Below are 56,899 nucleotides of genomic sequence, written 5' to 3' on the forward strand. Positions count from 1 at the left end.
GGGGCAGGGCGTCGTTAGGGTTCGTTTATTTAGCTCGCTAAACTGCACTTACCCTGCCTAGCCCTGCCCCAAAACTCGACCCGGCGCGACCGGAAACAAAACGTCAACAGAGCCTAGCAGCCTGTCGGACTTTCGATGCGCGGGCGGAATTCGCAGCCAGCTACCCGCTGGCACGGCATCTCTACATGGCTTGAGGCCCGTCGCCAATCAGCTGTGCTGGGGCTGAAAGGGGCGTCGCTCGCTTGGGCGATAAAGCGGCTGGTTTGCGAAAGCGCATGCGATAGGCCGTGGGAGAGAGGCCTAGTGCCTCACGAAAAGCTGAGCGGAACGTCTCGGGCGAACGAAAGCCACAACGCTCAGCGATGCGGTCGGGCGATTCATCGCTGCTCTCCAGCAGATCGCGGGCTCGCCGCAGGCGTTCTTGTCGCAGCCAGTCTTTGGGGGACATGCCGGTGGCGTCGCTGAATCGGCGCAGAAAGGTACGTTCACTCATCGCGGCACGACTGGCCAGTTCTCGTACGCCAAATGGTTCGTTCAGATGCTGGCGTACCCATTCAAGCAAGGGGGCGAGATCTGCCCGCGAGGTCTGAGGCACCGGCGCTGGGATGAACTGCGCCTGACCTCCGCTGCGTTGTGGGGCCATCACCAGTCGTCGCGCTACGCTATTGGTGACGCGGGCACCAAAATCACGTTCCACCAGATGCAGGCAGGCATCCAGGCCCGCCACGCTACCGGCCGAAGTAATCAGCTGGCCGTTGTCGATATACAGCACGTCCGGGTCAACGCTGATTTGCGGATAGCGTTGCGCCAGAACTTCCGCGTGATACCAATGGGTGGTCGCGTGGAGTCCATCCAGCAAGCCGGTGGCAGCCAGCACGAATACCCCGGAACAAATGGTCAGGATGCGTGCGCCCCGTGCGTGGGCTGCTTTCAGCGCCTGCAGCAATGCAGCAGGGGGCGGCTCGTCGCGATGGCGCCAGCCAGGAATGACCACTGTTTGCGCCTGTTCCAGCAATTCCAGGCCTCCATCCACCTCAACCCGGATACCCCCCATCGCCCGTAGTGGCATGGGATCGACGCTGGCAACGACACAGCGGTACCAAGGGAAGTCAAATTCGGGGCGCGGCAAGGCGAAGACCTCAATGGCGATGCCAAATTCGAAAGTACAGAGCCCGTCATAAGCCAGGACGACGACCAGCCCAGGCCCGGCGGTTGGAGAGGAAGTAAGTGTCATTGGCGAATATCCACCGCATGTTGTCTTATCCGCCACTTTAGCGCGAATCCCTGGGGCGATACAGTGACGTTCGTCATTGTTTTCATTAGGAGTCACGCCATGCCCAGCCTTGTCAGTCTGACCCCCGCCGCCAGCCGGCAGGCAGCTATTGCCCACTTTTCCGCCCGTCTGGCCTTTGAGACGGATTGCTCCGATGTCCATGCCTGTCAACAGCAGGGGACTGCCGATTTCATTCTGGTCGATGCGCGCGGGCCAGAAGCGTATGCCGCTGGCCACGTACCGGGCGCGATCAATATCCCACACCGGCAGATGACGGCTGAATTCATGGCAGCGTACCCGGCCGATACGCTGTTCGTGGTCTACTGTGCCGGCCCTCACTGCAATGGCGTGCATAAGGCGGCACTCAAACTGGCACAACTGGGTTTTGCCGTGAAGGAAATGATTGGCGGCGTGACGGGTTGGCTCGATGAAGGTTTGAGCCTGACTGGCGATGCGGCCGACTCGCGCCAGGATGGCATTGCCTGTGCCTGCTGAGTTGCCAGCGGGCATCATCGGTGATCCGACGCGACCGTAAACCTTACGTCAACAGAACCTAGTCCAAACGGTGGATTTTGCGACGGACAACGCAGCTTGAAGGGGGCTGGGCAAAGTGTCCCGAGTGATCCTCCAAGCCGGTTGGCGTGGCAACGCGATCCACAAAAATGCGTCAACACGGCCTAGAATGCCGGGCTGCCTGACCGTTGCATCCTGCGATGGTCGGCAGACCCACCCGGCAAGGCAAGCTCATGACACTCTTTCAGTTGATCGGTGGTTTTGTCCGCCAGCACTGGCGGCCCTATCTACTGTCAGCCTTGATGCTGGCAGGTATCGCTTCTCTCAATGTATTGATCCCTCGCAAGGTGGGCGCCATGGTGGATGGTCTGGTGGCAGCCAAGCTTACCGGCCCGGCGCTGTGGTGGCAGCTCGCCAGCATTGTGGCCATGGGGGGGCTGATCTATCTGTTCCGGGTTGGCTGGCGTCTTCAGCTGTTTTCGGCTTCCTACCAGCTGGGGGTGCAACTGCGCAGCCGCTTTTATCAGCGGCTGGCCATGCAGGGCCCCGGCTTCTTTCAGAAGAGTCGCACCGGTGACCTGATGGCCCTGGCAACCAACGATGTGGATGCCGTGGAAATGGCGCTGGGCGAAGGTCTGCTGGCGGGCTTCGATGGCTTGCTGACGCTGCTGCTGGTGCTGGCCATGATGTCGCTGGGCGTGGACTGGCGGCTGACGCTGGTTGCGCTGCTGCCTTTTCCGCTGATGGGGATGGCTTACAAGTACATCTCGACCAAGGTGCATCTGGCCAGCCGTGATGCCCTGGCGCGCTTTTCCGACCTTAACGACCATGTGCAGGAAACCCTGAGTGGGGTGCGCACCGTGCGTGCCCTGGGCCTGGAACGACGTACGGCTGCCGAGTTTGCCGGGCTGACTGAGCGGGCGGCTCAGGCCAGCCTGAACGCCCAGCGCTGGGAGGCCGCATTCGAGCCGGTGGTGGGCGTGGCCATGACGACAGCGGTGGTGCTGACACTGGCGGTTGGCGGCTATTTCGTCTGGCATGGCAGCCTGACTATCGGCAAGCTCACCAGCTTCAGCATGTATCTGGGTTTGCTGGTCTGGCCGATGTTTGCATCCGGCTGGGTAATCTCGCTGATCGAACGCGGGCGCGCCGCCTGGGAGCGTATTCAGCCCATCCTGAACGAGCCGCTGTCGATCGACGACCACGGCACGCTGGCACCGGTGGTGCCTGGGGTGTTGGCGATGCAGGCTGTGCAGTTCAGCTATCCCGGTCAGCAAGGCCATGCCGTCAGCGGGGTTTCGCTAACGGTGGCGCCAGGGCAGACGCTAGGGATCGTCGGTCCCACCGGTGCGGGCAAATCCACCCTGGTTCGCCTGCTGTTGCGCCAATACGCGCCGCAATCCGGTCGGCTGCACTGGAATGGCCACGCTCTTGAAGATTATCAGCTCGAAGCGCTGCACCAGGCGATGGCCTGGGTGCCGCAAGAGTCGTTTCTGTTCAGCGCCTCGGTAGCCGACAATATTGCGCTGGGCAAGCCGGGCGCCAGCCGGCAGGAAATCGAGAGCGTCGCCCGTCTGGCGTCGGTGCACGATGACATTCTGCGCTTGCCCAAAGGCTATGACACACCTGTTGGTGAGCGCGGCGTCACCCTTTCGGGTGGGCAGCGACAGCGAGTGGCCATTGCTCGCGCGCTGTTGGCCGATGCGCCTTTGCTGCTGCTGGATGACGCGCTGTCTGCCGTCGATACCGAAACCGAGACCCGTATTCTTGGCAACCTGCGCGAGGCACGGCGGGGGCGTACCGTCATCATCATCAGCCACCGTCTGTCCGCCGTTATGGATGCGGACCAGATCCTGGTATTACGCGAAGGGCAGATTACCGAAGCTGGCCAGCACGAAGCCCTGGTAGCGCTGGATGGCTGGTATGCCAGCCAGTGGCGCTATCAGCAACTGGAGGCCAGCCTGGATGCGCTCTGATGCCATTATGAAAGTCGGCGCATATTCCTGCGCCACCACAGTAACAGACCGGGGGAACGGGCAATGGACTCATTAGCCCTGCTTCTGGTTGTCAGCGGCGCCTTGCTGCATGCCTTATGGAACCTGGCAGCCAAAAGAGCCTCGGCAGGTGGCGCCGGTTTTGTCTGGACCACCTGCCTGATCAGCGTGCTGGCTTCCTCGCCGCTGGCCTGGTGGGAGTGGCAACAACATTCGCAGGCGCTCAACTGGCAGGTTGGGCTGGCCATGACCTTGAGTGCCATTCTGCATGTTGTGTATTCACTGGTCCTGCAGCGCGGCTACCGCGAAAGCGACTTCTCGATTGTCTACCCGATCGCCCGTGGTTCCGGTCCCATGCTGTCGTTGGTGGGGGCGGTGCTGGTGCTGCATGAATGGCCAAGCCCGTTAGGGATGGTTGGCATCCTGGCGGTTGTCGGTGGGGTGTTTGTGGTGGCAGGGGCGGGCAAGCTGTTTCGCCAGCACGAACCCAAGTTGCGGGCGGGTTTGATGTGGGGCGGCATTACCGGGCTGTTCATTGCGGCCTACACCGTGCTCGATGGCTGGGCGATCAAGACGTTGAAGGTGCCGCCGCTGTTCTACTATGCGTCCAGCCTGTTCATCCGCATTCTGCTACTGATGCCCGTGGCACTGAAAGCCCGGCAGGTTCTGGTCGCGCACTGGCACCGTTACTGGCGCGAGGCCCTGGTCATCGGTCTGCTGTCGCCGGCGGCCTATACGCTGGTGCTGTATGCCATGCAACGGGCACCGCTCAGTTACGTCGCGCCTACGCGTGAGCTGTCGATGCTGCTGGGCACCGCCATGGCCGCACAGCTGTTGAAAGAAGAAGATCTGTATAGCCGGCTGGCGGGGGCGGGATTGATGGTAGTAGGCGTCGTACTGATCGCCTTTGCCTGAAAACCAGTACAAACTGGCTGCGCGGCCGTGATCCGGAGTCGGGCAGTGCTCGGAATCCTCATGTATCACTCATACATTCCGGTTCCTGCGCGCTGTCCTCCCCCGGCTGACGATCGCTCGCTCAGTTTGTGGAGAGGTTGCGCGGCCGTGATCCGGGGTCGGGCAGTGAGCCCTGCATGGCGGCGTTCTAGGCTCGCTATGCTTGCCAAGAACTGCCGTCATCGGAATCCTCATGTATCACTCATACATTCCGGTTCCTGCGCGCTGTCCTCCCCAGGCTGACGACTGCGCGCGCAGTTTGCTGAGCAGTTTCTGCGCTTTACCGGTGGTACGCCCTTGGCGCCAATCAAAACCAAGTAAACAGGATATTCCATGACCCACCCAAGCCCCCCTAACGACAAACGCCAAGCCATCCAGCTGCTGAGCCGGGCGGCTGCGCCGGAGTCTCGCCATCTATGGCTGGGTCTGGCCTGGTTGTTGGTGGCAGCTGGACTGGAAGCACTCGGGCCGGTCCTGAGCCGCCACTTCATCGACGACCATCTGCTGCCTCGCCAACTGGATTGGCCGTCGCTGATCCTGTTGCTAGGTGGAGGGTTGGTCACGGGCTGGATTGCGACAGGTTTGCGCTATCTGCAACTGGTCCGGCTGGCTGGCGTCGCCATGCGCTCGGTACGTCGCCTGCGGGCAGAGGTCTATGACCACGTCCTGCGACTGCCGATGGCGTTTTTCGACAAAGCCATCACCGGTCAGCTGGTGAGCCGAGTGACCAACGACACTGAGGCGGTGAAAGCGCTCTATGTGCAGGTGCTGTTCATCCTGCTCGATAGCTGCATCGTATTGCTGGGTGCCTTGGGTGCGATGGCCTGGCTGGACCTGCGGCTGATGCTGATCGTATCGGTGCTGGTACCGGCTGTCGTCGTCATCGTCTGGTTCTATCAGCGCTGGAGCGGTCCGGCCGTGGCCCGCGCCCGCGAGCTGCGTAGTGATATCAATGCCCAGATCAGCGAGAGCATCGCCGGCATGAACGTGCTGCAGGCCGCCAATGCGGAAGGCCGCTTCAGCCAGCGCTTTCTCGATACCAACCAGGCCCACTACACCGCCCGCATGGCTGAATTGCGCGCCAATGCCTGGCTGTTGCGGCCTGCACTCGATCTTCTGAATGTCACGCTGCTCGCCATCGTCATCTTTGTGTTTGGCCTGCGTGAGCTGAGCGGGATGGAAGTCGGCATTCTGTACGCCTTCGTCAGCTATATGGGGCGCGTGGTCGAGCCGCTGATCCAGATCACCATGCAGTTCAGCATGCTGCAGCAGTCGGTCGCCGCTGCGGCCCGTGTCAACGCATTACTCCAGGAAACGACGGCCGATGCCGCTCAGGGCCAGGCCCGCATTGGCAACGGCGCGGTGCAGATTTGCGATCTGAGCTTTGGCTATAGCCCCGAAACCCCGGTGATCCACGACCTTAGCCTGCAGATTCCGGCTGGCAGCTTTTACGGGGTGGTGGGGCATACCGGTAGCGGTAAATCCACCTTGCTATCGCTGTTGCTGCGCTTCTACACGGCACAGTCCGGGCGCATCGAAATCGACGGTGTAGCGCTGAACGAGATTGCCGAAGAGACCTTTCGCTCCCAGATCGGGCTGGTGCCACAAGACCCCTTCCTGCTGGCAGCCAGCGCTCGCGAGAATATTGATATGGGGCGCGGGTTGAGCGATATCGAGATCGAAACCGCTGCCAAGGCCGCTCGCTGTCACGACTTCATCCTGGCGCTGGAGCAGGGCTATGCCACGCCCCTGGGTGAAGGGGGGGCCAAGCTCTCTGTGGGTCAGAAGCAGCTGCTGGCGATCGCGCGGGCATTGGCTGGCAAGCCGCGCATCCTGTTTCTGGATGAGGCCACGGCGCATATCGATAGCGAGACCGAGCAGATCGTGCAGCAAGCCCTCAACGCCTTGCGAGGCAACGTTACGTTGATTGCGATTGCCCATCGGCTTTCCACCATCCGCGACGCAGACCGCATCATTGTGCTCAACCACGGCCGGATTGCCGAAGAGGGTAATCATGAAGGCTTGATGGCGATAGACCGGGGGATTTATCAGCGGCTGTATCTGTTGCAGCAACTGGGGGATTAGGTTGGTTTGTCAGGCAATTTGTTAGGAGCCGGTGAACTGTTTTGTTGGTAATCGTTACATACAATCCAGTTAACAGAATTGCCATCTGGCTATAGAAATCGCACTTAACACTTTGAACCAAGGAAATTCCAAATGTCCTTTCCCTCTGTATTTACTGAAGTTATGGGTCACTTCGCCAAAGCGTTTGGCCTTGAGGCACTGACGCCTGAAGCCGATGGCGCTTGTCAGGTGGTGATTGATGATTCGGTCGTCATCAATTTTGGCTGGAACCCGGCGAATGAGAATCTCGTATTGTTTTCGCCGGTTGGCACCCTTGCTGACGGCAGCCGGGCCGAGGTGATGGCAGCTATGCTCAAAGCCAATCTGTTTTGGAAGGAAACAGGCGGCGCTACGCTGGCTCTGGATAGCAGCGGCAGCGTTGCCGTTCTCAACTATCAGCATCCGGTAGCAAGGCTCGACGAGTCTACAACTCGCGAGCTGGCGCAATGGTTTTTTGATACCACTAACGACTGGACCAGCCGCCTGCGGGATATCCAGTCTGGTGCGGGCGCCAGCGCGGCGCCACACGCAGAGCTGAACCAATATGGCCGCACCCTCGGCATGGACTTCGCCATGCAGTTTCGCGCGTAAGGGGCACGGCAATGACGATTCAGCTCAATACCTTTGTCAATACCGCTCAGGCACATGAAAACGCCCCCCGTTTGACCAAGAGTGGGGATGACGCCATCTCCCATAACTCCGGGACCTTCTTTAAGCGCAACGCCACATTGCAGGCTGAAAACGGCACCATCCGTTCCGAGTTTGGTTCTGCGATTCAGAGAGAATTTACGGCGCCGATTGCGGATCAGGTATTTCCGTCCCGTGCGGATTTGCATCCTGACCACAGCCGGCCACTTTCCTCGGCCTCGGTCAAGCAAGTTACCAAAGAGGCGATTACGGAAGGGGTGGCGCAAGCCAGAACTCAGGCAATGGCCGATGCGAACGATGCGCCGATTGGCGACCGTGGCAACTGGAAGCTTTCAGTGCGGGAAGCGCGTGCCTTGAACGACCGGCCCAATGTACTGGGAATGACCGGCCAGAACCGTACGGAAATGGCCAACGGCATCGTCGGGGCTTATCGGGCTTCAGGCGAAATGGCGATAGACCAAACCGCAACCCACCTGACCAGTAGCTTGGTGGCTGCCGATGTGGCCAAGGTGCAGCTGGTTAACGACACGATTACCCAGTTGCGCCAAGACAATCGCTTTCCTGATGGCGACCGGGCGCGGGTATACGAAAGTTTCCTTAAAGATGCCTTGTTGAATGTGGTGGATAGCGTGTCTGCTGCCGACCAGCGGGATGGTTGCCCGCTGCTGGCAAGAGTGGGTGCGCAACTAGCCAAGCAGATGGACGGCGTGGTGGCTGGCGCCTTGCTCAATAAGGCGGGGCAGAGCCAGCAAGAGGTCGTCAATACGATACAGCAAGACCCCAAAGCATTTTTCTCGGCCAACCTGAACACCTTCCACCTGCTGCAGAACAATGTGGTGGGCTTTGCCCGGAATATCAACGAGGTGTTGGGCAGGGTCCAGACAGATCGCAATGATATTGCAGCGACCTTCCTTGGCAATGCCGATAACGCCGCGATTACCGATATTCACATCACCGGTAGCGATCCACACCACGGCGGCCAGAAGGTGCTGATCCTGACTTTTGCTCATGGCGAGAATGGCGAGGATGCCAGCAAGGTTGTCTACAAGCCGCGCGATTGCCGGGTGGATGCCAAATTGGTGGGCACGCCCAATGTGGGTGGAAATGGCCAGTCGGTTGTGGGCTTGCTCAATGAACAGCTGGGGGAAGAGCATGCGCTCCCCACTTATAGCTACCTGCTTAAATCAGAAGACGACCACCACTATGGCTACAGCCAGTTTCTTGATCATCAGGCGGCCGATTATCAGCTGAACGAGCAGGGTGAGGTTGATCGCTACTACAGCGATATGGGCAAGCTGGGCGCGGTGGCGCATCTGTTCGGCGCGACCGATCTGCATCAGGGCAATGTGATTGTTTCGGGCGGCCGGCCGTATCTGACTGATCTCGAGATTTCCTTCAGCAAGAGCCTGGGGCCGAGGAACGATGGTTCGCTACCGTCAATCGGTGCAACCGGGTTTGACCGGGCGTTGACCTCACGCACGGAAAACGACTACATCGTGCCCTACGGACTGGATGAGAACGGCAGAATCACGCCGCGCGGCAACGTCGAGACCAATTCCACTGCCAACTTTGTCGAGTTGAATGGGCATCCCGTCGCCTGGAATGCACAGAGCAAGGCCAGTTTTGCGACCGGCTATAACCAGGTGCTTGATAACTTTGCCAATGCCGACAATAACCAGGCTCTGCAAGATCTGACTGCCGAGTTCAATGATATGCATGTGCGTTATCACCCGGTTGCGACGATGGCCCAGCTGCAGAAGCTCGAGAACAGCAAACTCAACTCCGATAGGACACCCGATAATGCGGTCAATTCTCAATTCCTGCAGGGTGACAAGGATGCCTTGTTTGATGTGAACGGTATGGAAGGGGTATTTGGCGCCACCATGAAGAGCGATTTCATGATTGGCGATGTGGCCTATTACTCCCGTGCTTTGGGCGACGGCGAGACGGTTTATCACCATGACCGTGATGGTGCTCATGAGGTCAACCAAGGCGACCAACATCCCTATGGCTATGACGGCCTGGCGGTAGCCACCGCCAAGATTCAGTCACTTACCACAGAGGACGGTTTGGCAGACATGCGGCAGCTGGGTACTGACTTTACCCGGTGATGACGACTTGCTCTGATCCAGGTGTTGGGTTCCACCAGAATCCAACACCTGGAAAACTAACAGCGACACATTGCAAAGCGGCGCCGGTGGGCGTCGTTTTTTTGGCATGCATCAAGGGCCATTCGCGGCAAACGGCGGCTGGTATCCAGAAATGCCATTACCTTTTTATGGCAAGTTTTTGATAAATAAAAGTTTAATAGTTCTGGGGCATTCGGTAATCGGCTTGAAAGAGAGTGAACTCTTTTATAGTGATCGTTACAACTACATCAGTTAACGAATTAGCCATCAGGCCATAGAAATTTCACTTATCTCTTTGTTATTAAACGCTATGACTATTTCCAGCATCAGCTCGCCATTTCTTCCTGCGACCACTGCTCCCAATGTGCCAGATACCCCGGTAGCGGTCGTTTCCCATGATGGCCCCCTGGCCAAACGGGACGTGCAGGCTGCCAGCCCTCGCTCCGGCCTGTGGGCGCGCCTCTCCTCTGCGATCCAGCGCAATATGCCGGGACGCTCGCTGCTTGATCGGGAGCTGACCAGCGACGGCAAGCCGAATCCGACCAGTGGTTTTCGCTTCAGCATGATCAAGGATCGTCTGATTCATCTCGGCGTGCGCATGTCGCTTGGCACCGTGCGTGACTCAGTGTCTCGCCACGGTGGTCAGGTCAATTTCAAGTTTGCGCAAACCAAAGGCACTTTTCTGGACGAGATCATGAAGCACAGCGAGACGGCTGGCGGGGTGTGTGAGTCCATCTCGGCGCACTGGATCAGCAGTCATGCCAAAGGCGAGCGTTTGTTCGACAAACTCTATACCGGTGGGCAGAAAGGGCAGTTCCAGATTGATACGCTGGTATCGGTCAAACAGCTGCAAATGGATGGCATGAAAGAGGATGTGGATCAGTCACGGGTCACGCACGACTGGCTCAAAGACCGGCAGCTAGTGCCCAGGATGAATAAATTTGGTTACCCCATTCCGCCGGCTTTGGGAGAAACCGGAGCCCAGGGGCCGGCGCGCCTGGTTGCAGCGATTCTGGATACGCAGGGCGATGGCTCGGGATACAAAAAGATCAGCCTCATGGGCAAGATGGCGGCGCACACGGTTGCTGCGCATGTCGATGAACAGCATGGCGTCACCTTTTTCGACCCCAACTTCGGCGAATTCCATTTCCCCAATAAAGAGAGCTTTTCAAACTGGTTTACCGAGTCATTCTGGTCGGGTTCGAAATACAACCTGGAAATCGGTTTGGGCCAGAAGTATGAGGTTCAAAGTTTCAGGAGGGCTGAAGCATGAGCCCACTGACTTATCACGAGCTGGTCGAAGGGCTGCTGAGCCGTTTGGGTGTCAGTGCAGCGCCCAATGAAGATGATGTGTACACGCTGGAGGTCGATGGGCGCCTGCAGGTGCTGATCGGCTGCTATCAGGAGCAATGGCTGCAGTTGTATTGCGAACTGGGGCCGGATATTGCGCAGAGTGACAATCTGTTCGGCGCGCAGTGGCCAGCCCATGTGCAGGGCACGCTCGATGGTCAGGCGATTCTTTGGTCACAGCAATGTTTGTCGAACCTGGATCAGCCGTCTCTGGAGTCCTGGCTTGAGCGCTTTATTGATGATGCCGAGCTGCGGATGCAGTCCTCCAATACAAAAGTCTCAACCCCACCTGAGCCATCAGGGGCCGGTTCGGGATTGTTACAGCGGGCTTGAAAATCCTGAATAGACACAAGGCCGCCAGCGTGAGCTGCGCGGCCTTGTTGTTGGAGTGGGGTGGCGCTGGCGGGATACGTCAGTAGCGCTGTTTGCTCAGCGCCAGTGGCCGCGCCAACTGTAGTAGCCGCCGTAATAACCGCCCCGATAACGGCCGTGGTGCCAGCCTCGGTCGTAGTGATAGCTGCCAAGAATCCCCAGGCCCATTCCCAATGCAACGCCCCAGCCAAATGATGAGCTGCTGCGGCGATCTTCTACGATGACACTCGGGCTGTAAGTTTCGTAGCGATAGGTAATGCTGGGGCTGCTGGTTTCGTAGTAGGTGGTGACGGGGCTGCTATAGACCCGGACCGGCTCTTCATACACCCGGCTGGTTTCGCGATAGACGACACGCGGTGCAACGACATGGCGGATCCAGCGTGACTCGACCCATTCCTCCAGCGTGTCATTGCCGTCGCGATACCGCACCAGACAGCGGTCGCCAGCTGCATTATTGCTGAGGGCCGAGGCCTCGACCCAACGGCCTTTCCATTCAACTTCCAGACGTTCACCCGGCTCGCAGACATCGGCAAAGGCGGTGCTACTCAGGCTGCCCAGCAGGGCCAGACCAAGCACCGGCAGGATTCTTGTATTCATGCGCATCCCCTGTTTTCGATTGAAAACACACAGTTATCTACTTGGATGGTAGCGCGAGGGATTGGTTCTGTCGCCTGTCGCAAACCGCATCAGCTCGCGCTGAAGCGGCGCCGCAGCCAGCGCACTGGTCCTCCCAGCAGGGGTAGTTGCTGCCACAGTTCTTCAGCCGGGTCCCAGTAATCCCGATGCAGGACGATGCGGCCATCTGCGGCAAACCGCAGCTGGCTGGCACCGCGCATGCATAGCTGGCGGCCCCGCACCCCGCAATGAAAATCCCAGGTGACGAAAGCCTGCTCGGTATTGGCCAGCTGGTCGATGATGACAAAGCGGGGGCCGTCGGTATGGCTGAACATATGCTCGAAAATCTGCTGGATGGCGGCAATACCCGTCACGTCGTTGAAGGGGTCTTTGAAACGGGCGTCTGGCGTATAGAACTGCCCTATCTGCTGCAGGCTGGTCGGGCTGAGCTGGCTATACCAGTCGAGTAAGGCGTCGAGCGAGTTCATGTCAGATGCAGAAGTTGGTTCATCAAGGCAAAGCGCCAACGATACGGTAGCAGGCTGGCCCATTTCATGGGTCGGGTAAAGCGCTTGGGAAAGTCGATTTCAAACCGGCCTTGTGCCAGACCTTGCACGATGGCGCTGGCGGCTTGCTCCGGTGTTTGCAGGGCTGGCATATGAAACTGGTTCCGGGCGGTCAGCGGGGTGCGCACAAATCCTGGGTTGACCAGATAAATGCCCAGTCCCTTCGGATGCAGATCGGCGTACAGCAGCTCGGCCAGATTGATCAGTGCTGCCTTGGTTGGGCCATAGACGCTGGCATTGGGCAGGCCCATGTAGCCGGCAACACTGGCAATCAGGACGAGGCTGCCGGACTGTTGCGCCAGCAAGGTCGGCAGAATGACTTCCAGACCGTAGTAAATGCTGGTGAGATTGACTTCGATGGTTTGGCGCGCACTGCAGCCTTCAACCTGCCAGGAGCGTTCCTGCTGGTAGCTGGCGGCGCAGAACACCACCATGTCCAGTTGTGACCACTGCTCGATGATCTGGCGATGGGTGGCGTGCCAATGGCCGGCAATGCTGACGTCCATCGGCAGAATCAAGGCATCCGGTAGCGCCCTGGCCGTATACAGCAGGGCATCGCGGTTGCGGGCAGACAGCGCCAGTCGGGCGCCCTGTCGCCCCAGATGCTGGGCCAGCGCCGCGCCGATGCCTGTCGAGCTGCCGACAATCCAGACGCGGCGACCGCGCCAGTCCGTGAGTTTGGGGTTGAGTGAGCGGAACCACATGATGCTACTCCCTGCTGGCGGGGCGACGGAAAAACAGCGTGACCTGACCCAACTCGATGCCGAATTTGCGCAGGCTGGCCCGGTTGACCAGGGTCTGTTCGTCGATCAGATACATCCAGTCGTCGAAATCGACCTCATAAACCGTGCCATCCACGGGCAGCCGCAGCCGATAGCGCCAGTTGAGCGCATTGCCAGCCATCTCGCCGATGGCCTCGCCGACGACATCCGCTGCGGTGCCGCGCCATCGACCATCCGCTTGTCGTTGCAACGTCCAGATGCGCTGCTGGGTGCTGCCGTCGCTGTAATGAAAGTCTTCGCGCAGTACCAGTTTCTGACCATCGAAGCGACCCTCCAGATCGACACGGAAGCGTTTGACGACCTCTCCATCGCGCTGCTGGAACATGCCCCAGGCCGTGGTTTTGCCTTCAAAGTACCGCACCAGATCCAGCGTCGGTTGTTGTGCCGCGTAATGCTGCACAGCGGGACCGGCGCAACCGGTCAGGCCCAGGCAGGCCAGGGCGATCAGCAACGGTTTCATGGTGTACCTCCGGTTTCTGCGATGGCGGCAGCCGGGCGCGGCTGCCGATCTGTAGCGCGTTCGACCATCAAGCCCAACGCCAGCAGCTTGCACAGACAGGGCAGGCCGCCGTAGAGCCAGACCAAGGCGCTGGTGCTGCCTGCAACACCGGGCTGGTAATGCAGATAGCTCAACAGTGGCAACAGCAGCCCGGCCAGTGCCAGCGTGAGCTTGGCCAGCAACGACCAGACGCCAAACCAGGCGGCCATCGGCTCGCTGGCTGGCAGGCGGGCAGCCAGCAGGACGGGAGGAAGGGCCAGATCCGCGCCAAGCGCCAGGCCGGTGAACAGGCAGATCAGGCCATAGGCCCACAGGTCACCGGGGCCGAGCATGCCGACGCCGGCAAACGCCAGCAGCGCCAATGTCATGGCACAGCGCCAGCTGGCTGCGGCGCCAATCTGGCGGGAAAGCCCAACCCAACCCGGCAGACTGATGGCACCGGCCAGAAAGTAGATCGCCAGAAACAGGCCAGACCACGGCTTGGCGGCCAGATGATCGGCAATGAAAAACAGCGAGAGTGTGGCGGCAATTGCCGATGCCAGACCGTTCAGGAAAAACGCGGCCAGCAGACGACTGATGGCGCGATCCTGCCACCCCAGCTGCCAACGGGGACGCTGTTGGGCGTGACTAATCTGCCAGGGGGGGGCCTGTGTCAGCAGCATGCCGACGCCGGCCATCAGCAATAGTCCGAATAAACCGCTGAACACCGCCATGCCCTGGCTTGACCACTGCAGCAATACCGTTGGCAGGAGGGAGGCCAGAATCACCCCGACCAGCGCACAGCCTTCGCGCCAGGCGGCGGCGCGGGCGAGGTCGTCCGGGTTGGGGCTTAGCCGGCTACCCCACGCCATCAGGGCAATATTCAGGAAGGAGTGGCCAAGATACACCGTCACCAGCGACAGACTCAGCCAAGTCGCCAGATGAGGACTGCCGCCCGGTGCTTGCCAGAGCGTAACGAAGCCCGCGCCGAGCAGCAGCATCGCCAGCTTGAGGGCGCTCGCCAGCTGCCGGCGCTGGGCCAGTCTATCGACCCAAAGCCCCAGAAACGGGTCTTGCAAGGTGTCGAGCAGCCGTGTGAAGAACAGCACGCTGCCAATCACCGGCAAGGCGAGGCCAAGCTGACGGCTATAGAAGTCTGGCACCAGCACATATAAAGGTAGCGCCGCAAAAGCCAGAGGCAGGCCGAGTGCGCCATAGGCGGCCAGTTGTCGGGTTTTCATGGCGCGGCCTTGCCCAGCAGGCTGTTGCGCAAATCCTGATCGCGACTGGCAGGGGAGAGCCAGATGGCGAAGAAAGCTTGGGCAAACTCGGCGTCGTTGATATCGGCCGTCTGCCTGTCCTGATAATAGAAACGCACGCCGCGTCCCGGCAGATGCAGACCGGTGATCTGGTCATTGGGGGCGACATCGACAAACGCACTCTGCATCAGGCTGCGCCAGCGTTTGAGCCGTTCCGGGTCGGGGGGCTCGCTGCGGGTACGCTTGATCTCGTCGAGACTGGTATCCACAAACTGATCGCGGCTGATGGCGCGGTGATAAGTCAGCCGCAGGGCGTATGGCTGACTGGCATCGAAGGGGAGACGGCTGGTCCAGAGTTCGGCGGTGTAGATGCGAAAGCCGAACCAGCGAAAGTCGCCGCCACCTGCCCGTTGTGCGGGGTTCACTACTTCACGCCAGCTGGCGTCGGCGATGCCGGCGGCCATCCAGGCTGACAGCACCCAAGCCCAGGCGCGAAGGCGGGGCTTAGTCCCGGCGTTGCAACTCGAACTGGACCACATCGGTACGCTCCTCGTCGAAGCCGGCTTCGCAGTAGGTGAAGTACAGGCGCCAGGTGCGGATGAAGGTTTCATCGAAACCCTGGTTACGGATTGCCTCCAGCTGGTCTTCGAAATTCGCCCGCCAGCGACGCAGGGTCTCGGCATAGTCGTGGCCAAAGGCATACTGGCTGCGCAGGCTCAGGCCGCGCCGTGCCGCATGGGCTGCGAAGCGCTCGGGGCTTGGCAGCATGCCGCCGAGGAAGATGAATTCGCGTATGAAGTCGCTGCTGCGCCGATAGCTGAGGAAGCGAGATTCGCAGAGGGTGATCGACTGTACCAATGCCTTGCCGCCCGGCTTCAGGCAGCGCCGCAAGGTTTCGAAGTAGCCATCCCAGTACTGCTCGCCGACGGCTTCGAACATCTCGATCGAGACAATGGCGTCGTATTCGCCAGACAGGTCGCGATAGTCGCGCAGTTCCAGCGTTGCCAGCTGTTCCAGACCGGCCTGGGCTACCCGCTGCCTGGCGATTTCGAGTTGCGAGGGTGAAATGGTAATGCCATGAACCGCGATACCAAGCCGGGCGGCGTGTTCGGCGAACCCGCCCCAGCCGCAGCCGACTTCCAGTACCTTCATGCCGGCATGTAAGCCCAGCGTGTCAACGATGCGTTGATATTTGGCGGCCTGTGCGGCCGGCAGCGAGCGCTGCCTGTCGTCTTCGAAGATTGCGCTGGAATAGGTCCAGCTCTCGTCCAGCCAACGCTGGTAGAACGCATTGCCGATGTCGTAGTGGGCGTGAATATTGCGCCGGCTGCCTCGTCGGCTGTTGGGGCGCAGACGATGCAGCAGGTTGTACCAGAGCTGTGACAGCCAGCCGCCAGTGATGGCCGAACGGAGTGCCGCTTCGTTCTGCAGTGCCAGCCGGAGCAGGCTGGTCAGGTCCGGCGAGTCTATCCAGCCCTGGCGATAAGCCTCGGCAAAACCAATATCCCCGGCAGACAGAATCCGGCCACAGGCTCGCCAGTCGTGCAGCGTGACGATGGCCCAGGGTTCGTGACGGGCATCGCCAAACAGCATGCGTTCGCCATCAGGGGTGATCAGGCTCAGATGGCCAACCTTGATCCGCTCCAGCATCGCCAGAAAGACCCGTGCCATGGGCGGAATCGCAGCAAAACTGCGGGAGACGTGTTGTTGAGTGCTCATGGATCGACTCCTGTCGAGAGGGGGATCGGCAAGGAAGGGGCGTCCGGCTTGGCCGTTTCGACGCTACGGCTTGACCCCTGTCTGGGTGGTTCGGGTTTGCGGAAGAACGGGACTTTGTGCCACCACAGCCGGAGAGCTTGCCAGTGGATGCGGGCGATGATGGCCAGTGTGAGCCAGGGGCGTCCCAGCACTGCGCGCCGCAGATTGGCTGCACTGAATGGATGCCGGTGTCCTCCCACGGCCGTGCGGATCAATAAGCCGGCGTTATCGTAGTAGTCGATCGACATCAGCGCCGTCGTGGGGCGCTCCCGCAGTCTGAATTGGTAGTGGCCCACTACGCGGCAGAATGGCGACACATGCATGAGCTTGCGGCAGTGGATGGGGCTGTCCTCACCCAACGGCCCACGATCTGCTGCCGTCAGCAGATAGCAATGACGTTCGCCAAAGGTATTGTTGACCTCGGCCAGCACAGCCCGCAGGGTCTGATCGGCATCGTGGCAGTACCAGAAGCTCACCGGGTTGAAGGCGTAGCCGAAGACGCGGGGAAAGGTCTGCAACCAGATCTGGCTGGCCGGCGGCAGGCCATGCTCCGCCAGCAGCGCCTGCATCCAGACGCTGAGGTCGCTGCCATCCCGTGGGCCATAGTCGCGGCGGTACAGGCTGAGCGGTCTCCAGCAGTCAACGCCGAACCAGCGCTGTGTCAGCACATCCAGCCGATCCAGCCGTACTCGCAGGCAAAAAATCCGGTAGACGAAGCGGTTGCGCCAGGGGCGTAGCCGCTCGTGCATGACCTGACCATCAATCAGGAAGGCATCCATTTCACACCCTCGCCCATTCCGGTAGCCGGACGAAATCTGCGGCCACGCGCAAGCCCGACTTCAGTCCGTCTTCATGAAAGCCATAACCCCCCCATGCCCCTGCAAACCAGCAGCGCTGATGCCCCTGCAAACGGGTGAGCTGGTGCTGTGCTGCAATGGCGGCGCTGTCGAAGACTGGGTGGTCGTAGTGGAACCGTGCCAACTCATGGCGGCTGGCCGGCTCTTGAGTCGGGTTCAGGGTGACCACGACAGGCTGCGTAAACGGTAGCGGCTGTAAACGGTTCAGCAAATAGCTGACGCACACCGGCTGCTCACCGTTCTGCCCGCTACTGCCAAGGTAGTTCCAGGCCGACCATACCGATCGACGTTGCGGCAGCAAGGCAGGGTCGGTGTGCAGAATCGCCAGATTCGGCTGGTAGCGGATAGCGCCGAGAACTGCGACTTCCTCGGCACTCGGATTGGCCAGCAGGCGCAGGCTATCCGGGGCGTGGGTGGCCAGAATCACGGCGTCGAAGTGCTCACTGCCCCAGTCGGTCTGTATCGAAACCCCTTCGCCGTGTCGCCGTATTTGCCGCACCGGGCTGCTCAGGCGCAGGTCGGGCAGCCGGTGCAGCATCCGTTTCACATATTCTCTGCCACCACCAAGTACGGTTTTCCATTGCGGTCGGCCATTGATCTGCAGCAGGGCATGATTCAGGCAGAAGCGTAGAAACGTCGCTGCCGGAAAATCCAGAATATCGCGGGGCGCACTCGACCAGATGGCGGCTGCCATCGGCAGCAGATACCAATCGCGGAAACTCGTGCCATAGCGCTCGGTGTCCAGCAGCTGGCCCAGTGTCGCGCCATCCTGCAGACAGCGTGCCAGGTAGGGCTCGGCCAGACGGTTGAAACGCAGAATGTCACGCAGCATGGACCAGAATCCCGGTGACAGCAGGTTGCTGCGCTGGGCAAAGACACCGTTCAAGTCTGTGCCGGCCCATTCGCGCCGCCCTTGGTCGAGCGATACGGCGAACGACATCTCGCTGGCGTGAATCGAGACGTCCAGCTCGGCAAATAGTGCAATCAGGTTGGGGTAGGTCCGATCGTTAAAAACCAGAAAACCGGTATCAACCGGATGTTGCCGGCCTTCGAGGTCGATCTCGACGGTGTTGGTGTGGCCTCCAGGGTAGCTATTGGCCTCGAAGAGGGTGACCTGATAGTGCGGCGCCAGCAGCCAGGCGCTGGCCAGGCCAGAGATGCCGGCACCAATCACGGCAACGCGCTGACCGCAGTCGGCTTGAGGCTGATAAGGGGCGCTGGTGGTTGGCATGGTGGCGATCCTGACAGTGACTTGGTTTCTTTTTACAAATAGCGGCTTGCAAGCTGCTAAGATGTGAATTGCTACTCTTCAGTAGCTAATCTACTACACAGTAAAAGAAATTACCAATGAGTATTTTTGGCAGAATCAGTTTCAAGGATCAGGCGTTCAAGTTGCGTGAAGACGCCATTCTTGATGCCGCGACCCGTATCCTCGCCAGCAAGGGCTTCGACCTGATGACGATGGACGATGTCGCGGCCGAAGTCGGCATTTCAAAGCCGAGTCTGTATAAGCATTTCAAGTCGAAAGATGAGCTGGTGGGCGCGGCGATGATCCGCCTGATCGACGGCGCGCTGGAGTTCTGGGATGGGCTGGCCAAAGAGTTGGGGCCGGTCGAGCGTCTGAGCGCTCTGCTGGAGTGGGCTTTACGGGTGCGGTTGGGGGGTGGACTGCCTTTCCTGCCTTCGACCAGCCCCACCGTGCGCGAGATGCTGACGCGCAATCTTGGTTACGTCACCAAGGTGCTCAGGCTCAACAACCAGCTTAAGGCAACCGTGCAGGCGGGCAAAAAACAGGGGGGATTGCGTGCGGATCTGCCCGACGATGTGATCCTGTTCAGCTACTACGCACGCACCTGCGACCCGGCAGTCGAATATCTGCGGCTCTACGCCGATATGCAGGACGATGCCATCGTCGCGCATATGCTCTCGGTGTGCTTTGAAGGTCTGGCCAGGCCGGCAGCCCAATAAGCACCTCAAAACAGCCTGGCTGGGGCGGTCCCTTGCCAAGCCGGGGGCTTGTTACGCCTAACGTGGCCGCGCCGATTTGCCGTCATTCAGATAATGCCAGGCGCGCACCAGTGCCGGCGCAGGGCCGCACAAATGCAGGAAGTCGCCGGCCTGCAATCGGAAGTCTGCCGTGGGGGGATGACGCGTGCCGGCGCGTTCTACAGCTTCGACCCTCACCTGCCATTGCTCGAAATCCAGCTCAGCCAGACATTTGTCGCTGGCAAAGGCGTTTTCAAACAGGATGTAGCGCTGGCGCGATGGCGTGCTGATGCCAAATTGCCAGCGCCGCTCGCCAAGGCTGACTTCCAGCCCATCCGGTTCGGCCCCAACAATTTTCAGGCCGTGTACGGTAACGCTATGGACCGGATCAAAGTGCATGCTGCCCGCCCAATAGCTATAGCCGACTTCATATTGGCCGGTGTGTAGCTGGATTTCTATGGATTGCCCACATTGCAGGCAGCGGGTGCAAAGGTGCCCGCTCTGGCCGCAAGCCTCCGTGGGCAGGCTGTCGAGCTGCTCGGCTAGATCCAGTGCCTTCCCGCATTCACATTGATACGCCATAGCAGCCATTCCTCTGAAAGCAAGAGTCAGCTGTCCCGCTGCTTTGCCAATAATGTCAACGAATACGCCGTATTTGTGCGTATCACCGCAGGACTCCGGTTCTCTACCATGCACAACATTCGCATTGGCTAATTTAGGTTTTTTTGACGTTAGGTTTGCAGCCGCGTTTTGCCGGAAAACGGCCTAACCCTGCGTTGCAGAGTGCTTGCATAGAATGACGATGCGGCACGCTCTGCGCCTTGTTCCAGGCCGTTTTCCGGCAAAACGCGACTGCAAACCTAACCTCAACAGAACCTCGTCCCGGAGCTTACCCATGTCACATCGTTCCCTGTTTGCTGCGCTGCTGATCTCTACCGCTGTTCCTGCCCTGGCCTGGAATAGTGAGCCTCAGTCCGTTTCATTTCAGAATAGCGAAGGCCGGAATATTCCCGCCAAGCTGTTCACGCCAGCTTCCTGGGTTCCAGGTAGCAATCAGCGTTTTCCGGCAGTGGTCATGCTGCATGGCTGCAGCGGCATCTATAGCAATAGTCTGCCGAATGCCCAATTCAGCAACATTCAGAGCCTGTTCCGCGAGTGGGCAGATCGGCTGACGGCAGCGGGTTATGTGGCCTTGCTGGTTGATAGCTTCACGCCTCGCAAGCCCGCCGGGCAAAACCAAAGCGAGTGCAATAATGGCGCTGGCGTGGGGATCTCCGAGGTGACGGAACGCCCGCTTGATGCCATGGCGGCACATCAATATCTGCAAGGTTTGACCGATCGGGTGCGTACCGACCGCATCGGCGTGCTTGGCTGGTCGCATGGCGCCAGCACCGTGCTGGCCACCCTGGCAGATACCCTGCCTGATGGCGTGACGCCCAAGCCCGAAGCGGCTGCCCGGCCATTCCGGGGCGGCGTCGCGTTTTACCCCGGATGCGGGCTGAACAGCGCCTATAACGGCATCACTTTCAGCAAATGGCGGCCTTATGGCGCCGTCAGCATTCTGCACGGCAGCGCCGATCCGTTGTATTACGACGCCAGCAAGAACACCTTTGCGCTGCAGTACAAGTGCACCACACGCCAGGATCGCGCCATCCAGTTTGGTGCGGGCGATGGCAACGGCAATCCGGTGACACTTACCGTCTATACCGGCGCTGCCCATAGCTTTGATATGGCAGGGGGGACCTGCGTCAGCACCGTCAGCACGCCCGATGCCTGTGCCAAACAGCAAGGTGATGCAGCGGCCATGGCAACGCTGAACCAGTTACTGCAATAAAGGAAGATCGTCGCAACAACCAGGCGATTCGCCTCGCGCCCAGCCAGATAAACTGACTGGGCGCTGGTTTTTGTGGGTAAAGAAAAGGTGAGGGAGTCCGAGAATCGGAATTCCCAGCTGTTTATTTGCAGCATTCAAACTGGGCAGATGACTCGGCCTCTGAACTTCAATCAACTTTAAATTCAGCTGGAAAATGGCAGATAAGTATTGGTCTGTAATGCGTGGGGCATAACTACGTAGTGCGGTTACTATTGGGTACGTTAAAAATCGTCGATACAATGAATGTTGCGTTGCACAAGTTTCGCAAAATGCCTAATAAATAATTTGACGGAGCACTCAAGATGAAAAGAATGATTCGTGTATTGGCGCTGGCGGCATGGTTATCTCCTCTTCTGGCTTATTCGGCTGATGAAGTCAAATTGATCAGGGCAAATAGCTCGATTGGCAGTAAATATGGTTTTACCTGGCAAAATACGGGGTTTGATGTCAAGGTAAAAGACCTGGGTTATGAAAAGTCGGTATCGATTCGCTATCGTGATGCTGACGGCAGCTGGCGTGATTCGGCACTCAGCTTTTCGCGTAAGGCAGAAGAGGGAAGGGAAATCTGGACTGGCAATATCGGCCGCTATCGCTCACAGGATGGCCAGCCACTGAGCCCTATCGACCTCGAATATGCGATTCGTTATACCGTAAATGGCACCGATTATTGGGATAATAATCAGGGTGCCAATTATCGTATGGCCGCCAATGCGGGCGAAAATCTCTATGGTGTCGAGGTGTATAACAACGCCTATTACCCGGTAAACAACTATTTCTACGGAAATTTGCTGGGTGGAACCGTGGTGTTGCGGAATATCGCACCGCATAAAGAAGTGCAGGTACATTATTCAATCGATAACTGGCAAACTGTCAAAGTTGCTCAGGCCCAGTATTCGCAATGGTATTGGATGGGGCAGTATGCGCATGTCGATAATCCATCCCCCACCGGCTTTGAAATCTGGTCTTATTATCTGGATGTCGGCAGCGCTAATCAGGTAGAGTACGCAATTAAATACAAGGTGGATGGCCAGACATATTGGGATAATAATTTCGGCCGCAATTACCGTACTACTTTGCTACGCCCGAGTTAAATCGTCTGTGTATGGAAAAAAGCCGCCAGTCTGTGAGATTGGCGGCCTTTTTCATTGGCGTTGATCTGGTTTTGTCGAATGCAGTGAATTCACCGTGAATAGTCGGGTTCCGTCTGCTAAAACCCAAGCAGGTGGCCCGATGTGATGGCAGGGCTGTCGAGAAGGTGCCGTTCGGCTTGCGCTGATGCAAACCCGGATCAGGCAAATTCAGACTTATTCACCCTTCAAGAGGTGTTTCCATGAAGAAAGTACTGCTTGCGGCAGCCTTTGTCGCTTTGACGCCGCTATGTTTGGCCGAGACGGTTTCCATCGGGGCGGAGGACGACTGGTACCCCTATTCCGGCAAGGTAAATGGCCAGGCCAAAGGCATGGCGGTGGACATCGTCGGGGCGGCATTCAAAGCAGCAGGTATCGATGTGAAATTCGAATCCTTGCCTTATGCGCGCTGCATGGCGATGGCAAAGTCGGGCGAAGTGGCAGGCTGTTTTGATACAGCACGCAACAGCACGCTGGAAAAAGAATACCTGTGGCACAAGCAGCCTTTGTTCAAGGCCCGCATTGCCATTTACGCTAGAGCTGATTCGAAGCAGAGCGGGCTCACGACCAAAGACCTGGAGGGTAAGGACGTGGGCGTGACCAATGATTACGAATATGGGGAAGAGTTTGACCGCAACACCAAGATACGGCGCAGCGTGTCGAACCAGGATGAACAAGGCTTCCGTAAGTTGGCCGCTGGCCGTGTTGAATACATGGTGGCCTACGAGAAAGTGGCTGATGCGGTCTTCAAAAAGAACGAGAAGGACTTTGCCGGTAAGTTCAAAGCGGTGGGTGAAACCGCCGTGCCCGAGCTCTATATTGCCTTCTCACAAAAGCGACCAGACAACCAGAAGATCGTGGATGCCTTCAATAAGGGCATGGACGCTATCCAGAAAGATGGCACCTACAAGCAGATTGTTGATCGCTGGAAGTAAGCCGCCGTCCCGAGCGTGATGGCTTGGGCGTAGGTGTTGCTACAGCAGACAAGGCCCGGCGTTGCCGGGCTTTGTTTTTTTCGCGTGCAGCCGGGATGAGGGGCCTGTCTTGCCCTACGCACCCCCTGGTGCCGCCACCGGATGAATGTCGGACATTGCGGATTGAATGTCCGAATTCCGCCAGCGCGGCCTGATTGCCGCGCGTATGCTTTGCGTCATGGAACTCACAGATGCAGCCTGCTACGCGGCATTTCTCTCGCACGACCGCAAATTCGACGGCCGCTTTTTCATCGGCGTCGCTTCGACCGGTGTGTATTGCCGCCCCGTTTGTTCGGTGCGTACGCCCAAGCCCGAAAACTGCAGTTACTACCCGAGTGCGGCGGCGGCCGAGCGTCAGGGCTTTCGGCCATGTTTGAAATGCCGTCCAGAACTGGCACCGGGTTTGGCGCCAGTCGATGCGGGCGGCCGCTACGCCAAAGTGGCAGCGCGGTTGATCGAATCGGGCTTTCTGGCCGATCACAACTGCCCGCAGCTGGCTGCCCGGCTGGGAATCACCGATCGCCATCTACGGCGCATCTTTGCCGAGCAGTTTGGGGCATCGCCGATTGAATATGCCCAGTCGCAGCGCCTGCTCAATGCCAAGCGGCTGTTGATGGATACCGACCTGCCATTGTTGCAGGTGGCGCATGAGGCCGGCTTCAGCAGCCTGCGCCGATTCAATGAAATGTTCTGCGATCGTTACCGCTTGTCGCCCAGCGAGATCCGGCAGCGACAGCAGGCCGGGTCGGCTCTGCCGGCTTCCCTGCAATTCCGTCTGGCTTATCGGCCACCCTATGACTGGGACTGGATGATGAACTTTATGGCCAGTCGTGCCATGAAAGGTCTGGAGACGGTCGAGGCAGGGAGCTATGTGCGCAGCCTGACGATCATGCAGGGGGGCAAGGCGCATCCTGGCTGGGTGCGGGTGACACCCGAGCCCACACAATCGCGGGTAGTGGTCGAGGTATCCGCAGGGCTAAGCCCGGTGGTGCCCGAAGTATTGGCGCAGATGCGGCAACTGTTCGATCTCGATGCGGAGCCGCAAGACATCGCCGAGGTGCTGGGTGAGCTGGCTTTACCCCGGCCGGGGCTACGTCTGCCAGGCGCGGTGGGTGGTTTCGAGTTCGCTGTGCGGGCGGTGCTGGAACAGCAGGTTAGCGTCAAAGCTGCGGCGACACTGGCTGGCCGCCTGATAGAGCGCTGCGGCGAGGTTATTGAAACGCCGTTTGCCGGTGTCTGCCGCTTGTTTCCCAGTGCCGAGGCCGTAGCGGCCCTGCCGGTTGAAGTGTTGCGCGAGATCGGTTTGAGTCGGCAACGGGCGCACTGTCTGCACACCCTGGCCAGCCAGCAGGCGCAGGGATTGCTGAGGCTGGATTTTGTGGTGGATGTCGAAGCAGCCATCACGCGGCTCACCGAGTTGCCGGGTATCGGCATCTGGACCGCGACTTACATTGCCATGCGTGCCTGGGGTTGGCCGGATGCTTTTCTGGCGACGGACCTCATCATCCGGCAACGGTTTGCCGGATATAAACCCATAGATATTGAGCGTCATGCAGAACGTTGGCGGCCCTGGCGGTCTTATGCCGTGTTGCATCTGTGGCAAGGCACCCCAATCCGGTTGACCGAGCCAGGGCTCTAGGTTCTGTTGACCTCAGGTTTACCGTCGCGCCAGATCGATTTTTGGGGCAGGGCTATACCCGTAAGGAGTAGGCCGTGGATGGTAAGGGCCAAAGCCCCAACCACCACGCACGACAGGGTGAGCGCGGTTTAGCGGGCTAAACACGCGAACCCTGACGACGCCTCGCCCCAAAAATCGACCCGGCCCGAAGTTAAGGAGAAAAATCATGTGGTATGCACGCTTTTACACCCGGCTGGGCAGCATGTTGGCGTTGGCGGGGCCTGATGGCCTCTTGGGCCTGTATTTTGCCGATCAGAAGTACCTGCCATCTTTGGCGGACGCGGTGGAGATGCCCAGCCACCCCATGCTGCGGCAGGCGCAGGCACAGCTCAATGCCTGGCTGGCAGGGGATATCGAGACTTTCGATCTGCCGCTGGCACCGCAGGGAACGCTTTTGCAGCAGCAAGTCTGGCAAGCCCTGCAGTCAATTCCGGCCGGCCAGACCTGGACCTATCTGCAGCTGGCCCGCCATGTTGGCCGCGAGCGGGCGGTTCGTGCGGTGGCGCAGGCGGTGGCCCGTAATCCGCTGATCATCGTGGTGCCTTGCCATCGCGTCATTGGCACCAATGGCAGTCTCACCGGCTTTGCGGCAGGCATTGAACGAAAGCGTGCCTTGCTTGATCGCGAGCAGCCCGCACTGGCCATTGCCTGCTGATTGGCCCTTTTTCCTTCAACGAGAAACCAAACAATCATGAAAACTCGTGATATTGCCGAAATGCTGATACTGGCTGCCCTGTGGGGGGCCTCTTTTATGTTCATGCGGCTGGCGGCGCCCGAATTCGGCCCAGTAGTACTGATTGAGCTGCGCGTGGCGCTGGCGGCACTCTGTCTGATACCGGTGCTGTGGTGGCGGCGGGGACAGATTCACCTCAAGGGTAACTGGCCGGCGTTAGCCATTGTGGGCATTACCAACTCGGCTTTGCCCTTCTGCCTGCTGGCCTTTGCCACACTGTATGTGACCGGCGGATTCGCGTCGATCCTGAATGCGACAACGCCACTCTGGGGGGCGGCAATTGCCTGGATATGGTTGGGCGATCGGCTTAGCGGCAGCCGTGTAGTGGGTCTGCTGGTGGGGTTTTGCGGTGTCTTGCTGCTGGTTTGGAACAAACTTCACTTCAGCGCAGGAGGCGCGGCCCTGGCGGTGCCTGCCGCCTTGCTGGCAACGTCGATGTATGGCTTCGCAGCCAACTACACCAAACAGCGGCTGACAGGTGTCAATTCGCTGGCTGTTGCAACCGGCAGTCTGATCTGCGCCGCGCTGTTACTGCTTCCAGCTGCCATCGCACTCTGGCCCCAGCATCCGGTCTCGGCACGGGCCTGGATGGCCGTCATCATCATGGCCATCGCTTCCACGGGGTTGGCCTATATCTTGTATTTCCGCCTGTTGGCGCGCATCGGGCCGGCCAAGGTGATGACGGTTACTTTTCTGATTCCCTTGTTTGGCGTGCTCTGGGGAGCGCTGTTCCTGAATGAACAGCCCACGCTGAATATGCTGGCGGGTAGCCTGGTGATTCTGCTGGGTACCGCCTTGGCTGCGGGCCTGGTCAGTCTGCCCGGCAAATTGGCGACCGCCCGCAGCGGATGATGCGACGACGTTTCTGGCTCGTGCTGGCGGTGTTGCTGGCCTGGATTGGCCTCGCGGCATGCAGCCGACCGCCGGCTGCGCTGCCCCATGATGCCTACATCTGGCAGCGGCAGTGGCGTCCGGCTTTGTTGCAGTCGATGGCTAGCTCTGCCGGGGCGATCCGGCAGTGGCGGGTGCTGGCGGCGGAGTCCGATCGCCGGGGGCGCTTGCAACCGGTGGCGTTTGATGCGGCGGCACTCAGGCAGAGCGGGCGACCCGTGGTACTGGTGGTTCGCATCGACGGCCAGCTGTCACAGCTGAACCTGAACACGTTGCGGCAGCAGATGACCCAGCTGTTGGCGCAGTGGCGGCAAACCGGGTTGGCTTTGTCCGGCCTGGAAATCGACCATGATTGCGCCACCGCCCGTTTGAGTGCCTATGCCGATTTCCTGGCGCAGCTGAAACCTGCGCTGGCGGGCTTGCCGCTATCGATCACTGCTTTACCGGCCTGGTTGGAAAGCGAGGCTTTGCCGGCAGTGTTGGGTCGGGTGGACGAAGTCGTGCTGCAGGTGCATGCGGTACGCAATCCGCGCCAGGGTTTGTTCGAATCGGACCAGGCCAGGCAATGGCTGGAGCGGTTTGCGCGCTACGACAAGCCCTTTCGCGTGGCGCTGCCGGCCTATGGTAGCCGCATTGGTTTTGATGCTGCGGGTGAGGTCGCTGCCGTGACCAGCGAAGCGCCCGGCAGGCGGGCGGGGGTGATTGAGCGCGAGCTGGTGGTAGAACCGCTTGCTGTCGCACGCTTGTTGCAAGGCTTGCAGCAGAAACATCCGGCCAACCTGCAGGGCGTTGTCTGGTTTCGTCTGCCAACGGCTGAAGACCAACGCGCCTGGAGTCTGTCAGGCTGGTTGCGGGTGGTGCAGGGGCAACCACTGCAAGCCGAGCCGGTGCCGCTGTTAGAGGCTGGTGATGTGCCTGGGCTGTATAACCTGATACTGCTCAATCGCGGCAATGTGGATGCCGGTTTGCCGCCGGTTATCCAGGCGCCAGCCAGTTGTGAGCTGGCCGATGCCTTGGCGGGGTATTCATTGCAGCTGACCCCGGCTGGCTGGCAATTCGAACGCCAGCAGGCGGGTCTGCTGGCTCCGGGCATGAAGCAAAGGGTGGGCTGGCTACGCTGCGCCAGTCCACCCAGTCTGAAGTGGCCGGCGGTTTGATCACGCTGGCCCGGCTGACGATGGGGTGATTGGGAAGCGTGGCAATGAGTTGATCAGCGCCCATTCGTCAGGGCCAATACCCGGATCAACAGTCAAAAGCCCGCATTGCAGCGGGCTTTTGATTTGAACGCCAATCAAATGCGCAATCAAATAATTTCTAGAAAAACAGAATATCCTTGGTGACTCTGCTGCCGGTAATCTGCTTGATTGCATCGACACTGAAGTAATTCACACTACCCAGCGACTGCCCTAACTCATTGAAATACTGATCTTGTACCGTAAGCGCTTTTAGTTGCAGCGTGTAGAGCATTTTCAGCACGGGGTCGTCGCTATTGGGGTCCAGCCAGTCGGCGGTGATCAAAGGCTGCATAGCCGGGCGATCTGCCTGAACCAGCCAGACTTTTGAGGCCGAGGCAATCCAGACAAAATTACGCAGTTTGTAATTGCCGTCATTTACCGAGAAATTACTATCTGCGCCTTTCCCGCCATTTTGCTCTACAAATTGCGCGTCATTCGGATATTCCTTGGCGTGGAAAACAATACCGAAATCCTTAAGGCCATCGTGCTCGAATGAAAAAATATGGCCATGAAACAGATCGTTTTTTGAAAAGCTGATCTGATAGCCTTTCTGAGCCATTCCGGTGCGAATCGTGTTGAATACTTGCTTGAAGTAGCGTTGCACCGATTCATCTTTGAATTGCCAAGGCTCATGGCCGCCACCACTTCCCCAGTTTTTAACTTTGAGCGGTACCGACACGGTCAATCGGCCGGTTTGGTCCTGCCAGCCGTTCTTCAGGGTTTGTAGAAAGCCGGCACGATCCATTCCCATGGGCAAAGGCAGTACGCTGCCCAGACGCTGTGCGTAAGCGCCGCCCTCCTGTTTGATCATCTGATCCAATAAATTGGCGGCCAAAGCATTTCGCTCTGATGCGAGGGCCGGTTGCCAAGCCAATGAGGCCCAAAGTAAAACGCCAAGACCGCTGCTTGCTGCTTTAAACATGCTTCTTTTCTTTCGTTTGAAAACATTGATCGGGTAAGCACCCGGGAAAATCCTCCGACGCACGGCCTGGCCGGTGTGGGGGGGGCGTGCGCCGTCTCGCTTACTTTTGCTTGAGCGCGGCGACGGATAGCCCGGATGCAACGAAGGTGAGCCCCGCTCCGATATTCAGGCCGGCAATGACACGCGGACGACCTTTGAGCCAATCGGAGAGCCGGGATGCCGACATGCCCATGGCCGCGAAGCCCATCGCCGTCAACAGCGCAAACCAGACGCCATAAATCAGCATCTGGATAGTCACGTCGCCCCTTGCCGGGTTCACAAATTGTGGAATAAACGCCAGGACGAACAGCCCGGGTTTGGGGTTGAGCGCTGCAGATAGAAAGCCCGTGGCGAAAATATGGCCAAGCGGCTTGTGCGCCGCCGGGGTGAATTCAATCAGGCTGCGTGCGCGCAGTACTTTGAAACCAAGGTACAGCAGGTAGCCGGCACCAATCAGCTTGACCAGCCAGAAGGCAATTGCGGAAGTCTGCATCAACAGCGTCAGGCCGAAGGTGGCGGCGGCAACATGGAACAGGATGCCCGCACCGGATGACAATCCGGAAATCAGCGCAGCGCGCCAACCCTGGCTCAGGCCACGGCCGATGGCCAGCAAATTGTCCGGACCGGGGGACAAGACAAGCAGAATGCAGGCAAGGGTATAAGCCAACCAGATTTCAAATGGAAACATCGCGAGTCCTCTGTAGTGGATTGAGCGCTGCTGACGTTTCAGCGACGGGGTGGGTTGTTTTCATGCCAGCCCCTGCATGGGCGATACAGGTGGGCCCAAACCCCGCTGACATTGGCAAGCCGAATGTCAACAGAACCTAGGCTCTGTTGACGTAAGGTTTGCAGATCGCGTTTCGCCGGAAAACGGCCTGAAACGCTAAACCGCGCTTACCCTGCCTCGCCCCGCCCCAAAACTCGGCCAGGCGCGCCTGTAAACCTTACGTTAACAGAACCTAGTGTGCCGGTAACCAGCGCAACAGTTTACGTAGCACTCTGGGGTGGTTCAGCAGCGCCATGTGGTTCATGCGACAGGCGATCCACTGCGCCTCTTCCGCGAAGCTCAGGCTGCGTGAAGGATCGGTGTGCTGACCTAGTGCGCTAGGAAGCAACACCAGCCCGTCACCCAACAGGCGGGCCATCAGATCATTGCGTCGCGGGGCGGTGGTTGCGGCAATCGTGTGGCAGGCAACGCCTTCCGGTAGCGGCAGATGGCGCCGTTGGTCGGGTATGCGCTGGTATCGATCCTGGCCGTGCCAGTCTTCCGCCAGCACATGACCGTGACGCAAGTCGGTGATGCCTGCGCTACGGACCTGTCCTAGATTGGCGAACGGCGCGGCATAGGGCAGTTTGCGCAAGATGCCTTCCAGCCAGTTGCCGGCTTGTTCCAGCGGTGCGCCATGATGTGGCGTGCCCAGAAAGACAATATTCTTGAGCCGTTCCGGCCAATGCATGCCGGCCTGCTGTGCTTGATACACGGCACTGCGTATCAGGAGCCCGCCCATGCTATGGGCAAGCACAGAGATTTCCTGCACCGGCGTGGCCCAGTAGTCATGCAGGGTTTCGAGCTGGTTTGCCAGCTCCCAGCCGTTGTCGGAAATGTGCAAGCCGGAGTTGTAGCGCAGGTAAAGCGGCGTATAGCCGCGCGTCTTGGCCAGAACGCTGCCGTAATCATTGGCACCATCGTGATAGCCGGTATGCCATTGCAACTCGCTCATGCATAGGCCGTGAATCAGCAGCAGCACCTTGCTGCTGGCGACGTCAGGGTCGGGTGGTGATCGCCAGTCTATGGCCTGACCTTCATAACGGATGCTCATGCGGGTAGCCAGTGGATTGTTGGTCGCCGCCAGCTTGTCGCCCATGACACCATTCAGGGCGGCGATTACTGATTCCCGTTGTGGACTGCCATCCTCACAGGGGAGATCAGGCTCGATCAGTGTTAATACGCTATCGACACCACTGCCCACCATGCGCGTCAGTTCGTTGAAGGTTCGATAAAACATCCCGGTAATGCCTCGCGCTTGGCCGGGTTGTTCCCCGCCACGAAAACCGAGAGTGCTCCAGAAAGTCTGATGCAGTTCTTCTGCAATCTGGCTGGCGCCGAGCACTGCCTGGGTGGTCAACTGGGCGGCAGCGCGCAGATCGCTGGGGTGTAAATGTTTGCCTGAGCGATAGGCTGCAAACTTGCTCATGGTCTATTGTCTCCTCTTATTCGACCAGAACCTCCCACCCCGATGCAGGCTAAGCTGCCTTAGCGACGCGGAGAGTTCCGGTTGGCCCCAATACAGGCTCCTTTGAAAAAGAACCCTGGTTTTATGCGGGTTCCGAGACTGATCCTACTCGCCTGAAGCCACTTAAGCATCTACTGATGCATGCTGCGGTGCAGCGATCCGACGGCTGATTCGCCAGTCTGTCGGGCGGTCTGGCGAACTCTTTCTGAGGTCGAGGTACGATGTAGCGGAGGGATGATTGATGGCGCTGCGGCCCGAATGGCGTGTTTTGTTGTATCGACTGTTGTTTATGCAATTGACAATAAATGTATGAAAAATCAATTAATTAACGCTGGCTTGAGGCGTTTTTTATAAAAGAGTCATGGCCGATTGCGGCGCAAATTGTGCTGAATAGGACATATGTGTAAAATATTGGTCCGAAAGAATTTGGTTTCGTCAAGTGTGGCTTGTGCTGTATCGCAGCAAGACTTTATTCCCGTACCTGGTTTTATTCCACAGTTGTCGGTGGTTTTGTGTTTTCGATTACTTCTATTGATATAGCTGATATTTTTATGAATTGATGGGTGGGTATAAAAATAAATGCTGTGACGTTGGCGGAAGACAGTGCTTCCGCATTTTTAAGAAAGGGTAATTAAAATGAAAAAGCTACAGGCCGGTTTTACTTTGATTGAGCTGATGATCGTAGTGGCGATCATCGGTATTCTGGCTGCGATTGCCATCCCCCAGTTCAGTGAGTATCAGAAAAAGGGTCAGGACAAGGCTGCTCAGTCGGATGCCCGTAACTTTCTGACAACAGCCGCTGCCAATACATCGAGCTGATTGTTTGAAATTTCCGGCTTCAAAGCCTAACAAAACAAGGGATTTAAAAATGGAAAAGAAAACCAAACTGGTTATTCTGGGTGGTGTGGTTGCGCTGAATGTAAGTGGTGCTATTGCCGCTGATTTTGAGATTGGCGCGAAGGATGCTGAGCGTTCCAAGAAATTTGAAGCGTCTGCTACAGGTTTTGTAGTAAATGAATTTACTTTTACTGCTTCGAAAAATGTGGGTCTGATGGCCAATGAAGGCAAGACTGCAATTTCGGTACAGGCAGCCAATATCAAGGGTTCGCGCATTTTCGGCGGAAGCAGCAACGGTGGTGGTGGCATCAAGGCTTGCAAGGATGAGAGTGTTGCCAATCCTGAACCGAAAAAACCAACTACTGAAAACGACGGTTGCGCTTGATTAGCTTAAATCGACTCAGCTAGTTATCTGGCAGGCCAAACTGCCAGTCAGGACTGATTGGGTAGATCGAATCTGCCAAATTTGAAAAGGGAAGTGAGCGACGGTATGGCGTTTGCCAATGCTGTTCGCCAGCTTCCCTTTTTCTATGGCGCTGCAGCCGGCGCTTGGTCAGGTCTTCCGTCCTTGCTGTTGCCTGTGGGAGGAGGCGCGTGTGTCGGACTCATCAGGAACAATCTGGATTATCTAATATAAGGCAGGTAAGGCAGGGGCCGCGACGGATCGCTTTTACCTTAAAAGACCATGAAGCAAGTATGAACCGATTTTAATAAAAATGGTAAATAACAAGCGCTTACCGTTGTGGAAGTGATTGGCTACTTATTGTTACACATGGTTTCGAATATTGTATGACAGTGTTTGTGTCTGTAAGCTACGCAAACATCATTTTTCTGCAGGTTGATTGGGTTTTGCTTAGTTCAATAAATTAACGCATTGAAACTATTTTGCATTATAAAGCTATGGGATTGTTTTATCTCATGGCGGCATGGTTTCGCCTGTAGGAAATGACTCTATTTTTTAAGTAAAGGATTTAGAAGTGAAGAATCTGCAAAAAGGTTTTACCTTGATTGAGTTGATGATTGTGGTGGCGATTATAGGCATTTTGGCTGCAATTGCTATTCCTCAGTTTTCCGAGTATCAGAAAAAGGGTCAGGATAAAGCTGCTCAATCCGATGCGAGGAATTTTCTGACGGCAGCTGCAGCAAATACTTCAAGTTAAAAGCATCTATTTTGGGTGTGAAGTGACGTTTTGAAATCGGTTAGGGATGATGGTTGATGGAAAAGCATACAAAATTAGTTATTGCCGGCGGCGTGATGGCGCTGAATCTGGCCAGCAGCGTGGCATTGGCCGAGGTGTCCATCGAGGCGGCTGACACGACTCGTGATGCAACCTGGGCGGTATCTGAAGGCGGGTTCGTGACGCATGCGTTTACCTTCAAGGTGTCGAACAACGTTGGCTTGCAAGCCAAGGACAGCGAAACGGCGGTTGCTGTGCAGGCTGCCAATATCAAAGGTACGCGCATTTTTGGTGGCAGCAGCAATGGTGGTGGTGTTAAAGATTGCTCGAATGCCAGTATCGATAAGCCGTCCCCCAGCATGCCAAGCCCGGCGGAGGATGGCTGTAAGCAGTGATGCGCACAATGTCGCAAAAGTAGCCCGGCGTGTTGCAGCCACTTTGGCTGCAACACTCTCGCAACCCTGCCATGGGTACTGCCCTCGTGGTGCTGGTGCTTTCCCCGGCGTGATCTATCGTCAATTGTCAGGTTCAATGTGAGCTTGCCATTGCTGATAATTAGCGAGAGACATGCAAAATCACAAAGTTGTTGCGATTCTTTTCCTCGGTGGTGTCATGGGGGCTTTGGCCTATGCTTGTGGCCCGGAGTTCTACCAACTGCTGTTTGATCGAGGCCAGAGCCTGAAGGCGCCGATCAATATCGATTTTGCTGCAGAAGTGCAGCGTCAGAACGCCAAAGCGCTGACATTCAAGTATTCCCCCGATCTTGCTGAAGCCCCATATTCCCCGCCCGATGCGCCTGCACCACCAACGCCACAGGAACAAGCCGAACGGGCCGGTTTGAACCAGGGGCTGGTGGCACAACTAAAAGCGGCCCGCCAAGCCAAGACGGGAGAGGCGGCGCTCATTGCGGGTAAGGATTTGCCGGCAGCCATACGCCTGTATGTGGCGGGTGCGGTGGAGTTCAATCGTACTGATGCGGCTTTGGGTTGTGGTGACGACGATTCTGAAGAGGAAGAAGACGCGTCAGCGGACAAGCCCAAGGTCAAGCCGCCGTGCGATCGCACGCAGCAAACCACCATGCTGCGCAATGCAGCCCAGTTCTTCAAACAGGTGCTTGAGCTGCCGGCCAAGGATCAGTCGAGTCGTTCGGTATGGGCGGCTTTTATGCTGGGCCGTACCTGGGCACGTCTTGGCGAGGATCAGGCCGCAGCGCAATCCTTCCAGCAGACTCGCCGACTGGCCCGAGAAGGGATGCCCGATCCGTTGGGGCTGGCGCTGTCCAGCCTGGGGGAGGAAGCCCGGCTTCTGCTGAATCAGCAGAAGCTGCCGGCAGCGCTTGCTCTCTACAACGAGCAGGCGGCGCGAGGCTCCGAATCGGGGCTAGGGTCGTTACGGCAAATTTCCCGCGAATTATTGCGCTTGCCCCAATCTGAACTGAAACAACGGCTGGCAGAGCCGGCGATATTGAATCTGCTGGTGAATTACGCGCTGGGGTTTAGCGACGATATTACGGTCAGCCGGCGGATGCCCGAAGACCGGCCGAAGACTGAACGGGAGGCCGGTTCACCTTATCAGAACTTGCTGGCAGCGGTGGATATCCGCCTTGCTGCGAAGCATCCGCAGGCAGATCGATTGGCTGCGCTGGCTTACGATCTGGGCCGTTTCAGCCAGGCCGAGCAGCTGAGCCAGGGTAGCAAAACACCGATGGCTCATTGGGTTCGGGCCAAGCTGGCTTTGCGACAGGGCAAGATTGCACAGGCAGCCAGCCACTATGCGGTGGCGGCGAAGGCTTTCCCGCAAGTTGATGGTATGCCCACCGATAGTGCCAAGCGCTTGCAGGGTGAGCAGGCAGTGTTGACGCTGTCTCGTGGCGAGTATCTGAACGCGCTGACCCAGCTCTACAGTGTGGCCGGTCATTACTGGCTGGATGTTGCCTATCTGGCCGAGCGGGTGGTGACCGTGGAGGAACTGAAGGCATTTGTGGATGCCAAGGTGCCTGAGCCACCCCTGCCCAGCCTTGAGCAGATTGGCAAAGGCGTGTACGCCCGTCCGGATGCCGGGGCGATCTGGCCTGCCGTGAGTCCTGCGGCTCAGTTGCGTGACCTGCTGGCCAGGCGGTTGATGCGAGCAGGCCGCTACGACGAGGCGCTGACCTACTTCCATGCCGATGGCGACAAGCGCTTTTTTGATCCAGACATCCGGGAACACGCCAAGGCGTATGCGGATGCCCGGCGTGCGGCAGATCGGGCCTGGAGCAGGGTAGGCAAGGCGGAAGCGCTGTTTGCTGCGGCTACATTGGCCCGCCGGGAGGGGATCAGTTTATTCGGCTACGAGCTGGCGCCTGATAGCTTCGTCAGTGGCGGTGACTATGAAGAGCCATCGCTGCCGGTGGAAAAGAGCCCCTATCTGGGCAAGGAGGAACTGAAACGGGTCAAGGCGACGGCGCCGAAGGTCGAGGAGCGCTATCACTACCGCTATCTGGCAGTCGATCTGGCGCTGCAGGCAGCTGATACCTTGCCCACTCGTAGTCAGGCTTATGCGGCGGTGCTGTGCCGGGCCTCAGGCTGGATGGTGGATCGCGACCAGGAGTTTGCCTGGAAAATTTATCAGCGCTATGTAAAACATGGGCCGCGGGTTGCCTGGGCTGCCCGCTTCGGCCGGCAATGCGTGGACCCGGATTTCAGCGGCGCTTCGCGCCATGTCTGGCGAGAACACTGGCGTGCCGGCAAACGCTGGATCAAACAGCACAAGGTGTTTGCTGGGGGAGCCGGTCTACTTGGCATGGCAGGCGTAGCCACTGGCGTTTGGTTGTTCATCAGGCGCAAGCGACGAAGCAGCGTGCCAGTGCCGCCGACAGCCAGTCAGATCTGATCGGAATTACGGGCGGCCGCTTGGGGGGCGTTTGCCAGGCTAGCGGCGGCCTTTCGGCAAGGCTGCTGGATGGCCTCCGCATGAGTGGCCTCAACTGCCTGATATCTAGCCGCTCCGATCCGCGACACGGCCGACATTCCGATCAGTCATAGTCTCCTGGCGAAAGCGTCAGAAGCCTACATTCTAAAGTTCTGTTGACGTAAGGTTTGCAGATCGTGTTTCGTCGGGAGACGGCGTGGAACAAGGTGTAGAGCGCGCCGCATAGTCATTCTATGCAAGCGTTCTGCAATACCAGGCCAGGCTGTTTTTCGGCGAAACCCTTCGTCCCCGCAAGGGGGCCGTGGCTGTAAGCCACTTTTCGGCATCCGCCACGGCCTACTCCTTGCGGGTATAGCCCTGCCCCAAAACTCGATCCGGCACGGCGGTAAACCTAATGTCAACAGGACCTAATCATCTGGCAGCAATGACTGGCCGCCAGCGCAATCTGCGCGACCAGACCCTCCTCGCCTGCTGATCTATCCCCTCTCGCTCCGACTGGCACTTGGAGAAGTGCTGTCCGCACTTTGCTGCAAGTCATCCCACCAAGCAGGCAATGCTGAACTCTGGACTGGCGATGGCGTGATCTTGATCGCGCCTAGCTGGAAGGTGCTGGCAGGCGCCGGCAGAGCCGGGTGCTGTTGCGTCTGCAACATGCACTGGTGCGGCTTATTTGTTTGGCAATAAGGCAAGCGGCTGATTTCATAAGCATTGCGGATATTTGTACTGTCAGGGTTGTTGTTGGACATTCCAATCAAGGCAAGCACGGTTACAATTGCTTACATATTTTTCAAATATGGCGAATTTGTCGGACGGAAGTGCCTGGGTTCTGCTGACGTCAACAGAACCTGGTTTGCGCTGCGTTCTGACTGGTTTTGCCGAGCTTCGCTGAGTCGGGATCTGTCTGCCGCCAGACAAGGCCAACCAGCATTGCCGAGACAGCAACGTGACCCTGATCATTTCTTCCTTATTGCGCCGCCAGCGCGACGTTTTACACCGCCCTGGCTTTGCGGCCCTGAGCCGACATTGCCATCCCGACAATCGACGCAAGCGCCTCAAGATGTGGCTGCGATGTCAGCTCTGGTCGGCCACAAGCCGCAGCTGGTTTGAATTTCTGCAAGGGCATCCGGTGTGGGCTGAGTTGTCGAACCGGAGTCCTCGCTTGCTGGAAAAACTGCATCGACCCCTGCTGCGCCGTGGTTGGGGGATGCGAAGGCGTCTGCAGGTTTTGCGTGGTCACTATCAGCTGACCGGGCGGTTATTTCATCTGCGTACCCTGCAGGCCATCTACTTGCAGCCAGGCTTGTTGTTGGCCAGTTTCGACAGTGGGCAGGGGGAGTATGAGTTATGGCTGGCTGGTGCCGGCCGTAACGAGAAAGAGGGCGAGCTGGGCCTGTATTGGCGTGATCGGTCGGATGGCTTGTGTCTGGCGCAGCTGAGTTTCAGCTTGCTGGAAGCGCAGGGGGGCTGCTGCCTCTACCTCGGCGGTCTACAAGGCCCGGCTGGTGAGGCCGCCAGGGAGCGTGTCCGGCTGGCGGGCAAGCATTGTCACGGCTTGCGTCCGAAGCGGGCGGTACTTGAGGGTTTGTTTGCCTTGGCGGCTCATATTGGCGCCACTGAAATCCGGGCGGTTTCCAATCGCTACCATGTGTGCCGCAGCTGGCGTGTGCGTCGCGTGGTCCAGTGTGACTACGACGCTTTCTGGCAGGAACTGGGTGCCACACTACACCCAGATGGTGACTTTCTGCTGCCGTTGCAGCCACTCTGTCGTTCGGCCGATGAGGTTGCTACCCGTAAACGGGCCGAACATCGCCGCAGGCAAGCATTGCTTGATCACCTGCATTCTCAGACAATCCGCCTCCTACAATCAAACGCCTGAGTGTATGGCAAAAATACCCATTGAAAACGTCGGATTGTCTATCAATAAAGAAGCAAGGCCCACGAAGTCTGAGGTGCGTTATAAGGGGTTGATTTCAAAACCATCTGCACAAGCAGGGATCTTTGGGTGGGGTTGCAGGCAAGACAAGTCAGTATCGGATGAGGGCGACACATCAGGGGCGGAAAGGCTGCGACGAGACCAGAAGGTTGAACGTGGCAGATTGTCCTCTCATCCAAATGCGGGAGCAGATGGGGCTGCGACGCAAACGGGGTGCAGGTGGGTGGTACCGCTTTCACGCCACCCGGTCTTGGTTATGACAGCGCCACAACGCACTGTCACTCAAGACACCCGTCACCGATGCAACCGCCCTGGTATCAGGGTCCGGCCGTGTTCAAGCGATGTCATGGGCAAGGCCGGCTGCCAGGGTTGAGATAATCCATGCTGACTGCTTTCGAAATCGGCCTTAGTGCCGGTGCCAATTTCAATGGCTGGGATGACTTCATCGCCAGCAACCTCACGCCAATCGGCTTCTATATAACGGGTTTGCCGCCAGCCGAACGCGACCTGCTGATCGAGCAGGTTCGTCGTTCGCGCTGGTGGGATCGCCCGGTTTTCTGCGGCAGTGATGAAGGGCTATCCCCTCTGGTTGATGGCGGTGTCAGCCCGGATGACGCCTACGCCGCTGCCGAAAGAATCCAGACGGTGCGCGCCAGCCTGCGGCTGGACCCGGATGGTCTGGTCCGAGAGGAGCGGCTGCTCTATTACCTGTATTTGCGCGAAGCCAGCGAGCTGCATCCCTTGCTGGATCGGCAGGCGCACCTGCTCTATCGCTACCCGGTTGCTGAAGCGCTGGCCATGCCGGGTGATCAGGTTGATGCCTGGATCACCGGCCTGACACGCCGCAGTCTGCTCGAACCGGTTGCCGTGGTGGACCGTACCCGCCATTGCCGGCAGTGCACCGGCGCCCATCTGCACTATCTGGATGTCTGTCCGCATTGCAGCAGTCTGCAAATCCGCAAATCAGCCTCACTGCACTGCTTTACCTGCGGCAATGTTGCGCCCGAGGCGGATTTTCACGATGAGAAGGGCCTTGGCTGCCCCAAATGCAGCGCCCGTTTGCGTCACATCGGCGTGGACTACGACCGGCCGCTTACCCAGTACGCCTGTGCGGCGTGTCACCACGTTTTTGTTGATGCTTCGATCGTTGCCCGGTGTCTGGACTGCCAGACCGTCGCCGATCCGGGAGAGCTGGACGTGCGGGAAGTGGCGACGCTACGGGTGACACCACATGGTCGTGCTGTCCTGCGCGCCGGTCAGATCGAGGAGTCGTTCGCTGCACTTGATCTGCCCAACAGCGTGGTACCCAACTACTTCAAACGGCTGGTGGACTGGGCCCTGGCCGCACAACAGCGGCACCCGATCATGCAGTTCGGCCTGGTGCTGATCGAGTTTGAAGATGCCGCCGGTCTGGTCGAGACATTGGGTGCGCCACGTGCATTTTTATTGCTTGATGAGTTCGCACGTCGTTTGCATGAGCTGTTACGGACCTCGGACGTTACCACCCGCACCAGTGAAAACCGGCTGTGGCTGTTTTTGCCGTTTTCATCGATTGCCGGCTTCATTGCGAGATTGCAGCGCGTGTTGCAGGAGCAGTCGCAGGCGCAGATGCTCAAGCTGCGCATCCGTAGTCTGGATACCCCGCTGGAAGTTGCGGGCTGCACCAGCGCGCAGGCCTTGATGCAAAGACTGGAGGAGCAGACATGATTCTCGAAGAAGCCATCTTCGCCTTTCAGCAGATGCTGTCTGTCAGCAGCGAACGCACCTGGCTGGAAGTTGCCCTCAAGTTCTTCCCGTTTGCCCTGTTGCTCGAACTGCCGATGTTCGTGCTGGTGGTGCTTGGCATTGTGCGTTATTCGATTCGCCAGTTGCGTCCGCATAAGCAGCGTGAGCGTTATCCGAAGGTCAGCTGCGTCATTACCTGCTATTCGGAAGGTGAGGACGTCATCAAAACCATCCAGTCGCTGGCCTGGCAGGAATACCCGGGGGTGATCGAGATCATTCCGGTGATCGACGGCGCCATCCAGAATGCCCCGACGCTGGCAGCGGCCAAATCTTGTGAAGCCGAGTTGAAGGACATCCCACGTCGCCACCTGCTGGTCTTGCCAAAGTGGCAGCGTGGCGGCCGGGTGTCTTCGCTGAATTCCGGACTGCAGTTTGCGACTGGCGAAGTGGTCATGGCGCTCGATGGCGACACCAGCTTCGACAACGATATGGTGAGCAACGTCACCCGCCACTTCGCAGATCCGAATGTGGTTGGGGTGGCTGGATCGTTGCGAGTGCGCAATGCCGCCAAATCGTTGGCGACCCGCATGCAGGCTTTGGAATACATGCTGTCGATTGGTGCCGGCAAAACCGGGTTGTCGGAATTCAACCTGGTCAACAATATCTCCGGCGCCTTCGGCGTGTTCCGGGCCAGCTTTCTGCGCAGGGTAGGGGGCTGGGATGCCGGTACCGCAGAGGACCTGGACCTGACACTCAGGCTCAAGCAGTACTTCGGCCGGCACAAGGGGTTGCGTATCGTGTTCGAGCCGCATGCCATCGGGCATACCGATGCCCCCGACACCTTCCCGATTTTCTTCAAGCAACGCCTGCGCTGGGAAGGGGATCTGTTCTACCTGTTCGTGCGCAAATACCGCTTTAATTTGCGGCCGGGTTTACTCGGCTGGCGCAATTTCCTGTTCACCTTGCTCTCCGGGCTGTACCTGCAGCTGGTGATGCCCTTTGTCATCGTTGCGTATACCGGGGTTCTGCTCTGGACCATGCCACTCGGTATGGTGCTGGGCGTGATGAGCTTCGTCTATCTGGTGTATCTGGCCGCGCTGGCAATCTTCTTCGGTCTCTACGTGGTCGGCGTGTCGGAACGGCCGCGTGAGGATGCGCGTTACCTGCTTTTTCTGCCGCTGTTCCCGCTGTTTGCGTTCGCAGCCCGTGTGCATTGCTCGCTGGCAGTGCTGACCGAGATCTTCTTCAAGAGCCATCTCGACTCTGCAATGGCCCCCTGGTGGGTGCTGAAAAAAACCAAATTCTGACCGCTATGATCCGACGCATTCTGATCAGCCTGCTGGTTGTGGGGATCTCACCGGCTCCGGCGCTGACATTGCAGCAGCTGGAAGCGTTGGCACGCGAGGCCGCGCCCGAGCAGCGACTGGCCGCCCTCGAAGCCGAGGCCTTGCAGCATCGGCTGGATGCCGCTCAGGCGCAGGGCAATGCCCGTCTGGTGGGTGGGGCTAGCCTGGCAGATACCCGCGAGTCGGTTTCCGAAACCGAGATACGAGACTACCGCCGCAGCAATCTGCAGCTGGGAGTGCGCTGGTCGCTGCTGGCCGCTGCCCGCGAGCGCGAACAGGCCAGCAACACTGCCCGTACTGCCCTGCAGCAGGCCCGGCTCAACGAGCAGGAAGTGCTGCAGACCGTTTTACGCCAATTGCGCCGCGCCTATGCCGAGGTTTGGCATATTGGCGAGCGGGTGCGTCTGTCCCACCAATTTCTACAAAGCGAAACGGTGGCACAAGGCTGGTTGCGCCTGCGCATGCGGGAGCACTTGTTGCTGGAGTCGGATCGCCTGAGTTTTCAGTCGATGTTCGATCTGGCAAGGCGAGAATTGGTCAGGCATGAGGCCGCCCAGGCGGATGCGCTCGGCGTGCTGCAACGCCTGACCGGGCAGTCGTTACAGCCATTTGTGGCGCAGCCCTTGGGCTTGCAGCACGAGTGCGTGAGTCTGGAGCAGCTGCGGGCAGAGATTTCGCAACGCCCTGCGGTGGCGCAGGCTCAGGCCGAAGTGGCCTTACGCCAGCAACGTGTGCAGGAGGCCAAAGCTTCCGGGATGGATGCAGGGGTATCGCTGGTGCAGTCGCTGAGCAGGGATATCGGCGGCCCCTCCGGGCGTTCGACCGGCGTGACCGTAGACTTCACCCTGCCGCTAGGGGATGGGCCTGTACGTCAGGCGCGGCGGGCAGCGGCATCGGCGGAACTGCAGCGCGCCCAACTGCTGCTCGATACCCGTCTTGCGGATCTGCAACGGGAGCTGACCCAGACCCATGCGACGCTGACCGTAAGGTTGCGCGACATGGTCAGCTCCCGCACGCAACTCGATGCCGCACAGGAGGCCTGGCGCATCGCTGAGCTGCGTACACATAGCCTCTACGGTGATGTGCTGGAGCGCGAATTGCAGACGCGGTATGCGTTGTATCAGGCGGCCATGGACTACAGCCGGGCCCGTCAACGCCAGGATGAAGCCGTCATCGACTGGCTGGCGCTGGCGCCAGCCGACGTGAAATGCCCGGCGGCAACCGGGCTGCCACCGCTGCCAGACACCTTGTTTGTAGCGTTGGCGAAGGCTGTGTCGCTGCAACCGGCGCCCCAGACTTCGTCGCTTGCGCCACAGCAGACCGTGGCGACTACCGCCAGCCTGGGCTTCTTTGACTGGAATGGCCGCGCCTGGTTGCAACGCACGGCGCCTTGGTCTGCACTGCCGCCGGGAACCGGGCGCCTGTCCTTGTCGTTTACCGCAGAGCAGGTCAAACGCATGGCCGAACCCAAAAATGCCTGGGTGGTGCGGCAGATGCTGAACAATGCCCGGCAACGCGGCATACGGGTCGAGTGGTTGCTGGGTGATCCCGAGTGGGTGCAACCGGCTGGCCGCCCGGCTTTGTTGGCATTGTTGCGGCAGTTATCCGGCTTTCAGTTTGATGCGGTCAATCTGGATCTGGAACGCAGTCAACTGCCGGATGCAGCGCAGGCCGACTGGGCTGAGCAGGTCATCGACACCCTCCACGAGGTCCGGCAGACCGTGAGCTGGCCTGTCGTGCTCACGACCCATCATCGCGAATTTGCCGACAAGGTTTGGGTGCAGCGCCTGCTGGATGCTGGCCTGAGCCAGGGGGTTGCCATGATTTATGTCAGCGATCCCGAACGCGTGGTCGAGATTGCCCAGCCTTTATTGCAAGGCCCATTACCGCTAGCCATCGCGCAAAGCGTCGAGTCGGCACTGCCCGGCACGGAGAGTAGCGCCACGCAAGGTCGGCGACTCGCCCTGACTCAATGGCAGCGGCTAGCCGGGCAACTTTCCAATCAATCAGGATTTCTCGGGGTGACGGTGCAGTCCTGGAAGCATTTCCAAGAGGCCAAGCCATGAAAATCCGTTTTGATCTCCCCCCCACCTCGTCGCAGGAGTCGAACGGCATGGCGGTTCGGTATGCTGCCGCCAAGCGGCAGGTGCCACGCTGGCGCTGGTATCTGCTGCTGGCCCTGGTGATCATGCCCCCCCTTTATCTGGCCCTGCGCTTTGTGATTGCCTACTGGTGGGAGCCCGCGCCGGCGTTTGTCACTTTGCAGGACGTGGTGGTCAAGGCCGGGGTTTCAGGCCGGATTGCCCAGATTCAGCAACCGGGCGTGCGTCTGAATGCGGGCGACCCGGTGGGCAAATTGCAGACCCTGCCGGTCGAGGCAATACCTGAGATTCCGGACAACCCGCAGCCTTCGCAGGTATCGCCTGCCCAGCTGGACGTGGCACGGGCATCGCTGGCCCTGGCCGAGCGGCAGCTCCAGCTGCGTAATCAGCATCTGGAGGCGGTACGGCGTTTGCTGGCTGCGGGTGCTGCGACCGCAGCGGAACTGGCCAACGCCCAGGCCATGTGGTCGGGTGCCGAGGCTGATCGCATTCGCGCGGCGCGTGACCTGGCTGACTTACGCGGGGCATCGTCGCGGCGGGTGAGCAATCTGCCCAAACCGATCAAGCCCCTGCCACCGGTGCAGCCCCCCCTGGGCGTGGCGCCAGTGAGCGGCGAGCTGTTGCGATTGTTGGTGCGGCCGGGCGAGTGGGTGACCGAGGAAACCGAAGTGGCGCTGCTGCGTGGCACGGCCGAGCCGCGCATCATGGCCTATATCCAGCCTGCAGAAGCCCGCTATGCCAAGCTTGGCAGGGCAGCCACCCTCCGTTTTGCCGATGGCGGACAGTTGCCGGCGCATGTGGTGGCGATTGCGCCTGAGACGCAACGGCTACCTGCAGACCGAACTGCCCAGCTGATGCCACGTGGTCAGGCGATTGTCGTGACCTTGCAGCCCGACCAACCCCTACCGTTGCGCTATCGCATTCATCAACTGCCTCTGGATGTCCGCTTCGATCAGATCTGGCCCTGGCAGCAATAAGTTCAACAATTTCATTTCAAATTTCATTAGTCCGAACTAACAAAGCCCGGCCATGATGGCGCCGGGCTTTTGCATGGGCTGACACACCAGCGTCATCAGCGTGGTTTGGGGGGCTGTTCGCCGCCTGCCGGGCCGGGCATGGCATCGGACACCGCCACCAGCTGGCATTTGGCCGAGATTTTTTCTCCGCGTGGGGTGGCGATCTGCACCACGGCGCCAGCAGCCTTGCCACGACAGGCGTCCAGCGCTTCCCGTGGCGGTGGTGGGGGCGGACGATCGCAGCCTTCACGCGGCCCTTGTGGTGTACCAGCCGTGGCAATGGTGAAGCTGCTGGCCAAGGTCAGAGCGAGTAATCGTAGAAAGAAGTGCATGATGAATCTCCTGTCTGGTTGGGTTTGGGTAAGGGCCGATTGGCTATCCACTGAGCACCACTTTACGCCCTAACTGTGGATCAATTCGGGAGAGCGGCAACGGATTGTTGTGCGGAATGGCTTGGCGTAATGCGGCCACTGCCGCAAGATGAACCCAAGCTTATTTATGGAGAGATGGAGAGGCTTGTGTTACCTAAACGTCCGATGATGTTGTATGTGTCGCTAGGCTTGGTGATGCTCACCACGCTGTTGGGGGCGGTTTGCCACTATTTTTATCTAGAGGCGATGTTCGCACGTAGTCCAGGGTCTGCCGGCTTGATGGAGGGCCTGGGCAAGCTGGGCATTGCCGCAATGGCCTTCGGCGGTGGCGGCTTCTGGCTGAGCGTAACCGGGGTTTTCTGCTGGTTGGCCTGGACAGGCCGGAACTGGGCCCGCATCACCATCCTGATATTCATGGGGATGATTGTGATGGCTGGCGGGCCGATGAAGATCCTGATGGCGTTTGCATTGGATCGTCATGCATTGATGGGGGCCTATCTGGTGGTGTGGCTGCTAGAAATGGTGGCCTTTGCCTGTCTGTTGCTCCCGGCATGCAATCGTTGGTATCGCGAGGTCAAACAGGCTGCCGCGCAGGTGGGTTCTGACGCAAAGGCTGATTCCCAATCGGAACCCGTCTAGGTTCTGTTGACGTAAGGTTTACAGTCGCGCCGGGCCGAGTTTTGGGGCGGGTCTATACCCGCAAGGGGTAGGCCGTGGATGGTAAGGGGCTAAAGCCCCAACCACCACGCACGGCAGGGTAAGCGCGGTTTAGCGAGCTAAATAAGCGAACCCTAACGACGCCCCGCCCCGCAGGGTTTCACCGGAAAATGGCCCGGCCCTGTGTTGCAGAACGCTTGCATAGAATGACTATGCGGCGCGCGCTGCGCTTTGTTCCAGGCCGTTTTCCGGTGAAACGTGATCTGCAAACCTTAGGTCAACAGAACCTAGACCTCAAAGCGGTAGCCAACGCCGTAAACCGAATGAATGACTTCCCGTTCCGGCAGGTGTTCTGCAATCTTGCGGCGCAGATTTTTTACATGGGTATCGACCACGCGGTCGAATACATCTGAAGCGTCGGTATACGCCAGCTCGATAAGCTGGGCGCGGGAAAACACCCGGCCCGGCTGGCTGACCAGATACCGCAGCAGCTGGAATTCACGCGGCGTCAGATCCAGCAGATTGCCGGCACAGGCAATGCGCTGGCTGGATTCGTTGACGGTGAACAAGGCTGACTCGATCTGCCCGCTGGCTGGGGCGGGCCGGCTGCGCTTGAGCAAGGCATGCACCCTGGCGACCAGTTCGCGAGGGCTGAAGGGCTTGCACAGGTAGTCGTCTGCACCCACCTCGAACCCCAACAATCGGTCGATCTCTTCAACCCGCGCCGTCACCATGATGACCGGCAGGCTGGAAAATGCCCGCAATTCCCGGCAGATGGCGACACCGTCTTTTCCTGGCAGCATCAAATCCAGTACCAGCAAGTCCGGGGCGGCCTCGTGAATGGCGGGTAGTACCGCCTCGCCGTGGTCGATGTGCCGGGTTTGGTAGCCCGCCTGATTCAGATAGGCCAGCATGACTTCAGCAATGCGCGGTTCGTCTTCGACCAGCAGGATGGAGGCTTGGTGGGGCATGGTGGGGGATGTCCTGTTCTGAGTGGTTCTTAGGCAATTGCCATTATTCGTGTAATTGGGGCAGCCTGACGACCACACGCAGTCCGCCTAATGGCGAGGCTTCCGCGTGGACGCTGCCGCGGTGGGCTTCGACCAATGCCTTGACGATGGCAAGCCCCAGACCGCTGCCGCCCGACTCGCGCTGGCGTGAGCCTTCTACCCGGAAAAAACGATCGAACAGCTTATCCAGTGCGGCCGGGGGCACGCCGGGCGGAGAGTCGTCCACAGCGATTTCGACCCAACCGCCATCGGCGCGTGCCGACAGCCGGACTTCGCCACCGACATCGGTATACCGGGCCGAGTTTGCCAGCAAATTACCAATGACCCGTGCCAGACGCAGGCGGTCGCCCTTGATCTGACTGCTGACAGGGGCTTGGTTATCCTGGCTGAAACGCAGATCCATCTTGCGAAAGCGGGCATCGAAACTGTTCGTGGCGGTTTCGATGATCTCTGCCACAGCAATCGGCTCCATCCGATATTGCAGCTCGCCCAGATCGGCACGGGCCAGCTCGTGCAGGTCATCCACCAAGCCGTTCAACTCGCTGATGGCGCCCAGCAAGACTTTATAAGACTCGGGCGAACTTGGCATGACCCCATCAGACATCGCTTCGATCCGCGCCTGCAGAATAGCCAGTGGCGTGCGTAGCTCGTGCGAAGTGTCGGCAACCCACTGCCGACGCGAATGCTCATGCGCCTTCAGGGTGCGGGCCATGGCATTGAAGGCATGGGCCACCTGACCGATTTCGTCGCGCCGGTTTTCTGCCAGCTGTACCTCGAAGTCGCCTTTGGCCAATTGCCGGCTGGCATCGGCCAGTGCAGCGATCGGCTTTTTAACATGGCGTGCCAGAAGCAGGGCAGCCCCGGCTGATGCCAGCAAGGCTGCCAGCGCGATGCCGAACAGATTGCGGCTCTGGCTGCTGATGAAGGCCACGCTCAGCTCGTTGTGGTCGTCGATCTGCGGTTGCAAGGCCATATAGCCGATGAGGCGGCTGGGGCTGGAGGCATCAGGCTGCCATTGCAACGGCTCTCTCGGGCCATTGAGTGCCTTCGGGTTGCCGGTGATCAGGCTGCCATCGACATCCAGTACCGCCAGTCGGCGCAATAATCCCAGCCGGTCTGGCGGCGGGGGGCGGGTGCCGGGGGGCGGTGGACGGTCGCGCCCTTCGAAGTCCGGGCCCTGACGATCGGGCGGTGGACGATCCGGCCGCCCGTCACCGGGGCCATCAAAGGGTGGCGGTGGCCGGTCGCGCCTCGCATTGCCTGGGCCATCGGGAGGAGGCGGGCGGCCATCATGGTAGGGGGTCTGCCAGTCTCCCAGATTGTCGGCCGTTGGCCGGGACCTGGCGTTTTGAGGGGGCGGTGGCGGGGGCATGTCGTCTTGCGCATCATTCCGCGTGGTGTTCTGTTCAGCCAGCTGGCGACGTACCCGGCCCATCATTTTGACCAGCGCATCCGGATCATCACGCAGGAACTGCCAGCTCTGGTGATCAGCGTAAGCCTGCTTCAACGTGTCGGCCACAATGCCGAGCCGACCCAGTTCAACTCGCGTGACGTACAGGTCGAAGCCATGACCCAGGCTGATACGGGTGGCAATGGCCATGGTGATGACCAGCGCAATCGAGGTCGTGACCAGTGCGGCGAAGAATGTATGAGAAATCGAGCGGAACATGGGTGGCTTCCGGCAGTGCCGTGTGGCGGGCTCCTGTTGTCAGAAGCCCGGATCAATCGAGTAGGCTGCAGAGCTTGCCATTCATGGTGCTCTTCAGCCAACAGAGCCTAGCGAATCCGGCTTACCTTGCGACTGACGCTGCTACCGTCAATCTGTGCAGAGACTGTCGCGCTGCTGGTTGAATCGAACTGCATGGTGGCGCTCCCGGCGACCGTACTGCGGGCATTGGCCGGATTGAATACGCTGCTGCCGGTACCACCGGCAAAGCGGTAGACCGTGCCGGAGAGGGTAGTGCTGCTGCTCCAGCGGGCATCAAAGACCCCATACCAGGCCGGGCTGCCTGCCCCGTCGTAGCCCAGGAAGAACATCAGACTGCTGCTGTTGTCCTGATAGAACGATACGCCCCAGGTCGGGTTGCTGCTGTCTATCCATAAGCCACTGTAGTTGGCAGTCGGGCTGGTTGTGCCGGTGCCTGTGCCAGAACCAGTGCCGCCTGTACTGCTGCCGGCTTTGCCGCGCAAACAGCCAATGGTGTAGGGGTACTCCCAGGTGGCATGGTAGTGGTACATCACCACGTTTTTACCATCCCAGTCGATTTCATGGGTATGGCCGTGGCATTCGTCCAGATCGGCATTGGTCAGGGTCTCGCCATTCTGGCCGTAGTGCCCATATATGCCGAAGCCGTCGATGGCATAGCCCAGCAATGGCGAATGGCCGCCACTTGGCTTGTCTTCCAGGCAGGTGGTGATGCTGTGATAGTGATAGGCGCCGCTACGTTCGGGGTGTCCCTGACAGCTATCCTGCAATTCGTAGGCCACCGCATCGCGACCGCCGGCATCCAGGGCGTTGAAGACATAGGAGCCAGACAGTAGAACGCCAATCGGGCCCATGTTCAGACAGGCCGGTGTGGCCGAGGCTTCGGGGTTGAGTGTGAGGTTGTAACTGAGATTCTGGCTGCTGATCCGGTTGGGATTGCGGTCATACTGATAAGCGTCGTCGGTTGTCGCGACCGGGTAAGTCCCGGTGGGGTGGCTGGGCAGATCGTTGCCAATAATCTTGCGCACGCCGTTGCTCACGCTGAGGGTGAACTGGCTAGGCCAGCTGACAGCGCCATCAATGATCGGTTTGGCGTTGAGATTATAAGTACCGTCACCATTTATCCATTTGCCGGTAGCAAACGCGCCACCGCCATTGAACTGGGTCTGACATGAGTACACCGCCCCGCGCTGCGGCGAGGTCGTGACTTTGTTGCCAATTGGCAGGCGGGTCAGATCAACTCCCGCTGCAGCAGCATGCTCGGTAGCGCCATGTGCGTGGGCTGCAGAAGTGGCGAGGGCGGCGATCAGGCTGGTGATCAGACTCACAATCAAGGGGCGCTTGAAGTCAGGGTGGTTCATGGCGGTCTCCGGTGTGTTGGGGGGATGTCGCCATCTTTCTCCGTAAATGTGGCTCAATTATGGGGAGCACCGCTAACACGCTATTTTGCAAACTATTTTTGAGCAGTCTGCCCTGATCTTGCCGGGCAGATTCTTGATCTTTGCCACACTTGCCCGAGCAGATTTGCCATGAATAATCCCTTGAATCGCTTGCCGCGCATCGGCCCGCTAGGTCATCTTGTGCCGTTTCTTACCCCGTATCTGGGTCGATGGCTGGTGGCGCTGCTGGCGCTACTGGTGGCCGCTGGTGCCACGCTGGCACTGCCGGTTGCCTTCAAATACCTGATCGACCTTGGGTTTGCCCAATCCAGCAGCGGACATATTGATCGCTACTTCCTGGCCTTGTTCGGCGTCTCCCTGGTGCTGGCGGCTGCAACGGCGATGCGCTTTTACATGGTGTCCTGGCTCGGCGAACGGGTTACCAGCGATATCCGCAAGGCGGTATACAGCCATGTGCTGCGCATGAGCCCGCAGTTCTTCGAAACCACGCAGACTGGCGAAGTGCTGTCCCGTCTGACCACTGATACGACCTTGGTACAGACCGTCGTCGGGACCAGTCTGTCGATGGGCCTGCGCAATCTGTTCCTGCTGGTGGGGGGCGTGGTGATGCTGACGATTACCAGCCCCTATTTGAGTGGCTACATCGTTGCTACCTTGCTGCTGGTGGTCGTGCCTATCCTGCTATTCGGCCGCAAGGTGCGCAAACTGTCCAAAGCCAGTCAGGACCGGGTAGCTGATGCCAGTGCCCTCGCCGGCGAAGTGCTCAACGCCATGCCGACGGTTCAGGCCTTCACGCAGGAGGATTACGAGATCCACCGCTTTGCCGGTTCGGCCGAGACCGCCTTCCGCACCGCTCTGGCCCGCATCCGTGCTCGCTCCTGGCTCACGGTCGTGGTTATCGTGCTGGTTTTTGCCGCCATCGTCTTCGTGCTATGGCTGGGCGCCCAGGCAGTATTGGCGGGAAAAATGACAGGCGGTGAGCTATCGCAGTTCATTTTGTATGCCGTGGTGACGGCTGGGGCAATTGGTGCGATTGCCGAAGTCTGGGGGGATTTGCAGCGCGCGGCCGGTGCGGCAGAACGTTTGATGCAGCTACTGTCCTTGCGCTCACCGGTCGAAGAACGGACGCCCCCCGCGCCGCTACCCCTGACGGGAGAAGGGCTGCGGCTGGAGCAGCTGAGTTTTCATTACCCCTCGCGACCTGAACAAAATGCCCTGAATGAACTCTCCCTGTTGATCAGGCCGGGTGAGCGGGTAGCCTTGGTGGGACCATCGGGCGCCGGCAAGACATCGGTATTCCAGCTGTTATTGCGCTTTTATGATCCGCAGCAAGGCTGTATTCGTCTGAACGGGGTGGATATTCGCGAGCTGGCTTTGCAGGAATTACGTCGCCACATCGGGGTGGTGTTGCAGGAGTCGGTGATCTTTGCGGGCAGCGTGGCTGACAACATCCGCTATGGATGCCCTGAAGCAACGCTGGCCGAGATACAGGCAGCGGCTACCAAAGCGGCTGCTGCCGAGTTTATCGAAGCCTTGCCGCAAGGCTACGACACCTTCCTGGGGGAGCGAGGGGTTCGCTTGTCTGGCGGGCAGCGTCAGCGCATCGCCATTGCCAGAGCCATTCTCAAGAATCCGCCGATTCTGCTGCTGGATGAAGCAACCAGTGCATTGGATGCCGCCAGCGAGCGCCTGGTGCAGGCTGCGCTCGACAATGCAGCGCAAAACCGCACGACTCTGGTGATCGCCCACCGCCTGGCCACGGTGCTACAGGCAGACAGGATTGTCGTGCTCGAAGCCGGCCGGATTGTCGCCATCGGTCGCCATGCCGAGCTGATCGAAACGTCTCCCCTGTATGCGCAATTAGCATCCCTGCAGTTCGGGCTGGCGCATTGATGGGTTAGCGACCCGGCCACCGTTGGCGTTGCATTTTCGCTACCAGCCAACAAACGCCAGCTTGAGGTGGCCTGCCGGGCATCAACCGACTTTTTTCAGAACCAGGCCAATCATGGCTGCCACCTGCTTGAAATACACCAGATCATCGGTGTTCCAGCCAATGCCACCACCACGCTCGCCACGGACCATGCCATAGCTCTCGCCATCCACTTCAATCAGCACATCCAGAATGCCGTAGGGGTCAACCGGGCTGAATTCCAGATCATTGAAGCAGCTGGTGGCCGGATCGCTGTGAGCGTCGCCGGCAATGACCTGCTTGGATTGGGTCAGCTCCTCGAAATAGGCGCTGCAGTCATCCTCTTTGAAGGCGAGCCCGCTGCTCCACTGATTGGTGGCCTTGTCATACATGCTCTCGCAGCTGAGGATATCTTTCAGACTGCTGGAGAAAAACCAGATACTGGTCCGCGTGCCGGCCACCTCATCAACCAAAGCCCGCACCAGCATTTTGTAGAACACGTCTTTGGCCATCTGCCCGTCATTCAGCTTTTTGTAGAGCGTCATCAGCAGGGTCTTGTCGTGCATCGAACACCTCCAGAAGCGTCTTGCCGGCACCTGGCCTGCCGGGCGGGCAGCGCGCAGGGTGTTGGACGCAATCAATAAACAATAGCGCCTGTAATACTCACCCGGCGCTGACGGCTTATGCTGGAATATCAATTGCATAAGCGAAACGGGCCCATGTTTTCTGCTTTCCATATCGGTTTAGCAGCTTGTGGCCAGTCTTGCTTCCGAAAAAGCATCGCCAAGGCCGAAAATGACCGAAGCAGAGCTTGCCGTGCCTGGGTAAAGCCGGTCATACTGGCCCGCAATCCGGCTTTGCTGTGCTCGCCACGTCGGTTGAGTGCCTTGCCGGTGCATTAAAACAAGCTCCAAATATGAAACTGATTGCCTCGCTTACCAGTCCTTTCGCCCGCAAGGTGCGGGTGGTTCTGCACGAAAAGCGCATCGAGTGCCAACTCGAAGTCGATATCCCCTGGGATGCAGAAACCCATGTCCCCGATTACAACCCACTTGGCAAAGTACCGGTGCTGGTGTTCGACGACGGCCATTCCCTGTTCGACTCCCGTGTGATCGTTGAATATCTTGACAGCATCTCGCCCGTTTCCCGGTTGATACCGCAAGACAATCGTCAGGCGGTCAACGTCAAGCGCTGGGAGGCGCTGGCTGACGGCATCGAGGAGGCTGCGGCCAATATTTTCATCGAGAAGAAACGGCCTGCAGCGCTGCAAAGTGCAGACTGGATCTCGCGCCAGCAAGTCAAGATTGATCGCGGCCTGAAAGCGATGTCTGACGACCTGGGTGAGCGTTTATGGTGCAGTGGTGACTCCTATTCGCTGGCGGATATCGCCGTCGGTTGCTGCCTGGCTTATCTGGATCTGCGCTTCGCGCATATTGATTGGCGTGCGGCCTATCCAAACCTCGAACGGCATTTCGAGAAGCTGTCACAGCGACCGTCTTTTGCAGAGACCGTACCGCCAGCGAGCTGAGCGGCGATCCCTGCCATGCCTGTTTCCAAAGGGCCGGGGATCTTCCCCGGCCCTTTGTTTTTGCTGTAAACCTTCTGTATGTATGACGATGTATTAACGATAGTGGCTGGCCAGCTGGTAAACTCGCGGCTTGCAAAAATCAACTACTTAGCGGACTGAACGACCATGCGTACCTCGCAATTTTTCCTTTCGACACTGAAAGAAGCACCTAACGAGGCCGAGCTGCCCAGCCACAAGCTGATGCTGCGGGCCGGTCTTATCAAGAAACTGGGTTCGGGTCTTTACACCTGGATGCCGCTTGGCTTGCGCGTGCTGCGCAAAGTTGAGGCCGTGGTCCGGGACGAAATGACCAAGGCCGGCGCGCTGGAGTTGTTGATGCCGGCCATTCAGCCCGCGGAGTTGTGGCAGGAAAGTGGCCGTTGGGCGGTGTTTGGCCCACAGATGCTGAAGATGAAAGACCGGCATGAGCGCGATTTCTGCTTCGGCCCGACGCACGAAGAAGTGATCACCGATATTGGTCGCAGCGAAATCAAGAGCTACAAGCAGTTGCCGCTCAATTTTTTCCAGATTCAGACCAAATTCCGCGATGAGATCCGGCCGCGCTTCGGCGTAATGCGAGCCCGTGAGTTTGTGATGAAGGATGCCTACTCCTTCCATGCTGATCTCGCGAGCCTGCAACAGACTTATGACGGGATGTATCGCGCCTATTCCAACGTGTTCAGTCGCCTGGGCCTTAAATTCCGTGCCGTGGCTGCTGATACTGGTGCCATTGGTGGCGATGGCTCTCATGAATTCCATGTGCTTGCCGACTCGGGCGAGGACGCGCTGGCGTATTGCCCGACCTCCGACTTTGCTGCCAACGTCGAGCTGGCGGAAGCGTTGGCGCCTGCTGACAGCCGCCCCGCGCCGGCTGAGGCACTGCGGGACGTTGATACGCCCAAGCAGACCACTTGTGAGCAGGTTGCAGCATTGCTCGAAATCCCGCTGCAACGTACTGTCAAACTGATTGCCCTGATGGCGGAAGACAAACTCAATATTGTCCTGCTGCGTGGCGACCACAGTATGAACGAAGTTAAAGTTGGCAAGCTGGCGGGTATGACGGATTTCCGTTTTGCGACGGAAGAGGAAATCCGCAGCTTCTTCAATTGCCCTCCTGGCTTCTTGGGCCCTGTTGGGGTTGATCGCAGCAAGGTCCGTTTGATTGCTGACCGTGCGGTGGCTGTCATGAATGATTTTGTCTGCGGCGCCAACAAACCCAAGTTCCACATCGCTGGTGTCAATTGGGGGCGTGACCTGCCCGAGGCGGATATCGTTGCAGATGTCCGTAACGTGGTGGCGGGCGACCCCAGTCCTGATGGCAAGGGCGTGCTGGAAATCTGCCGGGGTATTGAAGTCGGGCATATCTTCCAATTGCGTACCAAGTACTCTGAAGCGCTCAGCTGTACCTTCCTGGATGCGGAAGGCCAGACCAAGCCGATGGAAATGGGTTGCTATGGCATCGGCGTATCGCGGATCGTCGGCGCCTGTATCGAGCAGAATTTTGACGATAAAGGCATCAACTTCCCGGTTGCCATGGCGCCGTTCCAGGTTGCGGTGGTTGCTGTGGGCTATCACCGGTCCGAGGCCGTCAAGGCGGCGGCTGACAAACTGTATGCGGAACTTTTAGCTGCAGGGATCGACGTATTGCTGGACGATCGCAACGAGCGCCCCGGTGTCATGTTTGCCGATATAGAGCTGATCGGTATTCCGCACCGCATCACGATTGGTGACAAGAATCTGGCTAATGGCGATATCGAGTACCAGGCGCGTCGCGATCCCGCAGCCTCGCTGGTGAAGGTGGAGGAGGCTGCAGCCATGATGAAAGCCAAACTGGCGTGACCCAGACTGCGCTGTTGATTCGACCTGCGCGGGTTGATGACGCCACAGTGGTAGCCCAACTCCTTGGCGAGTTGGGCTATCCGCAGCAGCCAGCGCTTATCCAGCTGCGGCTGCTGACGTTATCTGATCTGCGCGATGGGGCGATTCTGCTGGCCTGGATGGCCGGACGTGTCGTGGGCTTGGTTGGTGTTCACTGCATTCCGGTTCTACATACAGAAGGTGGCCTTGGAAAAATTACCGCTCTGGTGGTTGAGGCACCGCTGCGCGGCCAGGGTATCGGCCAGCGCCTGCTGACGGCGGCAGAGCAATTTGCCAGGCAGGCGGGCTGTTGTCGGATGGAGGTGATCAGCGGCAATGGTCGCTCGGATGCCCATCGTTTTTACCAACGTGAAGGTTACGATCCGACGGATCAGACCCGATTTATCAAGACGTTTTAAGACCATGAAGTACCGTTTGATTTTCTCACTATTGCTGGCGTGTGCCGCACCTGTCTGGGCGGGGGCCCAGAAAGAAGAAGCCTTGTCAGCCAGCGTCGCCACCACGATGCAGCGCAGCATCAATGATGGCGCCCGTGCGCGTCTGGTGTTTGACCGGCCTGAAGATGGCGAACGCTGGGTGCAGGAAATGTCACGCCGGCTGGCACGCAAGATTCCCGACGAATTCACTCGCCGCTATCTGCTGACAGCGATCCATTACGAATCGGTGCGGGCTGGGCTGGACCCACAGATGGTGCTGGGCTTGATTGAGGTCGAGAGTGGGTTTCGGCGTTATGCGATCTCTGTCGCGGGGGCGCGGGGGCTGATGCAGGTCATGCCGTTCTGGGTGCGTTCAATCGGCAAGGACACCCATAATCTGTTTGATATGCACACCAATCTGCGCTTTGGCTGCACGATTTTGCGCCACTACATTGATATCGAAAGCGGAAATCTATATCGGGCGCTCGGCCGGTATAACGGTAGCCTGGGCAAGCCGGAGTATCCCAACCTGGTGTTGGGGGCGTGGCGAGGTAAGTGGAGTTATTCGCCACTGAATACTCCCGCACCGACCCAGGTCAGTTATCAGGTCAGCAAATAGTCCAGGTTCTGTTGGTGCTTGGTTTTGGCCCGGAGAGCAAACCTCAACAGCGCCTAGCTACGATACAAACGACAATATCTGACCGGCAAACCGTCCTCATCCAGCCGGTCGGCTTCCACGGCAAAGCCATTTTTCTCCAATACCCGCTGGGATGGGGTATTTGCAGGGTCAATCGTTGCAACGATTGAATCCAACGCAGTATGGCGCCACGTCCAGCCTGTAATCTGTAGGACCAGCTCGCTGGCATGGCCCTTTCCCCAATAGTCAGGCCGCAGGGCATATACCAGCTCTGCGCTACGACCTTCCTCACTGTGCTCGGTCTGAGTAATACCTGCCCAGCCAATGACTTCTTCGCTAAGCCGGTCTTGCACGGCCCAGACGCCGTAACCCCGCTGCAGGTAGTTTTGTTGCGATTTGGCAATCCAGCGTGCTGTGATATCGCGATCAAGCACGGTGCCGTCACCAACCCAGTGCATCACCAGTGGGTCGCTGGTCAGGCGGCAGAACGCATCGAGGTCGGCTTCCTGCCAATGGCGCAACAGCAAGTGAGGGGTTTGGGCAATCGGGGTCATGAGGATGGTCTTGGTGGGCAAAGGTTTGATTAAACCATACCGTCATGATGCAGCCGATTATTTGGTCAGGATGAGCTTGCCTTGTGAGGTCTGGCGCAATCGGTATCGCACGCCGTTGTGGTCAATCTCGACTTCGACGGCACCCGAGAATATTGCCTGGCTAGGAATCGCCACGGGGCGAAAGCGGGCTTCGCCAGAATGGCCGGACGTTTGGCTCGGCTGGGCCACTCGGTTACGGTTGGCTGCCTTGGGGGGATTGGAGGTTTGCATGGACTCATTCTAATCACGAATGGTTCTCATTTGCAAATAAAGAATGAGAATGATGACCACGGCGATATCATGAAAAAGCCCCGCACTGGGCGGGGCCTGGTGAAGCTGGCTGGG

51 protein-coding genes, 2 other RNA genes and 2 pseudogenes are annotated in these 56,899 nt (G+C 58.8%); 34 read left to right on the forward strand and 21 right to left on the reverse strand.

Going from position 1 to position 56,899, the window contains the following annotated elements:
* Positions 1-181 precede the first annotated feature (181 nt).
* Positions 182-1,234, reverse strand: a complete 1,053-nt coding sequence (ftrA, locus tag PZA18_RS11710) for a transcriptional regulator FtrA (RefSeq protein WP_284101031.1) — start codon at positions 1,232-1,234, stop codon at positions 182-184.
* Between the two features lie 99 nt (positions 1,235-1,333).
* Here ftrA and PZA18_RS11715 point away from each other — a divergent pair, with 99 nt between their 5' ends.
* The 10 genes from PZA18_RS11715 to PZA18_RS11760 all read left to right on the forward strand — a co-directional run bounded on the left by PZA18_RS11715 (position 1,334) and on the right by PZA18_RS11760 (position 11,318).
* Positions 1,334-1,768: a rhodanese-like domain-containing protein gene (locus PZA18_RS11715; protein WP_284101032.1), complete on the forward strand. Its 435-nt coding sequence runs from the start codon at positions 1,334-1,336 to the stop codon at positions 1,766-1,768.
* Between the two features lie 251 nt (positions 1,769-2,019).
* Entirely contained in the window at positions 2,020-3,762 is a 1,743-nt protein-coding gene (locus PZA18_RS11720) for an ABC transporter transmembrane domain-containing protein (RefSeq protein ID WP_284101033.1), read from the forward strand.
* Between the two features lie 63 nt (positions 3,763-3,825).
* Entirely contained in the window at positions 3,826-4,695 is an 870-nt protein-coding gene (locus tag PZA18_RS11725) for a DMT family transporter (RefSeq protein ID WP_284101034.1), read from the forward strand.
* Between the two features lie 60 nt (positions 4,696-4,755).
* Positions 4,756-4,849, forward strand: a non-coding RNA gene (locus tag PZA18_RS11730) — sX9 sRNA.
* A gap of 78 nt (positions 4,850-4,927) precedes the next feature.
* Positions 4,928-5,003, forward strand: a non-coding RNA gene (locus tag PZA18_RS11735) — sX9 sRNA.
* A gap of 64 nt (positions 5,004-5,067) precedes the next feature.
* Positions 5,068-6,819: an ABC transporter ATP-binding protein gene (locus tag PZA18_RS11740; RefSeq protein ID WP_284101035.1), complete on the forward strand. Its 1,752-nt coding sequence runs from the start codon at positions 5,068-5,070 to the stop codon at positions 6,817-6,819.
* A gap of 132 nt (positions 6,820-6,951) precedes the next feature.
* Positions 6,952-7,449: a type III secretion system chaperone gene (locus PZA18_RS11745; RefSeq protein WP_284101036.1), complete on the forward strand. Its 498-nt coding sequence runs from the start codon at positions 6,952-6,954 to the stop codon at positions 7,447-7,449.
* An 11-nt stretch (positions 7,450-7,460) separates the two neighbouring features.
* Positions 7,461-9,617 (forward strand): DUF4135 domain-containing protein, encoded by a 2,157-nt coding sequence (locus tag PZA18_RS11750; protein WP_284101037.1) that lies wholly within the window; start codon positions 7,461-7,463, stop codon positions 9,615-9,617.
* Positions 9,618-9,945: 328 nt separating this feature from the next.
* The gene (locus PZA18_RS11755; RefSeq protein ID WP_284101038.1) at positions 9,946-10,908 is read left to right on the forward strand and encodes a YopT-type cysteine protease domain-containing protein; all 963 of its coding nucleotides are present in this window, start codon (positions 9,946-9,948) and stop codon (positions 10,906-10,908) included.
* The gene (locus PZA18_RS11760; RefSeq protein WP_284101039.1) at positions 10,905-11,318 is read left to right on the forward strand and encodes a CesT family type III secretion system chaperone; all 414 of its coding nucleotides are present in this window, start codon (positions 10,905-10,907) and stop codon (positions 11,316-11,318) included. The genes PZA18_RS11755 and PZA18_RS11760 overlap by 4 nt, the downstream gene beginning before the upstream one ends.
* Positions 11,319-11,414: 96 nt before the next feature.
* Here the strand turns inward: PZA18_RS11760 and PZA18_RS11765 are convergent, their stop codons facing one another.
* From PZA18_RS11765 to PZA18_RS11805, 9 genes are all read right to left on the reverse strand, one after another.
* On the reverse strand, positions 11,415-11,954 hold the full coding sequence (locus tag PZA18_RS11765) for an agenet domain-containing protein (RefSeq protein ID WP_284101040.1): 540 nt from the start codon (positions 11,952-11,954) through the stop codon (positions 11,415-11,417).
* Positions 11,955-12,043: 89 nt separating this feature from the next.
* The gene (locus PZA18_RS11770; RefSeq protein WP_284101041.1) at positions 12,044-12,460 is read right to left on the reverse strand and encodes a nuclear transport factor 2 family protein; all 417 of its coding nucleotides are present in this window, start codon (positions 12,458-12,460) and stop codon (positions 12,044-12,046) included.
* Entirely contained in the window at positions 12,457-13,242 is a 786-nt protein-coding gene (locus tag PZA18_RS11775; RefSeq protein WP_284101042.1) for an SDR family NAD(P)-dependent oxidoreductase, read from the reverse strand. The genes PZA18_RS11770 and PZA18_RS11775 overlap by 4 nt, the downstream gene beginning before the upstream one ends.
* A 4-nt stretch (positions 13,243-13,246) precedes the next feature.
* Complete coding sequence (locus PZA18_RS11780; RefSeq protein ID WP_284101043.1) at positions 13,247-13,780, reverse strand: DUF3833 domain-containing protein; 534 nt, start codon at positions 13,778-13,780, stop codon at positions 13,247-13,249.
* Positions 13,777-15,039 carry an MFS transporter gene (locus PZA18_RS11785; RefSeq protein WP_284101044.1) on the reverse strand — a complete coding sequence of 421 codons (1,263 nt, stop codon included), beginning with the start codon at positions 15,037-15,039 and terminating at the stop codon, positions 13,777-13,779. Before PZA18_RS11785 ends, PZA18_RS11780 begins: the two co-directional genes overlap by 4 nt.
* Positions 15,036-15,596 (reverse strand): chalcone isomerase family protein, encoded by a 561-nt coding sequence (locus PZA18_RS11790; RefSeq protein WP_284101045.1) that lies wholly within the window; start codon positions 15,594-15,596, stop codon positions 15,036-15,038. Before PZA18_RS11790 ends, PZA18_RS11785 begins: the two co-directional genes overlap by 4 nt.
* The gene (locus tag PZA18_RS11795; RefSeq protein WP_284101046.1) at positions 15,562-16,776 is read right to left on the reverse strand and encodes an SAM-dependent methyltransferase; all 1,215 of its coding nucleotides are present in this window, start codon (positions 16,774-16,776) and stop codon (positions 15,562-15,564) included. The genes PZA18_RS11790 and PZA18_RS11795 overlap by 35 nt, the downstream gene beginning before the upstream one ends.
* Complete coding sequence (locus PZA18_RS11800) at positions 16,773-17,594, reverse strand: DUF1365 domain-containing protein (protein ID WP_284101047.1); 822 nt, start codon at positions 17,592-17,594, stop codon at positions 16,773-16,775. Before PZA18_RS11800 ends, PZA18_RS11795 begins: the two co-directional genes overlap by 4 nt.
* A gap of 1 nt (position 17,595) precedes the next feature.
* On the reverse strand, positions 17,596-18,903 hold the full coding sequence (locus tag PZA18_RS11805; protein WP_284101048.1) for an NAD(P)/FAD-dependent oxidoreductase: 1,308 nt from the start codon (positions 18,901-18,903) through the stop codon (positions 17,596-17,598).
* Between the two features lie 116 nt (positions 18,904-19,019).
* On the opposite strand from PZA18_RS11805, the gene PZA18_RS11810 reads away from it, so the two are divergent.
* Positions 19,020-19,640, forward strand: coding sequence for a TetR/AcrR family transcriptional regulator (locus PZA18_RS11810; RefSeq protein ID WP_284101049.1), 621 nt, complete (start codon positions 19,020-19,022; stop codon positions 19,638-19,640).
* A 57-nt stretch (positions 19,641-19,697) separates the two neighbouring features.
* Here the strand turns inward: PZA18_RS11810 and PZA18_RS11815 are convergent, their stop codons facing one another.
* On the reverse strand, positions 19,698-20,240 hold the full coding sequence (locus tag PZA18_RS11815) for a hypothetical protein (RefSeq protein WP_284101050.1): 543 nt from the start codon (positions 20,238-20,240) through the stop codon (positions 19,698-19,700).
* Between the two features lie 313 nt (positions 20,241-20,553).
* Between PZA18_RS11815 and PZA18_RS11820 the strand changes: the two genes are divergently transcribed.
* From PZA18_RS11820 to PZA18_RS11850, 7 genes are all read left to right on the forward strand, one after another.
* Entirely contained in the window at positions 20,554-21,492 is a 939-nt protein-coding gene (locus PZA18_RS11820) for a dienelactone hydrolase family protein (RefSeq protein ID WP_284101051.1), read from the forward strand.
* 341 nt (positions 21,493-21,833) lie between these two features.
* Entirely contained in the window at positions 21,834-22,622 is a 789-nt protein-coding gene (locus PZA18_RS11825) for a carbohydrate-binding protein (protein WP_284101052.1), read from the forward strand.
* Between the two features lie 239 nt (positions 22,623-22,861).
* Complete coding sequence (locus tag PZA18_RS11830; RefSeq protein WP_284101053.1) at positions 22,862-23,593, forward strand: substrate-binding periplasmic protein; 732 nt, start codon at positions 22,862-22,864, stop codon at positions 23,591-23,593.
* 166 nt (positions 23,594-23,759) lie between these two features.
* Complete coding sequence (alkA, locus tag PZA18_RS11835; RefSeq protein WP_284101054.1) at positions 23,760-25,271, forward strand: DNA-3-methyladenine glycosylase 2; 1,512 nt, start codon at positions 23,760-23,762, stop codon at positions 25,269-25,271.
* Positions 25,272-25,476: 205 nt separating this feature from the next.
* Positions 25,477-25,965, forward strand: a complete 489-nt coding sequence (locus PZA18_RS11840) for a methylated-DNA--[protein]-cysteine S-methyltransferase (RefSeq protein ID WP_284101055.1) — start codon at positions 25,477-25,479, stop codon at positions 25,963-25,965.
* 36 nt (positions 25,966-26,001) lie between these two features.
* Positions 26,002-26,895 (forward strand): DMT family transporter, encoded by an 894-nt coding sequence (locus PZA18_RS11845; RefSeq protein WP_284101056.1) that lies wholly within the window; start codon positions 26,002-26,004, stop codon positions 26,893-26,895.
* Positions 26,892-28,091: a DUF3142 domain-containing protein gene (locus tag PZA18_RS11850; protein WP_284101057.1), complete on the forward strand. Its 1,200-nt coding sequence runs from the start codon at positions 26,892-26,894 to the stop codon at positions 28,089-28,091. The genes PZA18_RS11845 and PZA18_RS11850 overlap by 4 nt, the downstream gene beginning before the upstream one ends.
* A 157-nt stretch (positions 28,092-28,248) precedes the next feature.
* Here PZA18_RS11850 and PZA18_RS11855 read toward each other — a convergent pair whose 3' ends face one another.
* The 3 genes from PZA18_RS11855 to PZA18_RS11865 all read right to left on the reverse strand — a co-directional run bounded on the left by PZA18_RS11855 (position 28,249) and on the right by PZA18_RS11865 (position 31,325).
* The gene (locus PZA18_RS11855; protein WP_284101058.1) at positions 28,249-29,091 is read right to left on the reverse strand and encodes a hypothetical protein; all 843 of its coding nucleotides are present in this window, start codon (positions 29,089-29,091) and stop codon (positions 28,249-28,251) included.
* 100 nt (positions 29,092-29,191) lie between these two features.
* A complete protein-coding gene (locus tag PZA18_RS11860) occupies positions 29,192-29,818 on the reverse strand; it encodes a LysE family translocator (RefSeq protein WP_284101059.1) in 627 nt (208 codons plus the stop codon).
* A 271-nt stretch (positions 29,819-30,089) separates the two neighbouring features.
* On the reverse strand, positions 30,090-31,325 hold the full coding sequence (locus PZA18_RS11865) for an esterase/lipase family protein (RefSeq protein ID WP_284101060.1): 1,236 nt from the start codon (positions 31,323-31,325) through the stop codon (positions 30,090-30,092).
* A gap of 675 nt (positions 31,326-32,000) precedes the next feature.
* Here PZA18_RS11865 and PZA18_RS11870 point away from each other — a divergent pair.
* The 10 genes and pseudogenes from PZA18_RS11870 to PZA18_RS11915 form a co-directional block, all read left to right on the forward strand.
* A pseudogene (locus tag PZA18_RS11870) lies at positions 32,001-32,097 on the forward strand (prepilin-type N-terminal cleavage/methylation domain-containing protein); the annotation flags it as partial.
* A 135-nt stretch (positions 32,098-32,232) separates the two neighbouring features.
* Positions 32,233-32,586: a hypothetical protein gene (locus tag PZA18_RS11875; RefSeq protein ID WP_284101061.1), complete on the forward strand. Its 354-nt coding sequence runs from the start codon at positions 32,233-32,235 to the stop codon at positions 32,584-32,586.
* A gap of 592 nt (positions 32,587-33,178) precedes the next feature.
* A pseudogene (locus PZA18_RS11880) lies at positions 33,179-33,295 on the forward strand (prepilin-type N-terminal cleavage/methylation domain-containing protein); the annotation flags it as partial.
* Positions 33,296-33,417: 122 nt separating this feature from the next.
* Complete coding sequence (locus PZA18_RS11885) at positions 33,418-33,774, forward strand: hypothetical protein (protein WP_284101062.1); 357 nt, start codon at positions 33,418-33,420, stop codon at positions 33,772-33,774.
* A 172-nt stretch (positions 33,775-33,946) separates the two neighbouring features.
* The gene (locus PZA18_RS11890; RefSeq protein ID WP_284101063.1) at positions 33,947-36,250 is read left to right on the forward strand and encodes a tetratricopeptide repeat protein; all 2,304 of its coding nucleotides are present in this window, start codon (positions 33,947-33,949) and stop codon (positions 36,248-36,250) included.
* Between the two features lie 982 nt (positions 36,251-37,232).
* Positions 37,233-38,165: a VirK/YbjX family protein gene (locus tag PZA18_RS11895; protein WP_284101064.1), complete on the forward strand. Its 933-nt coding sequence runs from the start codon at positions 37,233-37,235 to the stop codon at positions 38,163-38,165.
* A gap of 438 nt (positions 38,166-38,603) precedes the next feature.
* On the forward strand, positions 38,604-39,929 hold the full coding sequence (locus tag PZA18_RS11900) for a TackOD1 domain-containing metal-binding protein (RefSeq protein ID WP_284101065.1): 1,326 nt from the start codon (positions 38,604-38,606) through the stop codon (positions 39,927-39,929).
* A complete protein-coding gene (locus tag PZA18_RS11905; protein WP_284101066.1) occupies positions 39,926-41,254 on the forward strand; it encodes a glycosyltransferase family 2 protein in 1,329 nt (442 codons plus the stop codon). The genes PZA18_RS11900 and PZA18_RS11905 overlap by 4 nt, the downstream gene beginning before the upstream one ends.
* Positions 41,255-41,259: 5 nt before the next feature.
* Positions 41,260-43,359: a TolC family protein gene (locus tag PZA18_RS11910; protein ID WP_284101067.1), complete on the forward strand. Its 2,100-nt coding sequence runs from the start codon at positions 41,260-41,262 to the stop codon at positions 43,357-43,359.
* Positions 43,356-44,372, forward strand: a complete 1,017-nt coding sequence (locus tag PZA18_RS11915; protein ID WP_284101068.1) for an HlyD family efflux transporter periplasmic adaptor subunit — start codon at positions 43,356-43,358, stop codon at positions 44,370-44,372. The genes PZA18_RS11910 and PZA18_RS11915 overlap by 4 nt, the downstream gene beginning before the upstream one ends.
* A 95-nt stretch (positions 44,373-44,467) precedes the next feature.
* Here the strand turns inward: PZA18_RS11915 and PZA18_RS11920 are convergent, their stop codons facing one another.
* On the reverse strand, positions 44,468-44,743 hold the full coding sequence (locus PZA18_RS11920) for a hypothetical protein (RefSeq protein WP_284101069.1): 276 nt from the start codon (positions 44,741-44,743) through the stop codon (positions 44,468-44,470).
* A gap of 186 nt (positions 44,744-44,929) precedes the next feature.
* On the opposite strand from PZA18_RS11920, the gene PZA18_RS11925 reads away from it, so the two are divergent.
* Positions 44,930-45,421: a hypothetical protein gene (locus PZA18_RS11925; RefSeq protein ID WP_284101070.1), complete on the forward strand. Its 492-nt coding sequence runs from the start codon at positions 44,930-44,932 to the stop codon at positions 45,419-45,421.
* Positions 45,422-45,726: 305 nt separating this feature from the next.
* On the opposite strand, the gene PZA18_RS11930 is transcribed toward PZA18_RS11925, so the two are convergent.
* The 3 genes from PZA18_RS11930 to PZA18_RS11940 form a co-directional block, all read right to left on the reverse strand.
* Positions 45,727-46,410, reverse strand: coding sequence for a response regulator (locus PZA18_RS11930; RefSeq protein ID WP_284101071.1), 684 nt, complete (start codon positions 46,408-46,410; stop codon positions 45,727-45,729).
* Between the two features lie 43 nt (positions 46,411-46,453).
* Positions 46,454-48,118, reverse strand: a complete 1,665-nt coding sequence (locus PZA18_RS11935; RefSeq protein WP_284101072.1) for an ATP-binding protein — start codon at positions 48,116-48,118, stop codon at positions 46,454-46,456.
* Between the two features lie 107 nt (positions 48,119-48,225).
* Positions 48,226-49,515 (reverse strand): YHYH protein, encoded by a 1,290-nt coding sequence (locus tag PZA18_RS11940; RefSeq protein WP_284101073.1) that lies wholly within the window; start codon positions 49,513-49,515, stop codon positions 48,226-48,228.
* Positions 49,516-49,683: 168 nt separating this feature from the next.
* Here PZA18_RS11940 and PZA18_RS11945 point away from each other — a divergent pair, with 168 nt between their 5' ends.
* Positions 49,684-51,447 carry an ABC transporter transmembrane domain-containing protein gene (locus PZA18_RS11945; protein WP_284101074.1) on the forward strand — a complete coding sequence of 588 codons (1,764 nt, stop codon included), beginning with the start codon at positions 49,684-49,686 and terminating at the stop codon, positions 51,445-51,447.
* Positions 51,448-51,528: 81 nt separating this feature from the next.
* On the opposite strand, the gene PZA18_RS11950 is transcribed toward PZA18_RS11945, so the two are convergent.
* Positions 51,529-52,029 (reverse strand): hypothetical protein, encoded by a 501-nt coding sequence (locus tag PZA18_RS11950; RefSeq protein ID WP_284101075.1) that lies wholly within the window; start codon positions 52,027-52,029, stop codon positions 51,529-51,531.
* A gap of 350 nt (positions 52,030-52,379) precedes the next feature.
* Here PZA18_RS11950 and PZA18_RS11955 point away from each other — a divergent pair, with 350 nt between their 5' ends.
* The 4 genes from PZA18_RS11955 (at position 52,380) to PZA18_RS11970 (ending at position 55,943) form a co-directional block, all read left to right on the forward strand.
* Positions 52,380-52,991, forward strand: a complete 612-nt coding sequence (locus PZA18_RS11955) for a glutathione S-transferase (RefSeq protein WP_284101076.1) — start codon at positions 52,380-52,382, stop codon at positions 52,989-52,991.
* Between the two features lie 165 nt (positions 52,992-53,156).
* Positions 53,157-54,869 carry a proline--tRNA ligase gene (locus PZA18_RS11960; protein WP_284101077.1) on the forward strand — a complete coding sequence of 571 codons (1,713 nt, stop codon included), beginning with the start codon at positions 53,157-53,159 and terminating at the stop codon, positions 54,867-54,869.
* Entirely contained in the window at positions 54,866-55,306 is a 441-nt protein-coding gene (locus tag PZA18_RS11965) for a GNAT family N-acetyltransferase (protein WP_284101078.1), read from the forward strand. The genes PZA18_RS11960 and PZA18_RS11965 overlap by 4 nt, the downstream gene beginning before the upstream one ends.
* A 4-nt stretch (positions 55,307-55,310) precedes the next feature.
* Positions 55,311-55,943, forward strand: coding sequence for a lytic transglycosylase domain-containing protein (locus PZA18_RS11970; RefSeq protein ID WP_284101079.1), 633 nt, complete (start codon positions 55,311-55,313; stop codon positions 55,941-55,943).
* 53 nt (positions 55,944-55,996) lie between these two features.
* Here PZA18_RS11970 and PZA18_RS11975 read toward each other — a convergent pair whose 3' ends face one another.
* Entirely contained in the window at positions 55,997-56,515 is a 519-nt protein-coding gene (locus tag PZA18_RS11975; RefSeq protein WP_284101080.1) for a GNAT family N-acetyltransferase, read from the reverse strand.
* A gap of 57 nt (positions 56,516-56,572) precedes the next feature.
* Positions 56,573-56,785 carry a hemin uptake protein HemP gene (locus PZA18_RS11980; RefSeq protein ID WP_284101081.1) on the reverse strand — a complete coding sequence of 71 codons (213 nt, stop codon included), beginning with the start codon at positions 56,783-56,785 and terminating at the stop codon, positions 56,573-56,575.
* Positions 56,786-56,899 lie beyond the last annotated feature (114 nt).

Origin of the sequence: Parachitinimonas caeni, from assembly GCF_030129945.1 — a bacterium.
GTDB classification, from domain to species: Bacteria; Pseudomonadota; Gammaproteobacteria; order Burkholderiales; family Chitinimonadaceae; genus Parachitinimonas; species Parachitinimonas caeni.

Bases quoted from the DNA above. Each gene is read 5' to 3' on its own strand.
- ftrA (WP_284101031.1), bottom strand. From the start codon at position 1,234: ATGACACTTACTTCCTCTCCAACCGCCGGGCCTGGGCTGGTCGTCGTC.
- PZA18_RS11715 (WP_284101032.1), top strand. From the start codon at position 1,334: ATGCCCAGCCTTGTCAGTCTGACCCCCGCCGCCAGCCGGCAGGCAGCT.
- PZA18_RS11720 (WP_284101033.1), top strand. From the start codon at position 2,020: ATGACACTCTTTCAGTTGATCGGTGGTTTTGTCCGCCAGCACTGGCGG.
- PZA18_RS11725 (WP_284101034.1), top strand. From the start codon at position 3,826: ATGGACTCATTAGCCCTGCTTCTGGTTGTCAGCGGCGCCTTGCTGCAT.
- PZA18_RS11740 (WP_284101035.1), top strand. From the start codon at position 5,068: ATGACCCACCCAAGCCCCCCTAACGACAAACGCCAAGCCATCCAGCTG.
- PZA18_RS11745 (WP_284101036.1), top strand. From the start codon at position 6,952: ATGTCCTTTCCCTCTGTATTTACTGAAGTTATGGGTCACTTCGCCAAA.
- PZA18_RS11750 (WP_284101037.1), top strand. From the start codon at position 7,461: ATGACGATTCAGCTCAATACCTTTGTCAATACCGCTCAGGCACATGAA.
- PZA18_RS11755 (WP_284101038.1), top strand. From the start codon at position 9,946: ATGACTATTTCCAGCATCAGCTCGCCATTTCTTCCTGCGACCACTGCT.
- PZA18_RS11760 (WP_284101039.1), top strand. From the start codon at position 10,905: ATGAGCCCACTGACTTATCACGAGCTGGTCGAAGGGCTGCTGAGCCGT.
- PZA18_RS11765 (WP_284101040.1), bottom strand. From the start codon at position 11,954: ATGAATACAAGAATCCTGCCGGTGCTTGGTCTGGCCCTGCTGGGCAGC.
- PZA18_RS11770 (WP_284101041.1), bottom strand. From the start codon at position 12,460: ATGAACTCGCTCGACGCCTTACTCGACTGGTATAGCCAGCTCAGCCCG.
- PZA18_RS11775 (WP_284101042.1), bottom strand. From the start codon at position 13,242: ATGTGGTTCCGCTCACTCAACCCCAAACTCACGGACTGGCGCGGTCGC.
- PZA18_RS11780 (WP_284101043.1), bottom strand. From the start codon at position 13,780: ATGAAACCGTTGCTGATCGCCCTGGCCTGCCTGGGCCTGACCGGTTGC.
- PZA18_RS11785 (WP_284101044.1), bottom strand. From the start codon at position 15,039: ATGAAAACCCGACAACTGGCCGCCTATGGCGCACTCGGCCTGCCTCTG.
- PZA18_RS11790 (WP_284101045.1), bottom strand. From the start codon at position 15,596: ATGTGGTCCAGTTCGAGTTGCAACGCCGGGACTAAGCCCCGCCTTCGC.
- PZA18_RS11795 (WP_284101046.1), bottom strand. From the start codon at position 16,776: ATGAGCACTCAACAACACGTCTCCCGCAGTTTTGCTGCGATTCCGCCC.
- PZA18_RS11800 (WP_284101047.1), bottom strand. From the start codon at position 17,594: ATGGATGCCTTCCTGATTGATGGTCAGGTCATGCACGAGCGGCTACGC.
- PZA18_RS11805 (WP_284101048.1), bottom strand. From the start codon at position 18,903: ATGCCAACCACCAGCGCCCCTTATCAGCCTCAAGCCGACTGCGGTCAG.
- PZA18_RS11810 (WP_284101049.1), top strand. From the start codon at position 19,020: ATGAGTATTTTTGGCAGAATCAGTTTCAAGGATCAGGCGTTCAAGTTG.
- PZA18_RS11815 (WP_284101050.1), bottom strand. From the start codon at position 20,240: ATGGCGTATCAATGTGAATGCGGGAAGGCACTGGATCTAGCCGAGCAG.
- PZA18_RS11820 (WP_284101051.1), top strand. From the start codon at position 20,554: ATGTCACATCGTTCCCTGTTTGCTGCGCTGCTGATCTCTACCGCTGTT.
- PZA18_RS11825 (WP_284101052.1), top strand. From the start codon at position 21,834: ATGAAAAGAATGATTCGTGTATTGGCGCTGGCGGCATGGTTATCTCCT.
- PZA18_RS11830 (WP_284101053.1), top strand. From the start codon at position 22,862: ATGAAGAAAGTACTGCTTGCGGCAGCCTTTGTCGCTTTGACGCCGCTA.
- alkA (WP_284101054.1), top strand. From the start codon at position 23,760: ATGTCCGAATTCCGCCAGCGCGGCCTGATTGCCGCGCGTATGCTTTGC.
- PZA18_RS11840 (WP_284101055.1), top strand. From the start codon at position 25,477: ATGTGGTATGCACGCTTTTACACCCGGCTGGGCAGCATGTTGGCGTTG.
- PZA18_RS11845 (WP_284101056.1), top strand. From the start codon at position 26,002: ATGAAAACTCGTGATATTGCCGAAATGCTGATACTGGCTGCCCTGTGG.
- PZA18_RS11850 (WP_284101057.1), top strand. From the start codon at position 26,892: ATGATGCGACGACGTTTCTGGCTCGTGCTGGCGGTGTTGCTGGCCTGG.
- PZA18_RS11855 (WP_284101058.1), bottom strand. From the start codon at position 29,091: ATGTTTAAAGCAGCAAGCAGCGGTCTTGGCGTTTTACTTTGGGCCTCA.
- PZA18_RS11860 (WP_284101059.1), bottom strand. From the start codon at position 29,818: ATGTTTCCATTTGAAATCTGGTTGGCTTATACCCTTGCCTGCATTCTG.
- PZA18_RS11865 (WP_284101060.1), bottom strand. From the start codon at position 31,325: ATGAGCAAGTTTGCAGCCTATCGCTCAGGCAAACATTTACACCCCAGC.
- PZA18_RS11875 (WP_284101061.1), top strand. From the start codon at position 32,233: ATGGAAAAGAAAACCAAACTGGTTATTCTGGGTGGTGTGGTTGCGCTG.
- PZA18_RS11885 (WP_284101062.1), top strand. From the start codon at position 33,418: ATGGAAAAGCATACAAAATTAGTTATTGCCGGCGGCGTGATGGCGCTG.
- PZA18_RS11890 (WP_284101063.1), top strand. From the start codon at position 33,947: ATGCAAAATCACAAAGTTGTTGCGATTCTTTTCCTCGGTGGTGTCATG.
- PZA18_RS11900 (WP_284101065.1), top strand. From the start codon at position 38,604: ATGCTGACTGCTTTCGAAATCGGCCTTAGTGCCGGTGCCAATTTCAAT.
- PZA18_RS11905 (WP_284101066.1), top strand. From the start codon at position 39,926: ATGATTCTCGAAGAAGCCATCTTCGCCTTTCAGCAGATGCTGTCTGTC.
- PZA18_RS11910 (WP_284101067.1), top strand. From the start codon at position 41,260: ATGATCCGACGCATTCTGATCAGCCTGCTGGTTGTGGGGATCTCACCG.
- PZA18_RS11915 (WP_284101068.1), top strand. From the start codon at position 43,356: ATGAAAATCCGTTTTGATCTCCCCCCCACCTCGTCGCAGGAGTCGAAC.
- PZA18_RS11920 (WP_284101069.1), bottom strand. From the start codon at position 44,743: ATGCACTTCTTTCTACGATTACTCGCTCTGACCTTGGCCAGCAGCTTC.
- PZA18_RS11930 (WP_284101071.1), bottom strand. From the start codon at position 46,410: ATGCCCCACCAAGCCTCCATCCTGCTGGTCGAAGACGAACCGCGCATT.
- PZA18_RS11935 (WP_284101072.1), bottom strand. From the start codon at position 48,118: ATGTTCCGCTCGATTTCTCATACATTCTTCGCCGCACTGGTCACGACC.
- PZA18_RS11940 (WP_284101073.1), bottom strand. From the start codon at position 49,515: ATGAACCACCCTGACTTCAAGCGCCCCTTGATTGTGAGTCTGATCACC.
- PZA18_RS11945 (WP_284101074.1), top strand. From the start codon at position 49,684: ATGAATAATCCCTTGAATCGCTTGCCGCGCATCGGCCCGCTAGGTCAT.
- PZA18_RS11950 (WP_284101075.1), bottom strand. From the start codon at position 52,029: ATGCACGACAAGACCCTGCTGATGACGCTCTACAAAAAGCTGAATGAC.
- PZA18_RS11955 (WP_284101076.1), top strand. From the start codon at position 52,380: ATGAAACTGATTGCCTCGCTTACCAGTCCTTTCGCCCGCAAGGTGCGG.
- PZA18_RS11960 (WP_284101077.1), top strand. From the start codon at position 53,157: ATGCGTACCTCGCAATTTTTCCTTTCGACACTGAAAGAAGCACCTAAC.
- PZA18_RS11970 (WP_284101079.1), top strand. From the start codon at position 55,311: ATGAAGTACCGTTTGATTTTCTCACTATTGCTGGCGTGTGCCGCACCT.
- PZA18_RS11975 (WP_284101080.1), bottom strand. From the start codon at position 56,515: ATGACCCCGATTGCCCAAACCCCTCACTTGCTGTTGCGCCATTGGCAG.
- PZA18_RS11980 (WP_284101081.1), bottom strand. From the start codon at position 56,785: ATGCAAACCTCCAATCCCCCCAAGGCAGCCAACCGTAACCGAGTGGCC.